This is a genomic window from Paenibacillus oenotherae, from assembly GCF_019443105.1.
In the GTDB taxonomy this organism is placed as follows: domain Bacteria; phylum Bacillota; class Bacilli; order Paenibacillales; family Paenibacillaceae; genus Paenibacillus_Z; species Paenibacillus_Z oenotherae.
This window is the reverse complement of record NZ_JAHZIJ010000003.1, coordinates 230,687-288,357: the sequence shown is the minus strand read 5'-3', so window position 1 is coordinate 288,357 and position 57,671 is coordinate 230,687. Positions and strand designations below refer to the sequence as shown.

At 49.5% G+C, this 57,671-nt stretch carries 47 protein-coding genes and 1 pseudogene (1 of these 48 cut by a window edge); 13 read left to right on the top strand and 35 right to left on the bottom strand.

From position 1 onward, the window contains the following. Window positions 1–811 carry the 5' portion of a Gfo/Idh/MocA family protein gene (locus K0T92_RS07460; protein ID WP_219871806.1) on the bottom strand. The gene continues 269 nt to the left of window position 1, outside the view, so the window shows 811 of its 1,080 coding nt (coding positions 1–811); it begins with the start codon at window positions 809–811; its stop codon lies beyond the left edge, outside the window. A gap of 171 nt (window positions 812–982) precedes the next feature. Between K0T92_RS07460 and K0T92_RS07455 the strand changes: the two genes are divergently transcribed. Then, on the top strand, window positions 983–1,852 hold the full coding sequence (locus K0T92_RS07455) for a helix-turn-helix domain-containing protein (protein ID WP_219871805.1): 870 nt from the start codon (window positions 983–985) through the stop codon (window positions 1,850–1,852). Window positions 1,853–2,546: 694 nt separating this feature from the next. On the opposite strand, the gene K0T92_RS07450 is transcribed toward K0T92_RS07455, so the two are convergent. The 4 genes from K0T92_RS07450 to K0T92_RS07435 form a co-directional block, all read right to left on the bottom strand. Then, window positions 2,547–3,266, bottom strand: a complete 720-nt coding sequence (locus tag K0T92_RS07450; protein ID WP_219871804.1) for a response regulator transcription factor — start codon at window positions 3,264–3,266, stop codon at window positions 2,547–2,549. Window positions 3,267–3,441: 175 nt separating this feature from the next. Further along, complete coding sequence (gene pnpS, locus K0T92_RS07445; RefSeq protein ID WP_219871803.1) at window positions 3,442–5,256, bottom strand: two-component system histidine kinase PnpS; 1,815 nt, start codon at window positions 5,254–5,256, stop codon at window positions 3,442–3,444. 31 nt (window positions 5,257–5,287) lie between these two features. After that, entirely contained in the window at window positions 5,288–6,220 is a 933-nt protein-coding gene (locus K0T92_RS07440; protein ID WP_219871802.1) for a bile acid:sodium symporter family protein, read from the bottom strand. A 132-nt stretch (window positions 6,221–6,352) separates the two neighbouring features. Continuing rightward, on the bottom strand, window positions 6,353–7,903 hold the full coding sequence (locus tag K0T92_RS07435; RefSeq protein WP_219871801.1) for a fumarate hydratase: 1,551 nt from the start codon (window positions 7,901–7,903) through the stop codon (window positions 6,353–6,355). A gap of 176 nt (window positions 7,904–8,079) precedes the next feature. On the opposite strand from K0T92_RS07435, the gene yfbR reads away from it, so the two are divergent. From yfbR to cydC, 5 genes are all read left to right on the top strand, one after another. Next, window positions 8,080–8,715 carry a 5'-deoxynucleotidase gene (gene yfbR / locus K0T92_RS07430; protein WP_219871906.1) on the top strand — a complete coding sequence of 212 codons (636 nt, stop codon included), beginning with the start codon at window positions 8,080–8,082 and terminating at the stop codon, window positions 8,713–8,715. A 329-nt stretch (window positions 8,716–9,044) separates the two neighbouring features. Then, window positions 9,045–10,445, top strand: a complete 1,401-nt coding sequence (locus K0T92_RS07425; protein ID WP_219871800.1) for a cytochrome ubiquinol oxidase subunit I — start codon at window positions 9,045–9,047, stop codon at window positions 10,443–10,445. Then, window positions 10,435–11,448, top strand: coding sequence for a cytochrome d ubiquinol oxidase subunit II (gene cydB / locus K0T92_RS07420; RefSeq protein ID WP_219871799.1), 1,014 nt, complete (start codon window positions 10,435–10,437; stop codon window positions 11,446–11,448). The genes K0T92_RS07425 and cydB overlap by 11 nt, the downstream gene beginning before the upstream one ends. A 3-nt stretch (window positions 11,449–11,451) precedes the next feature. Beyond that, on the top strand, window positions 11,452–13,248 hold the full coding sequence (gene cydD / locus K0T92_RS07415; RefSeq protein WP_219871798.1) for a thiol reductant ABC exporter subunit CydD: 1,797 nt from the start codon (window positions 11,452–11,454) through the stop codon (window positions 13,246–13,248). Next, window positions 13,245–15,056 (top strand): thiol reductant ABC exporter subunit CydC, encoded by a 1,812-nt coding sequence (cydC, locus tag K0T92_RS07410; protein ID WP_219871797.1) that lies wholly within the window; start codon window positions 13,245–13,247, stop codon window positions 15,054–15,056. Before cydD ends, cydC begins: the two co-directional genes overlap by 4 nt. Window positions 15,057–15,708: 652 nt before the next feature. Here the strand turns inward: cydC and K0T92_RS07405 are convergent. Next, entirely contained in the window at window positions 15,709–16,977 is a 1,269-nt protein-coding gene (locus K0T92_RS07405; RefSeq protein ID WP_219871796.1) for a stalk domain-containing protein, read from the bottom strand. 486 nt (window positions 16,978–17,463) lie between these two features. Between K0T92_RS07405 and K0T92_RS07400 the strand changes: the two genes are divergently transcribed. Next, complete coding sequence (locus K0T92_RS07400; protein WP_219871795.1) at window positions 17,464–18,225, top strand: CBM21 domain-containing protein; 762 nt, start codon at window positions 17,464–17,466, stop codon at window positions 18,223–18,225. A gap of 63 nt (window positions 18,226–18,288) precedes the next feature. On the opposite strand, the gene K0T92_RS07395 is transcribed toward K0T92_RS07400, so the two are convergent. The 14 genes and pseudogenes from K0T92_RS07395 to K0T92_RS07335 all read right to left on the bottom strand — a co-directional run bounded on the left by K0T92_RS07395 (window position 18,289) and on the right by K0T92_RS07335 (window position 34,449). After that, complete coding sequence (locus K0T92_RS07395) at window positions 18,289–18,603, bottom strand: hypothetical protein (protein ID WP_219871794.1); 315 nt, start codon at window positions 18,601–18,603, stop codon at window positions 18,289–18,291. Window positions 18,604–18,846: 243 nt separating this feature from the next. Then, the gene (locus K0T92_RS07390; protein WP_219871793.1) at window positions 18,847–19,329 is read right to left on the bottom strand and encodes a hypothetical protein; all 483 of its coding nucleotides are present in this window, start codon (window positions 19,327–19,329) and stop codon (window positions 18,847–18,849) included. 885 nt (window positions 19,330–20,214) lie between these two features. Further along, window positions 20,215–20,871 carry a P-loop NTPase family protein gene (locus tag K0T92_RS07385; RefSeq protein ID WP_219871792.1) on the bottom strand — a complete coding sequence of 219 codons (657 nt, stop codon included), beginning with the start codon at window positions 20,869–20,871 and terminating at the stop codon, window positions 20,215–20,217. 659 nt (window positions 20,872–21,530) lie between these two features. Continuing rightward, complete coding sequence (locus K0T92_RS07380; protein WP_219871791.1) at window positions 21,531–22,193, bottom strand: tetratricopeptide repeat protein; 663 nt, start codon at window positions 22,191–22,193, stop codon at window positions 21,531–21,533. Between the two features lie 14 nt (window positions 22,194–22,207). Continuing rightward, the gene (locus K0T92_RS07375) at window positions 22,208–22,462 is read right to left on the bottom strand and encodes a polymorphic toxin type 35 domain-containing protein (RefSeq protein ID WP_281423117.1); all 255 of its coding nucleotides are present in this window, start codon (window positions 22,460–22,462) and stop codon (window positions 22,208–22,210) included. A 390-nt stretch (window positions 22,463–22,852) separates the two neighbouring features. Then, window positions 22,853–23,833 (bottom strand): WG repeat-containing protein, encoded by a 981-nt coding sequence (locus K0T92_RS07370; RefSeq protein WP_219871789.1) that lies wholly within the window; start codon window positions 23,831–23,833, stop codon window positions 22,853–22,855. Between the two features lie 84 nt (window positions 23,834–23,917). Next, window positions 23,918–24,637 carry a hypothetical protein gene (locus K0T92_RS07365; RefSeq protein ID WP_219871788.1) on the bottom strand — a complete coding sequence of 240 codons (720 nt, stop codon included), beginning with the start codon at window positions 24,635–24,637 and terminating at the stop codon, window positions 23,918–23,920. A gap of 13 nt (window positions 24,638–24,650) precedes the next feature. After that, window positions 24,651–25,049 (bottom strand): hypothetical protein, encoded by a 399-nt coding sequence (locus K0T92_RS07360; RefSeq protein WP_219871787.1) that lies wholly within the window; start codon window positions 25,047–25,049, stop codon window positions 24,651–24,653. Window positions 25,050–25,219: 170 nt separating this feature from the next. Further along, a complete protein-coding gene (locus K0T92_RS07355) occupies window positions 25,220–25,546 on the bottom strand; it encodes an Imm32 family immunity protein (RefSeq protein ID WP_219871786.1) in 327 nt (108 codons plus the stop codon). A gap of 9 nt (window positions 25,547–25,555) precedes the next feature. After that, on the bottom strand, window positions 25,556–26,134 hold the full coding sequence (locus K0T92_RS07350) for a hypothetical protein (protein ID WP_219871785.1): 579 nt from the start codon (window positions 26,132–26,134) through the stop codon (window positions 25,556–25,558). Between the two features lie 75 nt (window positions 26,135–26,209). Further along, a pseudogene (locus K0T92_RS25600) lies at window positions 26,210–26,368 on the bottom strand (RHS repeat-associated core domain-containing protein); the annotation flags it as partial. Window positions 26,369–26,562: 194 nt separating this feature from the next. After that, window positions 26,563–26,934 carry a hypothetical protein gene (locus K0T92_RS07345; RefSeq protein ID WP_219871784.1) on the bottom strand — a complete coding sequence of 124 codons (372 nt, stop codon included), beginning with the start codon at window positions 26,932–26,934 and terminating at the stop codon, window positions 26,563–26,565. A 10-nt stretch (window positions 26,935–26,944) separates the two neighbouring features. Further along, window positions 26,945–31,681 carry an RHS repeat-associated core domain-containing protein gene (locus K0T92_RS07340; protein ID WP_219871783.1) on the bottom strand — a complete coding sequence of 1,579 codons (4,737 nt, stop codon included), beginning with the start codon at window positions 31,679–31,681 and terminating at the stop codon, window positions 26,945–26,947. 11 nt (window positions 31,682–31,692) lie between these two features. Continuing rightward, window positions 31,693–34,449, bottom strand: a complete 2,757-nt coding sequence (locus tag K0T92_RS07335; RefSeq protein ID WP_219871782.1) for a DNRLRE domain-containing protein — start codon at window positions 34,447–34,449, stop codon at window positions 31,693–31,695. 298 nt (window positions 34,450–34,747) lie between these two features. On the opposite strand from K0T92_RS07335, the gene K0T92_RS25265 reads away from it, so the two are divergent. Beyond that, entirely contained in the window at window positions 34,748–34,876 is a 129-nt protein-coding gene (locus K0T92_RS25265; protein WP_281423116.1) for a hypothetical protein, read from the top strand. Window positions 34,877–34,962: 86 nt separating this feature from the next. Here K0T92_RS25265 and K0T92_RS07330 read toward each other — a convergent pair whose 3' ends face one another. The 5 genes from K0T92_RS07330 to K0T92_RS07310 all read right to left on the bottom strand — a co-directional run bounded on the left by K0T92_RS07330 (window position 34,963) and on the right by K0T92_RS07310 (window position 42,715). Further along, window positions 34,963–35,196, bottom strand: coding sequence for a hypothetical protein (locus tag K0T92_RS07330; RefSeq protein ID WP_219871781.1), 234 nt, complete (start codon window positions 35,194–35,196; stop codon window positions 34,963–34,965). A 57-nt stretch (window positions 35,197–35,253) separates the two neighbouring features. Continuing rightward, a complete protein-coding gene (locus K0T92_RS07325) occupies window positions 35,254–38,367 on the bottom strand; it encodes a DEAD/DEAH box helicase (RefSeq protein ID WP_246627949.1) in 3,114 nt (1,037 codons plus the stop codon). Beyond that, on the bottom strand, window positions 38,364–39,977 hold the full coding sequence (locus tag K0T92_RS07320) for an SWIM zinc finger family protein (protein ID WP_219871780.1): 1,614 nt from the start codon (window positions 39,975–39,977) through the stop codon (window positions 38,364–38,366). Before K0T92_RS07320 ends, K0T92_RS07325 begins: the two co-directional genes overlap by 4 nt. A 139-nt stretch (window positions 39,978–40,116) precedes the next feature. Next, window positions 40,117–41,865, bottom strand: a complete 1,749-nt coding sequence (locus tag K0T92_RS07315) for a sensor histidine kinase (protein ID WP_219871779.1) — start codon at window positions 41,863–41,865, stop codon at window positions 40,117–40,119. Between the two features lie 172 nt (window positions 41,866–42,037). Beyond that, on the bottom strand, window positions 42,038–42,715 hold the full coding sequence (locus K0T92_RS07310) for a tetratricopeptide repeat protein (protein WP_219871778.1): 678 nt from the start codon (window positions 42,713–42,715) through the stop codon (window positions 42,038–42,040). Between the two features lie 186 nt (window positions 42,716–42,901). Here K0T92_RS07310 and glsA point away from each other — a divergent pair, with 186 nt between their 5' ends. Beyond that, window positions 42,902–43,846, top strand: a complete 945-nt coding sequence (gene glsA, locus K0T92_RS07305) for a glutaminase A (RefSeq protein ID WP_219871777.1) — start codon at window positions 42,902–42,904, stop codon at window positions 43,844–43,846. A 356-nt stretch (window positions 43,847–44,202) separates the two neighbouring features. On the opposite strand, the gene K0T92_RS07300 is transcribed toward glsA, so the two are convergent. Together K0T92_RS07300 and K0T92_RS07295 are read right to left on the bottom strand one after the other, a co-directional pair. After that, window positions 44,203–44,454 (bottom strand): hypothetical protein, encoded by a 252-nt coding sequence (locus K0T92_RS07300; protein WP_219871776.1) that lies wholly within the window; start codon window positions 44,452–44,454, stop codon window positions 44,203–44,205. A 164-nt stretch (window positions 44,455–44,618) separates the two neighbouring features. After that, a complete protein-coding gene (locus K0T92_RS07295) occupies window positions 44,619–46,088 on the bottom strand; it encodes a DHA2 family efflux MFS transporter permease subunit (protein WP_219871775.1) in 1,470 nt (489 codons plus the stop codon). A gap of 240 nt (window positions 46,089–46,328) precedes the next feature. Between K0T92_RS07295 and K0T92_RS07290 the strand changes: the two genes are divergently transcribed. Continuing rightward, window positions 46,329–46,937 carry a TetR/AcrR family transcriptional regulator gene (locus K0T92_RS07290; protein WP_219871774.1) on the top strand — a complete coding sequence of 203 codons (609 nt, stop codon included), beginning with the start codon at window positions 46,329–46,331 and terminating at the stop codon, window positions 46,935–46,937. Window positions 46,938–47,136: 199 nt separating this feature from the next. Here the strand turns inward: K0T92_RS07290 and glpX are convergent, their stop codons facing one another. The 6 genes from glpX to K0T92_RS07260 form a co-directional block, all read right to left on the bottom strand. Further along, window positions 47,137–48,141 carry a class II fructose-bisphosphatase gene (gene glpX, locus K0T92_RS07285; protein WP_219871773.1) on the bottom strand — a complete coding sequence of 335 codons (1,005 nt, stop codon included), beginning with the start codon at window positions 48,139–48,141 and terminating at the stop codon, window positions 47,137–47,139. 15 nt (window positions 48,142–48,156) lie between these two features. Beyond that, window positions 48,157–48,969: a pyruvate, water dikinase regulatory protein gene (locus K0T92_RS07280; RefSeq protein WP_219871772.1), complete on the bottom strand. Its 813-nt coding sequence runs from the start codon at window positions 48,967–48,969 to the stop codon at window positions 48,157–48,159. A 13-nt stretch (window positions 48,970–48,982) separates the two neighbouring features. Continuing rightward, window positions 48,983–49,609, bottom strand: coding sequence for a CBS domain-containing protein (locus K0T92_RS07275; RefSeq protein WP_219871904.1), 627 nt, complete (start codon window positions 49,607–49,609; stop codon window positions 48,983–48,985). A gap of 149 nt (window positions 49,610–49,758) precedes the next feature. Then, window positions 49,759–50,097, bottom strand: a complete 339-nt coding sequence (locus K0T92_RS07270; RefSeq protein WP_219871771.1) for a L,D-transpeptidase — start codon at window positions 50,095–50,097, stop codon at window positions 49,759–49,761. 126 nt (window positions 50,098–50,223) lie between these two features. Continuing rightward, on the bottom strand, window positions 50,224–50,448 hold the full coding sequence (locus tag K0T92_RS07265; protein WP_219871770.1) for a helix-turn-helix domain-containing protein: 225 nt from the start codon (window positions 50,446–50,448) through the stop codon (window positions 50,224–50,226). Between the two features lie 932 nt (window positions 50,449–51,380). Further along, window positions 51,381–52,109 (bottom strand): YhcN/YlaJ family sporulation lipoprotein, encoded by a 729-nt coding sequence (locus K0T92_RS07260; RefSeq protein WP_219871769.1) that lies wholly within the window; start codon window positions 52,107–52,109, stop codon window positions 51,381–51,383. A 228-nt stretch (window positions 52,110–52,337) separates the two neighbouring features. Between K0T92_RS07260 and K0T92_RS07255 the strand changes: the two genes are divergently transcribed. Continuing rightward, window positions 52,338–53,330: a ketoacyl-ACP synthase III gene (locus K0T92_RS07255; RefSeq protein ID WP_219871768.1), complete on the top strand. Its 993-nt coding sequence runs from the start codon at window positions 52,338–52,340 to the stop codon at window positions 53,328–53,330. Window positions 53,331–53,392: 62 nt separating this feature from the next. Here K0T92_RS07255 and K0T92_RS07250 read toward each other — a convergent pair whose 3' ends face one another. After that, complete coding sequence (locus tag K0T92_RS07250) at window positions 53,393–54,523, bottom strand: sn-glycerol-1-phosphate dehydrogenase (RefSeq protein WP_219871767.1); 1,131 nt, start codon at window positions 54,521–54,523, stop codon at window positions 53,393–53,395. A 198-nt stretch (window positions 54,524–54,721) separates the two neighbouring features. Between K0T92_RS07250 and K0T92_RS07245 the strand changes: the two genes are divergently transcribed. Further along, window positions 54,722–55,816: a glycosyltransferase family 4 protein gene (locus K0T92_RS07245; RefSeq protein WP_219871766.1), complete on the top strand. Its 1,095-nt coding sequence runs from the start codon at window positions 54,722–54,724 to the stop codon at window positions 55,814–55,816. Here the strand turns inward: K0T92_RS07245 and K0T92_RS07240 are convergent. Further along, a complete protein-coding gene (locus K0T92_RS07240) occupies window positions 55,776–56,717 on the bottom strand; it encodes an NAD-dependent epimerase/dehydratase family protein (protein ID WP_219871765.1) in 942 nt (313 codons plus the stop codon). The two genes, K0T92_RS07245 and K0T92_RS07240, sit on opposite strands and share 41 nt — an antisense overlap. Before the next feature lie 196 nt (window positions 56,718–56,913). Here K0T92_RS07240 and K0T92_RS07235 point away from each other — a divergent pair, with 196 nt between their 5' ends. After that, complete coding sequence (locus tag K0T92_RS07235) at window positions 56,914–57,630, top strand: glycosyltransferase (protein ID WP_219871764.1); 717 nt, start codon at window positions 56,914–56,916, stop codon at window positions 57,628–57,630. The last annotated feature ends 41 nt before the right edge of the window (window positions 57,631–57,671 follow it).

Below are 57,671 nucleotides of genomic sequence, written 5' to 3'. Positions count from 1 at the left end.
CTTTGGTTCCGCATAGCGTAACTTTAGCTTCATCAACCTCCAGCGTATTAAGCGCCCAGCTCGATTCCAGCATAATCGATGCACCGTTCTCCATCGTAATCATCGCGAATGCCGAATCCTCTACCGTGAACTGCTTAGGATCCCATGAGCCGAATGCGTTAGCCGCATTCTCGGTCTGGGACAGCTTATGGTAAGCACGGCCCAGAACAACCTTGGGCTTGTAATTGTCCATCATCCACAGTGCAAGGTCAAGCGCATGCGTACCGATATCGATAAGCGGCCCGCCGCCTTGCTTCTCTTCATCCAGGAACACGCCCCACGTTGGAACCGCACGACGGCGGATCGCATGCGCCTTGGCAAAATAAATCTCGCCAAGCTCGCCTGCCGCGCAAGCATCCTTCAAATAGCGGCTGTCAGCGCGGAAACGGTTGTTGTAGCCAATGCTGAGCTTCCTGCCTGTGCTCTTCGCAACATCCAGCATACGGCGCGCATCATGTGCCGTCTTCGCCATCGGCTTCTCGCACAGAACGTGCTTGCCTGCTTCCATCGCTGCGATGGAGATTTCGGCATGGGAATCATTCGGTGTACAGACATGAATGACCGTTATGGACGGGTCACGCAGCATATCGTGATAATTGCTGTATACAGCCGCTTCCTGGTAGCCGAATCTGCGTTTCGCATCCTCCGCGCGTTCCACCACGATATCACAAAAGGCTACCATCTCTGCTTCATGGACTTTAGCTAAACTTGGCATATGCTTTCCATTGGCAATACCGCCGCAACCGATAATGCCGATACGTACTTTGGACATTGATTGTCTACCTCCAGTCAATTGTTCACCAATAATTACGGGAATTTTCAATTGTATGCTTGTTTCATCCCAGTTCAAACACTAGAATAAGTATAGTTGAAAATATGGGGCAAAGTATAGAATCGGAATGGCGTTGCTTTTATGCGATTTTGTCTTAGAAGGGGTGTCATCGTGGAAATTTATAATGAGAAGGTCGTATATGAAAACCCTCTTTTGTCGATTAGAGTATTTCAGGCCCAAAGGGACCACGATTTCTTCATCAATTGGCATTATCATCGGGAATTGGAGCTGCTCCTTGTGGAGGAAGGGATTCTCGATGTGTATATCGATGATGACTATATGCGGCTTCATACCGGAGATATCGCCATGATTGGAGTGAAGCAGCTGCACCGCGACCGCAGTCTCGGCGGCACGCTTAACTATATTGTGCTGCAATTTGATCTGGAGCAGTTCTTCGATCACAGCACCATGCCGTACATGCGCTTCTTCTCCGAGACGAAAAACCCGCTTAGCCGGGCGAATTATATTTTTCGCGAGAATGAAACAGCCAGAGAAGAAGCAGCCGATTGCATCCGGTCGATATTGCATGAGGTCACCTCGAAGCAGATCGGCTATGAGATGGCTGTCAATATGATTATTAAACGTTTTCTGCTGCTCCTCCTTCGCAACGATCCCGGCAGAGTGCTTGCTGAAAGCGAGGATTTCGACCGGCTGCGGCTCCGCGATGTGCTTGATTTCGTAGAGGATCACCTGTCTGAACGCATTCAGGTGGAGGAAGTGTGCAAGCTGGCGAATATGAGCTATTATTATTTTGTTAAATTTTTCAAGAAGGCGATTGGCTTATCGTTCACCGAATATGTGAATTACCGGAAGATCAAGTGGGCAGAGCGGATTCTGCTGACGAAGGATCTTAGTGTATCAGAGGTTGGCGACCGGATCGGGATGCCCAATATGGCGCATTTCTATAAAATGTTCAAAAAATACAACGACTGCTCGCCCAAACAGTTCCAGAAACGCATGCTGGCCTGGAACCGCCATTAAGCTGCGGCATTTCCGCGGGGTATTTCAATGCTGCGGCATGTTTGCAATGCTGCGGCGGTTCTACATTGTGCGACATGTTTGCAATGCTGCAGCATTCCGGCATTGCTGCGGCTTTTTCGGGCGTTGGTGGAGCCTGGCAAGGAGCCGAGCTTGTGCGGCCACTCATATTGAGCCTGCTGTAGAGAGTAGCAACTCCGTAAACATCGAATATTCCTGCGAAAATGCATGCTTTTCTTCGTTCCGGCCTGCTGGGGATGAAATGCCTGCCAACAAGCAGGAATTTCATCCCATTTTCCCTCTATCGGCCCATTCCACCACATATTCATGCCTAATCGCAGGAATTGTGCCAACTACGGCTTATTTAAGCCGTAAAGCCTGCTCATTCGCAGGCTTTCACCTCTACCTGCTTGAGAGCTGCCTCTTCTGCCACTACTTTATTCTACTTTCGCCTACGTCTACTGCCACTTACTCCCCACTACTGCCTCTTCTGCCACTACTTTATTCTACTTTCGCCTACCTCTACTGCCACTTATTCCCCCACTATTGCCTCTTCTGCCACTACCTTATTCTTCTGCAACCTGCCTCAGCTCCAACTACTCCCTCTTCCAGCTCTCCTGCTCTAATCTCTCTGCTGCCTTTCCCTGACCAAGTTGAAGTCAATGCCCCTTACAACACAAAAGCTGGGAGCACCGACTCACTTCGGTGTTCCCAGCTTCTTGGGCATTACGAGCTTGTAGCCGACGCCGCGGATCGATTCGATCTGCACCGATTGCTGGCCAAGCTCCAGCTTCTTGCGAAGCGAGCTGACATGCACATCAACCGTCCGCTGTCCGCCAATGTAATCAAATCCCCAAACAACATTCATCAGGTCATCCCGTGTGATAACCATGCCCGGACGCTGTACCAAATACAGCAGCACTTCGAATTCCTTCGGACGCAGCGGTACGGAATCGCCATTGAGGATAACTTCGTATTTCTCCGGATAGATGTACAGCTCACCTGCGGTAATGACCTTCTCCGAGGATTCACTGACTCTGCCCTCATCATGGTTCGTACGGCGAAGCACCGCTGATACGCGGGCCAGCAGCTCGGCGACACCGAACGGCTTCGTAATGTAATCATCCGCGCCGCATTTCAAGCCCTGTACGACCTCTTCCTCGGCATTCCGCGCTGTTAGCACGATTACCGGCGTCACATTGCCGCTCTGCCGCAGCCGTGACAATATCTCAAATCCGTTCATGCCCGGCAGCATGATATCCAGAATTATTAAATCAAATGAACGCTGCAGCGCCGTCTGCAACCCTTCAGTGCCATGGTCGATCACCGTTGTGTCGTACCCTTCCTGTGTCAGGTTGTAAGAGAGCAGCCTTGCGAGTGTCGGTTCGTCTTCAATAACCAGCACTTTCTGCGACATGTTGACCCCCAGCCTACGCGCTTGTTGCCTTTACGCGATTTGCGCTTTCTTTTTTACAAACTCATCATATCACTGTCTCCATTGGGGGTAAACCTTTTTTCTGTTCCTTCCGGCGCCCCATCCTGTTTCATGAACTGATTCCTTATCCGTCTGCCGGATGGCTTTATTCGCCAGGCTACTGCTGCAATACAGGCAGCTCGATCGTGAAGGTCGAGCCGATTCCGACATTGCTCTCCAACTGGATCGTGCCCTTGTGCAGCTCCACAAGATGCTTGACGATGGACAGGCCAAGGCCTGTTCCGCCTGAGCTTCGCGAGCGCGCCTTGTCTACCCGATAGAAACGTTCAAAGATGCGTGGGAGATCCTTCTTAGGTATGCCGATCCCCGTATCGGTTATGCTGATGCGAATATGCTCGTAATCGACATCCGCTTCATTCATGCCCTCCATCCATGGCTGCAGCACCGGCTCTACCAATATGGATACGACACCGCCATCCGGCGTGTAGTTGATTCCGTTGGACAATAAATTCATCACGATTTGGCGCAGACGATCCTCATCTGCCTCCACATAGAGCCCCGGCTCCACCTTCATCGTAAGCCCAATACTCTTGCGGGCGGCCTCCGATTCCATCAGCTCCACTGTCTTGCTGACGAACGGCCCCAGCTCAATAGGCGAGAACATAAGCGGCACCCGGCGAGACTCAATCTTGGACAGCTCCAGAATGTCGCCGATCAGCCGGTTCAACCGGTCGCTCTCATCATAAATAATTTGCAGAAACGAGCGAGCGGTCTCGGGATCGTTCACCGCACCGCCAAGAAGCGTCTCTGCGAAGCCTTTGACCGCTGCAATCGGCGTCTTCAGCTCATGAGACACATTAGCGACGAATTCGCTGCGCATCCGCTCCAGCCGCTTAATCGCCGATACATCCTGCAGAACAAGCAGCACGCCGCCGAAATCCTCATTCTCATCGAAGATCGGCACAAGATTGAGATCAAGCAGCCGCTCCTCGGGGAAATAAAAGGTAATCTCTTCGCGCAGATGCTCTCTCTGCTCAAGCCCATCCTGTATAATCTGAGCAAGCTCATATTGCTGCTTCGCTTCCGTATAATGGCGTCCGACAAGCTCGCGGGCTGAGAAGCCCAGCACTTCCTCCGCCCTTCGGTTGAGCAGAACGACCCGTCCCCCGCGATCAATCATCACGATTCCGTTGATCATATTATCGAGAACGCTCGCCAGCTGGCTTTCATTCTGGTGAATGCGGGCCATCTGCACCTGCAGCCCGTCTGCCATCGCATTGATGGCAAGACCAAGCTCCCCGATCTCGTCATTGCTCTTCACTGTCACCCGGGCGCGATAATCCATGGACTTGATCCGTTTGGCTACCCGGGTAATTTGCTCCAGCGGTCTCGTAAGGCCGCGGGCAATCCGGTAGCTGATCAGAGCAGCGACGGCAAACAGAATAAGCAGGCCGATGAAGAGCGCCATCCAGATGCGCTGCATGCTCGCATCAACCTCCTGCAAGCTGAGCGCCATCCGGATAATATCGGACTGCTGCTTGCCCGGCTCTACCTGCATAGCGACATAGAGCAGGTTCGCATCCAGCGTATCGCTATGGCGGATTGCCTTGCCGACCCCGCCTTCTCGTGCTTCGACAACCTCGATCCGATTGGCGTGATTATCCATCATCTTGGGGTCATGGTCAGAATCGCCGACAACGGTACCGTCCCCGCTTATAAACGTTATCCGTGATTCCGTTATTTCTTTGTAACGCACCGCTTTCTCCGTATAATACTCGTACAGCTCCCCCGGCTCACCATGTCTCCAGTCCATCCCATCCAGAATAATCTTCATCTCGCGCACCAGATTATCCTCCAGCGCATTAAGATGGTTAGTCTTGAATGTCTTGCCCATGAATATTCCGGCAGCAAGCACCGAGAAGCCGACCATAACGACCATAATAACCGTCAATCGTACGCGATAACTATTCATTCGTCTCATCCTCCAAGCATACATTCGCCCCTTATCGTACCTGTCCCTCAGGTTTCGCGCCAGCCTTTGAATTATTAAGTTTATGTAAAACATAATGATGCAAGGTGGCAAGCGGCTGCTGAATCATAATCGACAGCACGACCGGAACAGCAGCCAGCGGACTGAAATAGCCCAGCGCCAGCACGATACCAAGCGAGATGTTGCGCATGCCCGAGGCATAGGAGATTGTCACCTGCAGCTCCCGGTTGCGCAGCGGCGCTGTTCCGAAGAAGCCGACCGCATAGCACACCCCCACCATAACAATCGCAAGCGGCACAACCAGTAGAAGATCCCCCCGCAGCACAGTCAGATAGGGCTCGATAGCTGCTGCATTAAGCGCAACGACAGCAACGAAGCACAGCTTGGACAAGGGCGCCGAATAGGGGTGGACGGCCCCCTGAATCCGGCCCTTCGTTGCTTCATGAAGCAGGACGCCAAGGGCTGTAGGGACGACAATGATCAACAGCAGGTCGGCAATCATTTGTCCCGTCTCAATCTCGATATCCGTCCGGAAGAAGAAGTGTATCCCTGCCGGAATAACGAAGGGACTCAGCGCCGAATCGATCACGACCATCGCGAGAATAAGCGGAACGCTGCCGCCGGACATCCCGACCCACAGCACGGTCGAAATACCGAGCGGTATAATAGTGAACAAGACAAGACCGACCACATAGGGCGAATCCGCTCCAAGCACCAGCACGCCCAGCCCGTAAGCGATCAATGGCGACAGAACATGGGCAAGAATGAACGTCCACAGCATAATGCCGGGCTTGCGGATGACCGCCTTCAGATGCCCAATGCCGCAGCCCAGCGCCATCGTCAGCGTAACATAGGCGAAGAGATAGGGGACAGCGGGTACGAACCGGTGCAGCAGCGGCGCAAAAAGAAATCCCAGGACAAGAGATCCGGGGATAATAAGAAACATCCATTGTTCAAACCTTTTATTGAAAGCCAATCCTAAAGTGCGCGTAACGCATCCCTCATTTGTATCGATGAATGAGCCGAGATGAAGATTCCGCCGGGGCAAGCTCCTTCCGGCTCCGTACTGAATTACGAATTAACTGAATACAGGGTCCTTGAACTGGGACAGCTTCGCGAAGGAGTCCTGTTCGACATTGGCATGCAGGCTGTTGCCATGCGCGTCCATCGTAACGATAGCGGTGAAGCCTTTCGTCTGCAGATGCCACATCGCTTCAGGAATTCCGAACTCCATGAAGTCGACGCCATTGACCTTCTTGATGCATCTCGCATAATATTGCGCAGCTCCGCCGATTGCGTTCAAGTATACGGCGCCATGCTCCTGCAGGGCAGCCAATGTTTTGGCTCCCATGCCGCCCTTGCCGATTACGGCGCGGATGCCGAATTTTTTAATAATCGTGCCCTGGTAAGGCTCCTCGCGGCTGCTTGTCGTCGGTCCGGCCGCTTTGACATGCCACTCGCCAGCTTGATCCTTCATCATAACCGGTCCGCAGTGATAAATAACGGCGCCGTTCAGATCGATTGGAGCATCGTGATCCATCAAATGCTTATGCAGCGCATCGCGCCCTGTATGCATTTCTCCATTAATAGTGACGATATCGCCAACCTTGAGGCTCCGCACCTGCTCTTCTGTTATCGGCGTTTGCAGAACGATCTCGCGGCTTTCTTCCTGATGCTCTGCCACGGCTTCCACAGCAGCTTCAGCGGATTTCAACTTCATCGGCGTGCCTGTACCACTCGGATAGATCCATTCCTTGATCTCGCCGGAGGCCGAGTTCAGCAGTACGCCTTGACGGCGGTAAGCCCAGCAGTTGTAAGCAACCGAGACGAAGAAGCTTGCCGGAAGCCGGTTCATAACGCCCACTTTGCAGCCAAGCAGCGATACTTCTCCGCCGAAGCCCATTGTGCCGATTCCGAGCTTATTGGCATTCTCCATTACGTATTCTTCCAGCTGGCGAAGCTCGTTATTTGGGTTCGTATCCTGCGTATGGCGGAACAGCTGCTGCTTGGCAAGCTCATAACCGGTCGTGCGGTCGCCCCCGATGCCAACACCGATGAAGCCCGCGCTGCAGCCCTGGCCTTGCGCTTGATATACCGCGTGCATGATGCATTTGCGAATGCCGTCAAGATCGCGGCCTGCCTTGCCCAGACCTTCAAGCTCAGTAGGGAGGCTATATTGAATATTCTTGTTCTCGCAGCCGCCGCCCTTGAGAATAAGACGCACATCGATGTCATCCTTCTCCCATTGCTCGAAGTGGATGACCGGCGTGCCGGGGCCAAGGTTGTCCCCTGTATTCGCGCCTGTCAGCGAATCTACCGAATTGGTGCGCAGCTTGCCATCCTTCGTCGCACGCGCGATTGCGCTGCGAATCTGGCTCTTCATAATCATTTGGTTCGCGCCTACCGGCGTATGCACGACAAAGGTAGGCATTCCGGTATCCTGGCAAATTGGCGAAACATTGTTCTCCGCCATCTCAATGTTGGTCGCAATTGTGGAGAGCGACAGGCCTGCTCGCGTAGCGCTGTCTTCGACTTCCTGGGCCGCTTGGATCACTTCCCGAACGTCGCCTGGCAGATTGGTAGAGGTCTCTACGATAAGTTTATATACGCTTTCTTCGAAATGCTGCATCAGTAATGATGACTCCTCTCTCTAGTCGCGTTTGTGTATTCACTATATAATATAATAGCATATACAGCACCCGATGTGTGGCAGTTTCATGGCTGCTGCGCGAGGGTTGGCAATATGGATTCCATTGAAGGGGAGCGAGCACGAGAGTGGACAGCCATAGTCATTTTATCGCCCATATGTACCGGTTGAGATATATCGAGCGTTGGAGCCTCATGCGCAATACGACCCGTGAAAATGTGGCCGAGCACTCCTACCATGTCGCGCTGCTTGCCCACATGCTGTGCGAGATCGGCAATCATATCTATGGACGGTCGCTTAATGCCGACCGGGCTGTAACGATGGCGTTATTCCATGACGCCACCGAAGTATTCACCGGCGATATTCCAACGCCCGTGAAGCATCATAATCCGAAAATGCTGTCAGCCTTTCGCGAGATCGAGTCCCTTGCCGCTGAGCGGCTGCTGGGCATGGTGCCCCAGCAATTGCATGACGTCTACGCTCCGCTAATCGGCGGACATGGCGATGCCAGCGGCAATAGAGGTGCGGCTGCCGGCACGGGCTTGGCTGCTGCCGCGGGCGGCGCTATGGCCAGCGACTATGAGCTGCATAAAATACTGAAAGCAGCCGACCTGCTGGATGCCTACATCAAATGCCTGACCGAATTGTCGTCCGGCAATCGGGAGTTCGCCGTCGCCAAAGGCCAGACGGAGAACAAGCTCGCTCTGCTTGCCATGCCCGAGGTGGACTGGTTCCTCTCCCACATGGCGCCAAGCTTCAGCATGACGCTCGATGAGTTGTCGAGGGAAGACTGAGTCCCGTTGATAAACGGCCGCCGCTGCGGCATTGTACAAAAAGCCTGCATGTGGTCGGCCAACCGCCGTCATGCAGCGAAACACCGCGCCGGGAGCTGTGCGCGGTGCGACAAGCCTTCACAACACCGCCCGCACGGCGGGAATGTGAAGGTTTTTTTTGCATGCTCAAGCGGCCCCACATCTTCAATGCCCCTATCGCGGGAATGTGAAGGCTTTTCGACATTTGTCCCCTGCATACCCCGTAGTGACTTTTATCACATAGCCTTTCGCCCCTATCTGTCATGATGGCTTTACAAACCTACACACAAGAGAGAGAGAGAGGGAAGGCAATGTTTGATATCGTTACTCTTTCGCGGCTTCAGTTCGCTTCTACGACGATCTTTCATTTTTTCTTCGTGCCGCTGTCCATAGGGCTTGCCCTGCTGATCGCAATCATGGAGACGATGTATGTCGTCAAAGGCAATGAGATGTACAAAAGGATGGCTAAATTCTGGGGCAAACTGTTCCTGATCAATTTCGCGGTCGGCGTCGTTACCGGGATTCTGCAGGAATTCCAGTTCGGGATGAACTGGTCCAATTATTCCCGCTTCGTCGGCGATGTGTTCGGGGCGCCGCTCGCTGTGGAGGCGCTGCTCGCTTTTTTCATGGAATCGACCTTTATCGGTCTGTGGATATTCGGCTGGGAGCGGCTGAGCAAGAAGGTTCATCTGCTCTGCATCTGGCTCGTTGCATTCGGAACATCCATGTCGGCCTTCTGGATTCTTGCCGCCAACTCCTTCATGCAGCGTCCGGTCGGCTTCGAGATTAATAACGGACGGGCGGAGATGAACGATTTCTTCGCTATTCTGACTAACGGCCAGCTGCTGGTGGAGTTCCCGCATACGCTGCTTGGCGCTTTCGCCACGGGCGCGTTTCTTGTTACCGGGATCAGCGCATACAAGCTGCTGAAGCGTCAGGATGCCGATTTCTTCCGCAAATCCTTCCAGATCGCTGCGATCGTCGCAGTGGTCACCTCCATCGGCGTTGCCATGTTCGGCCATCAGCAGGCGCAATATCTCGTCAAGACGCAGCCGATGAAGATGGCGGCAAGCGAAGGACTGTGGGGCAAAAGCGGCGATCCTGCCGGCTGGACGGTCACGGCATTCATCGATACGGACAATCAGCGCAACACAGGGGAGATCAAAATCCCTTATCTGCTGAGCTACCTGTCCTACAGCAAATTTTCCGGCGAGGTCAAGGGCATGCTGGAGCTGCAAGCCGAGTATGAGCAGACCTACGGCCCGGGCAACTATATTCCCCCTGTCAAAACAACCTTCTGGAGCTTCCGCATTATGGTTGCGTGCGGCTCGGCCATGATTCTGATGGGCATGTACGCCGTCTATCTGACCATTCGCAAGAAGTGGGCGCGGCCGAACAAATGGTTTCTGCGCTCCATGGTCGCCGGCATCTCGCTCCCTGTCATCGCTAATACATCTGGCTGGATTATGACCGAGATCGGGCGCCAGCCGTGGACCGTGTTCGGGTTGATGCGGACGGAGGACGGTATTTCGCCGGGTGTATCCGCAGGCGAGGTTCTGTTCTCGCTGATCGCCTTTAACGTCATCTATGCCGTGCTGGGAACGATTCTGGTCTATCTCTTTATCCGTGTGATCAAAAAGGGGCCTTTCGAGGAAACCAAACCGCAGCAGCGTTCAACCGACCCTTATGAGGAGGGATACCATGTCTCTTAATGAATTATGGTTTCTGCTAGTAGCCGTTCTGTTCACCGGATTCTTCTTCCTTGAAGGCTTCGATTTCGGTGTGGGCATGTCCACCGCGATTATCGGCAAGACGGACAGGCAGCGCCGCGTGCTGATCAATTCCATCGGCCCGTTCTGGGACGGCAACGAGGTGTGGCTGCTGACCGCAGGCGGAGCGATGTTCGCTGCCTTCCCGCATTGGTACGCCACGATGTTCAGCGGATTCTATACCCCGCTTGTATTCGTCCTGCTTGCTCTGATCGGCCGCGGCGTCGCCTTCGAATTCCGGGGCAAGGTCGATGCGCCGCAATGGAAGAAGACGTGGGATGTCATCATCTTCCTCGGCAGCATGCTGCCGCCGCTTCTGCTGGGCGTTGCCTTCTCCGCCATTCTGAAGGGACTGCCCATCGGGGCAGACATGGAGATGCGCGCCGGATTGTTCGACATCGTCAATGGCTATACGCTGCTCGGCGGCATTACCGTCGTCATGCTCTGCCTTGTCCATGGGTTGATGTTCACCACGCTGCGCACGACAGGCGAGCTTCAGCAGCGCGCCCGCATGCTGGGCAGAAGGCTGCTGCCGCCGCTTGCCCTGCTGCTCGTTGCCTTCGCCGTGTACACGTATTATGCGACAGATGTGTTTCAAGTGCGCGGCGCAATTCTTGGCGTAATTGCCGCACTTGGCCTGGCCGCGTTCCTGCTGTCCGGTTATTATATGAAGCGGCAAAAGGACGGCTGGGCTTTCACGATGACCGGAGCGGTGATCGCCCTGTCGGTCGCGTCGATCTTCATCGGCCTGTTCCCGCGCGTGATGATCAGCTCTACCGACAGCGCTTATAATCTGACGATTCACAATGCCGCGTCCGGACACTATTCGCTGCAGGTGATGACGATTGCCGCACTGACGCTGCTGCCGTTTGTGCTGGGCTACCAAATATGGAGCTATTTCGTCTTCCACAAGCGCGTCCGCGAGAAGGATCATCTGGAGTATTGAGCCATGGGACGCTCATTGATGAAATACAGCGGCATCCGCTCCGTCTTGCTTGTCACCGCCGTGCTGACTCTCCTGCAAACCGCAGCGATTATAGGGGCAGCCTACTGGCTGGCAGAGACCATTTCCGCCCTGTTCGCAGGAGAGCCGCTCGCGAGGCAGGCTTGGAGCATGCTGCTGTTCCTGCTCGCCTTTGCCGCCCGTCATGTGATGACTACGCTCCAGCAGAAGGCGGCGTACCGCTTCGCCTCCGCTACCAGTGCCGCCATGCGGCGGGAGCTGATGGAGAAGCTGTTCCGGCTTGGCCCGCGCTTCTCGTCTGTTAAGGGAACAGGCAATCTGGTTACGCTCGCGCTGGAGGGCGTCACGATGTTCCGCAGCTATCTGGAGCTTATTATTCCCCGTATGGCGGGGACAGCAGTCATTCCCGCTATCGTGCTCGGCTATGTATACTGGCTGGATGTACGCTCCGGGATCATTCTTACCCTTACGATGCCCATTCTGATCGTATTCATGGTTCTGATCGGACTGGCGGCACGCAAGGGAATGGAGGCGCAGTGGGAGTCTTACCGCTCGTTATCGAACCATTTTGTCGATTCGCTGCGCGGCCTTGAAACGTTAAAATTTCTGGGGCAAAGCCGTGCTCACGCCTCCATGATTGCCCGTGTCAGCGATAAGTACAGAGCCGCTACGATGCGCACGCTGCGGGTTGCTTTTCTGTCCTCCTTCGCGCTGGACTTCTTCACGATGCTCTCGGTTGCATCGGTTGCGGTCAATCTGGGACTCCGCCTGGTGAATGGCGAGATTATGCTGTTCCCGGCGCTGACGGTTCTTATTCTGGCCCCGGAATATTTTCTTCCCGTGCGGATGGTAGGGGCGGATTATCATGCTACGCTGAACGGCAAAGAAGCCGGAGAGGCGATTCAGGCCATTATCGATGAGCCGCTGGATGATGAGCCTGCGCGCATGCTCAAGCAGAAAGTTGAGACGCCTGTAGCGGAGAATGTCGGATCTATGGCAGGCGCATTGCCATTCGCCAGATATGCTGCAGCTGAGAAGCCGACGGTATCGTTGACGCTGTCATCTGTCAGTGTGCAGCATGAGGCGGAAGGCGCCTGTTCGTTGAAGGATATCTCCTTGCACATCAAGGGACCCGCGAGGATTGGCATCATCGGGGCAAGCGGGGCTGGCAAATCGACCTTGATCGACGTGCTGAGCGGCTTCAAGACCCCTAGCGGCGGGACGATGAATTGGAGCGGCATGCCCTCCGGCTCGGAGGGCAATGACGGCGGCTGGCGCAGCGGGATTACCTATATTCCGCAGCAGCCATATATTTTCAGCAGCTCGCTTGCTGACAATATACGTTTCTATATGCCTGATGCTTCCGACGAAGCCGTCCGGGGGGCAGCAGCCGCTGCCGGATTGGCGGAGCTTGCTGGCCAATTGCCGCAGGACATCCATGAGATGATCGGAGGCGGCGGCCGTCCGCTTAGCGGAGGGCAGGCGCAGCGCGTCGCGCTGGCTCGCGCTTTTCTGGGGGGACGTCCTGTTGTTATGCTGGATGAGCCGACCGCCCATCTCGATATTGAGACGGAATACGAGCTGAAGGAGCAGATGCTGCAGCTGTTCCGGAACAAGCTGGTGTTTCTCGCGACGCATCGGCTCCACTGGATGCCGGACATGGATCACATTATCGTGCTGCGCCAGGGCATGGTCGCCGAGACCGGAACGCATGAGCAGCTATTGGCGCGGAGAGGCGTGTACTACGAGATGATGACAGCACAGCAGGAGGGATTGCATTGAAGAGTCGGGAATCATGGCTGGCCCCTTACGTTGCCCGCTATTTCTGGCAGTTTGCCATCATTGTCGGCTTGGGTGCAATTGCCCTGCTGTCCGCCGGAGCGCTCATGTTCACCTCGGGAGCACTCATCTCCAAGTCAGCGCTCCGGCCGGAAAATATTCTGATGGTCTACGTGCCGATCGTCGGCGTCCGCACATTCGGCATAACTAGAGCGGTTATTCATTACATCGAGCGGTTGACGGGGCATCACGTGATACTGCGGATACTGTCCGGGATGCGGGTCCGGCTGTACCGTATTCTTGAACCGCAGGCGCTGTTCCTCTCCTCCCGGTTCCGCACAGGCGATCTGCTTGGCGTGCTGGCCGATGATGTGGAGCAGCTGCAAAATGTCTATCTGCGGACAATCTTTCCCGCTGCCGCGTCACTGGTTATCTACGCCGCTATTGTTATTATGCTGGGCACCTTCGATTGGGGCTTTGCCATTGCTGCCGCCTTGTATATGGGTTTTCTGCTCATCGTTCTGCCCTGCATCTCCCTGCTGCTTACGCATCGCAAGAACAGAGCGGTTAAACGCGAGCGCAGCCATCTATATCAGAAGCTGACGGACGCTGTGCTGGGCATGGCGGATTGGACGCTGAGCGGTCGCCATGCGGGATTCATACGGAGCTATGAAGAGGATGAAGCGGCTGTCGCCCGCAAGGATGCCGGGCTGAGAAGCTGGGCAAGATGGCGTGTGCTGATCGGGCAGATGACGGTCGGCCTCGCCGTCGTCACTACGCTCTACTGGGCAGGAGGGCAATATGAGCAGCAGCTGTTGTCCGCTCCGATGATCGCCGCTTTTGTACTTGCCGTGTTTCCTGTTATGGATGTGTTTCTCCCCCTGTCCGATGCCGTGGAACGCATCCCGCAGTATCGCAGCTCGTACGACCGGCTTCATGATATTACGGCCAGAGGCGGGGGGGATGATGGAAATTCGGTTGCGGCTGGTGGACATTCTGGTGCGGACAGCCGCATGATGAAGGATGCCGCCGCTGCCGCGAAGGGGCAGGCCCCCATCTCGTTCCACAACGTCAGCCATCGCTACAGCGAAGCGGAGCCGTGGACCGTGCGCGAGCTGTCGCTGCACATCCCGCAAGGACACCGGATTGCAGTGCTGGGCCGCAGCGGAGCGGGCAAATCCACCCTGCTCAAGCTGCTGCAGGGAGCACTGATCCCAGGTAGAGGAGCCGTAACGATTAATGGCGTGAGCGCAGCGCAATACGGCGAGGACATTCCGCGTATTGTCTCCGTATTGAATCAAAGCCCTCATCTGTTCGATACATCGATTGCCCATAATATCCGGCTCGGCAGACGGGATGCAACAGATGAGGAGGTCCGGCAGGCCGCCAAGGCGGTCATGCTGGATGAGATGATTCAATCCCTGCCGTTAGGTTATGACACGCCGATGCATGAAGCGGGACGCCGATTCTCCGGCGGGGAACGGCAGCGTGTAGCGCTGGCCCGCATCCTGCTGCAGGATACGCCCGTCGTCGTACTCGATGAGCCCACTGTCGGACTTGATCCCATGACCGAGCGCGAGCTGCTCTCGACTATATTCCGAACATTGGAGGGCCGAACGCTGATCTGGGTCACCCATCATCTCGTCGGAGCAGATCAGATGAATGAGATCGTATTTATGGACGGGGGCAGGATTACGATGCAGGGAAGCCATGCAGAGCTGATGAACCATCATCCCCACTATCAGCGGCTGTACCGGCTTGACCGGCCCGGGGCTCCCGCTCGTGAAAAGAGGCTGTCCGAAATAGTCTAATCTCCAATAATTCAGTCCCAAATGATGTGAAGGGATGCCTCCAAAACCACTAAAAGCGGGATTGGAAGCATCTTTTTCGTTGGATATGGGACTTAGCGTAGTGGGGCGCTGAAAACATCAAGCAACTCAACCGCCGAACCAAGAGCTCGTGCCTTTCACCCTCCCCAAGTGTGGTTTGAAGGCAACGTGATGGAGTAAGAAGCCTGCGAATGTGCATGAATTTCGGTTATTAGACGCCATAATGGGGACATTCCTGCGATTATGCATGAATTTAGGGAAAAATCGGCCGATAAGGGGAAACTAAGGTGAAAAACCTGCCCTCTGGCAGGCATTTCACCTTCATAGGGTCAGAATCGAGCAAAAAACTGCTGTTTCGCATGTTTCGCCTAGCTCGCATTTCGCTCTCGCATCTCGTTTGTCTCGGCGTTTGAATGACGGATCTCGTCCTCTGGCGACGAGTATGTCAACAGTCTGATGATCGAGTAGGAGTTGAGATTGCCAACAAGGACTTTCTGGACAGACGCGTTGTTCATAAAATATATTTCATTAACTCCTGGTCAAAATAAGTGTTAAGGCTACGCATCATCGGGCCCGATTGTTCGCACTTCAATATTAGCCATAGCAATCCCCTTTCCTCTTTCCTAAGGGAAAATCAACCGCCTGCCCGAGAGACGCTCTCCGCGATTGCCTGACGCTCCGCATCCGTGTAGATGCCGAGCCGCCAGAAGGCTGCTCCCCTCAAATCATAGCGTTTGGCGAGACCCAGCTTGGCAGTTACTGTACGCTCGGTCTCACTATCTATCGAAATGCCGAGCATCAGCTTATCCTTGGGCACGCCCTGCTTCAGCGTCATCCGGATCGCTTCATCCACCTTGGCATTCGGCTCCGGGCTGCCGTCTCTTGTATAATCATAGGCCATCAGAACGAGATGATCCGCTGTACGGGCAAGCGAAGCATAATCGTAGCCCCGGTAAGATCCGTTAGGGGGCGGAACGGCAAGCGACAGCTTAACACCGTCCGGCAGCCCCTTATCGAGCAGCGCCGTATATTCATTCAGCAGCCTGCGCGGTGTCTCCGGTGCGTCCTTCCAGCCCAATCCCTCGTAATCAAGGACAACACCCTGAAACCCTTTGTCCTTCACCGTGTTCACGATCGATTCGATCGAGCGGTCGCGAAGCGCAGGCGTGCTCAGCATCTTGGACAACTCCCCTTTGCCGTCAACGGCATAGACCATCAGGAAAGGCTTCGCGCTGTCCGCGGCAGCTCCTTGGATGAGAGCCTCGGGCGTAATGTCTCCCGCTGCTTGCGGCCACTTATATTCCTTTCCACCGGTCGTCCATTCCCCATTCTCATCAATGCGGCTCCAGCCGAAGGCTACCTCATTAAAGGATGGAATCCATGCACGCTGGTCGAAGGAACTAAGCGCGTAGAAGCCCAGCAGTTCCATCTCTCTCTGGGGTGAGACGATGACGACAGTGCGGCTCGCACCGTCCCAGCTTACATTCGCGCCGAACTGCCTGCCGAAGAAAGCAAGCGGGATAAGCACCCTTCCCTGCTGCATAACGGGCGCTCCGGCAAGCGCGATTTCCGTGCCGTTAACAGTCGCCTTCTTGCTGCCGATGCGCAGCCTAACATCTGCCGTGCCGCCCCGGCCATCAGGGCCTGCCGCCTGAACCGTTTTACCTTTGGCATCCCATACGACAGTCACGCCAAGCGCTTCAGCAATGCCGCGGAACGGTACCAGCGTTACTCCCCCAGCAACCTTAGGCTCGCTGTCCAGAGGCAGTGCGACTTGATCCAGCACAATCGTCACCGGCTTCGATTTCACCGTTGCCGCTCGCGCGCTGCCCTCTCCAATACCGCCAACCGCCAATAGTCCCGCCAACAACAACATTGCTGCTTTTCCCCGAATCTGTCCCATTGTATCTCCTTGTAATTTCATAGTTTGATAGACTGATCCCTATTATAGCAAAAAGATAGGAGCATATCATTGAAAGGGAGATTCGCGGCAAACAAGCGAGAGGAAGTGTTCTTCCCAGCCGTACATTGTGACTTTTTCACCAGTCTTCTTGGGAGTATACTCCCTTTTTTAAATTAACATTTATTGAGTATATTTATATATAATTATGCTTCTTACCTACTATTTACACCTTCGGTTGGCGAATGTATATTGAAAGCAGGAGACGATTTGGGATACAAAAGTTTCCTTACTTGCGTTATAGCAATAAATGAAAGGAAGGAGGAATGATGACTTACTGTACCTATCTTACTTGAGAAAGGATGCTGTCAGTAGCGATCATCTGAATTAGCTGAGCCCTTCAGAGGGACGGCGCAGTAGAAGAGCCGGATTCATGAATCAAAGATTTGTTGAGTAATCCATTATCTGAGAAGAGGAGAGGATTATGACATGAAATCCATTCAAAAAATATTGACCGGTTTCGTTATGCTCACATTGATCATGGGAGTAGCTTTTGCGGGGTCCGCATTCGCGGCCGGAGAAGTGAGACTCATTCAATCCAACCTGTACCTTGGCCCGTATGGTTACGTCGGATTCAGCGGACAGATCGAAGTTCAGAATATTGCCCCTACCAAGACAGTGACCGTCCATTATACAACAGATAACACAAACTGGTATTCAAAGAACGCAAGCTATGTCGGCCCGACAAGCGGCTCTTATGAGAGATGGGATTTCGCCGTTTCGACAAGCTCCCTTAACAACACCAACCCGGAATTGTACGGTCTGAGCTTCATTAAGTTTTACCTTGAGTATAACGTATCGGGGTCGACATACTATGACAATAATGGCGGTTCCGATTACTACAATGAGCCGTACAGCTTCGGACCTAGCTCCACCATTCTGAGCGCACGGAATGTGCTGAGCAACTACGGACAGGTGACAAGCAGCACTAATTTCAATGGCAGCGTTATTGTCAAAAATATTGCTTTTGCCAAGACCGTAAAAATCCTCTATACCACTAACAACTGGTCGACGACGCAAACCGGCTTTGCCTCCTATACCGGAGCGGCCAACAATTTCGGTACGGCCGAGCACTGGAACTATTCGTTCACCGTGCCTAGCGGCAGCACAGTCAAGTTCAAGATTGAGTACACTGTAGGCGGCAGCACCTATGTGGATGACAACTACGGCGCGACGTATACAGCGACATAAGCAGGCTGTTATGAAGAAGGCGGCTGAGCAGGTTATTCCTGTTCGGCCGCCTTTTCAAATCATTTAGAGACAGAGATTTTCATCGAAAACAGGATACAAATAGGGTTGTAATTTAAACACTTCATCCATTATTGCAGCATCATAATTTTTATAGCTGGCTTCGATGATTAGCGTGTTAAATAAGTAAAATACTTTTCCGGCAAATGAACGAGGAATATGTGACTGCCCTTCAATCAGCAGCCTGTATGCGTCCAGCTTTTCATGAAGCTCCTTGAACGTGCCAGGATTTATTATTTTCTCTGGTCGAAGATCCAACACGATTCGTTTAATCAGTGGCTCGATTTCACTTTCAATTTGAGATAACTTTTCTTCATTCAAACTCCACATCCCCCTTCACGTGTAATTCGATTTATGAATTCCCGATAGCATTATTCGTATACGATTCCACCATTCTCATATCTTTCGTCGAGATAAATAGGCGTTTTATCAATTGTGTATACATATAAAGTATCCTTTTTAACACTTTTATCTAATGTGACATTTACAAAATGGCTTCTAGATCCCACTAGAGAGTCTTTTTTGAATGAAAGTTCCTTTAATTGTCGGCCTGCTATGGCCGAGTCAATCATTGTCCACTTCAAAATAAAACAATTTATTGTTCGAATCCCAATAAAATTTCCCAATATAATTATTGGGTACAACATAATCATTAAATTCCTCACTATATGTCCAATGATGCGCATTCACCTGAGACAGAGTTAAATGAATTGATGGCTTCCAATTCGAAACTTCCACCCACTCATACGAATTTTCGAGTTGTTTGATCATTTGCTCGCTTAGAAATATGTACCCCTTCATTCTATACGAACTTGGGCCAAAATGGGATTCTCCGATCCTATCCACTTGCCAAACAGCTTTCTCGACTTTCTCTAATCGGGGAAACCGATTCATGATTGGTTCAATGTCCGTTCTAGTCATGCTCTTTTCTACAGTGGGATAAAAAACAGGCTTCATGAATATGACTATCACTACCGTAACTAGAGCTAACAGCAGCAGCAGCGACAAAGCAGTGGCTATTGCCATTTTTTTATTTTTTAAGCTCAATTTATTTCCCGCCTCATAAGATGAACTCTCGCACTCACATGTTCAACACGCATGAATGGTCTTTCTAAAGTACACACTTCCGAGTGATCAAAAGTAGGCAGATGCTTTCATCGCTAATACTTTAAGGCCTGTTCATACAACGTTTTTTTCGCTCTATAGTCCTGTGACCCTTTTTCCGGAATAACGACTAGTGGGCCTAGACCCTCTGTTGAGATTAACTTCTTTTCTAGAGCAATATGGAGTAAGTAGAAAGCTCTGTAGTTTAATAATTGTGCGACTTCTTCTTTGTCTAATACTTCTTCGTTAGAGACAGCCCGTCTGCATTTATAAATAAACATTTCCTTCGAAACAGCCTTACTATGAAAAGTGAGACCTGCTCGAAATTCGATAAGCTTGAGAATATATCGTTTAAAAGTGTAACTGTCCCCTGTGTAACGATAGTCGTCGATTCCCTCAAAATGTCGTTTATTGCATGTATTTTATCCATCTAAATCTCCTGTATTAAGGGATTTAATCATTCCTGTTGTTTGCTCCTCCTACATTTACAACGTGACCGCTATTTCTTCCCTATCGTGTCTCATGTCCTTTATTTCACCTAATTTCTATCAGTACAGTTTGCGTACAGGCCCTAATATAAGTGTATATTTTCTTATATAACTTCCACCCCAATATTATAAAGAAGGAAGAGCAATATCATCTAACTTTCTCATAAATATCCTCTCGGATAAAGAAAGATGTGGTGTTTTATCACTACCTACAAGCTGGTGAGGCTCGGTCAGGCTAAGGCTAGGCGTAACAAGCACCTTGTTCGCGGTATGTGAAAAAGGCCTCGCCGGAAAGCGAGACCTTTAGTATTTCATACATTTACTATCGGAATACTACATGTCACAGACATTTCTTTATTTCCACAAATTCATCCACTATATCGTGGATACCCTCTCTTCTGCATGTAGGAATAAGAACAATACCATCCTGTTTTTTCGCTTCTCTCACGATTGCTTCAATTCTTGGTCTTAACCTGGTAATAAAATCTGAATTAAGCCATGGGAAACAATACAAAATACTTCCGCGTGCCATTCCAATCGCCGCTGACGCATTCCATCTTTCATTGCCGATGCCGGCAAATTTATGATTTATTCTTTCTGGGGTAAGACCGAAATTGTGAATAATCTGATCGTATGACAACGAGACATTCGAGTCACTCAATCCTTTTATAATTTGTTTCTTCACGGAAATTGAACGATACCAACCTAGCAGCCCCCGTGTCCGCTCTTCTTCGCCAACATAGCAAGCAACTCGTTGTAACGTTTTCTGATCGAGAGGTTTGTCGTCTAATTGAACTTGGCCATCAATAACTACTCCTCTCCCGCTTAAAGCATACGAGAGCCCCCATCCTCCTGCACCACATTCACAAATAATTCCATAAGCCCTCCCACTCGAGAAAGTATAGCTAAAATCGTGGCACAGATCACGCATTTGTCCATAGTTGCTGAGTTTAGGGTCAGTAATGGTAGTTAGATTTGAAACCTTTAATTGAACCATGTTAGCGGATTCCACCATTCTTTTTTAAATCCTACTTATACTGCATTCAGTACTTCAAAAGATCCAGGTCTATTACTTATTCTAGCTATTGATTGCAATGCGCTGTCTACACCTGAATCAATGGTTGTAAATAATTGATTTTTGTCTCAAATTTCACAATAACCTGCTGACTCAGCGGGTTCGTCAATTGCCACTCATCTGACTCGCAGATATTGCAACGCTGCCGTAGAGTCCCACATTTATCCCGAATACAGGAAAGGATACCTCCTGTTTCTCAAGCAGGTTGCCTCATATATCGAAACGATAATTGTTAAGTCTCGCGATTCCGACAAAAACCTTGTCTCGGATTTCGACAACATCACCGTGACCGTTGAATAAATAGTATCCTTTAAGTCCCTTACTATCTTCTTTCGTAATGAGTCCTTTGCCTCTCGAATAAATCGATTTTTGAGTACTGCTGTTCCGCCATTTACTTCGGCCTCTGCAATAACTTCAGCTCCGTCATAATAGTACCGAGTTGTCTTGCCTCCTTCACTTCTCTCATACAACAGTCCATCCCAAGGTTCTTTCGGGACTTACCGACCGATTCATTCGGCACTGGGTGGGGGTAAAAGAAAGACCAAGCGAGAATTATCTTCACTTGGTCTTTTCATAGAATTTTACAGCAACTGTGTAATCGAATGATACGTACCTTCGGTTATAAACGTTCCAGTGATTCGTTCGTTAATAAATCTCGTTACGTCAAGTGCATCGTAGTCTTTGATATTTTCGTCTTCCTTATAAACTAATTTGACGTTTGCTAGCCCCTGTTCAACTAATTGTTTACCTAACTTAGTCTTTCCTTGATGTAAATAGTATTGTCCTAAATCAACAAAGTTTTTCACATGTTGATTGCATATGTTTATTGATTCATTTAACAGATCAATAAACTTTCTTGAATCAGTGGGCTTATAGTGCCATGCGAGTAGATATAAGATAATCGCATTCGTTGAACTATCAGACATCTTCTTTACTTCTAATAAATTTACTAATTGCTTTTCATTCATCCCTCCAAGATACCATTCAGAGAAGAAAGATAACAATATTGTGAATAAGGGGTTATCTTTATGCTTGCTGAGTGCTGATTCCAATAATGATACTGCTCTTGCATAGTCCCCTAGTGGAGGCAATGTTTCAAGTATGACCAACCTCGCCCAAGCATCAATATCTTCAGGAGTTTTTTTAAGATAATCCAATAGTAACTCTTCAGCTTTTTCAAGTGTGAACTCGTTAGGTGTTTCAACTAATTGCAAAACAGTGCCTTTAAGGGTTAAGTCATTCATTGCATCACCCTTTTCTAATTAATTAGGTTACCAATTACTCGTGTAGCTGTTCCCATAAATGCGTCAACATTTATTATTGTACCATTCGCATCTGCATAAAATCTTATTGTGACATCATAACCATTAATGCTTGTATGCATTTGATTCGATCCTTGTTGGATTTTTTTCGGATCGATAGAGCCAATTTTCCCAGTTACACTATTAAAGATAGATTCCCTGTTGTTCCCTAATTTCATGATTCCACCCTTAATATGGTCCTGCGAGAACATGTGACTTTCGTAACGCTTGTATAGATCAGTTTTGAAGCTAATGTTTGTAAAACAGGGTCCATATAACTGGCGTCTTGTTTTTCTTGATGGTCTGTACGACCAAGCGTTTGCCTGTTACCTCTTGCATCATATTCATAGGTTTCATTAGACTGCTCATTCGTCTTAATTCGGTTCAGCGCATCGTAGGTACATCCGTATGTCTGTGAATTCTCTGTCCGTGTCTGAATATTTTTATTATTATCATAGACATACTGGTACGAATTGATAACGTTCCCCGTATAGATAGGATGTTTTCATATCATTTTTAGGATATGTTTAAATCAAGTTTCAAAATTGGTAATTAATAAAAAAACCACATGGAGTCGCTACACTCACATGTGGATAAGTAGTTCATTCTCTAATCTCACCAGTCTTTCTTTTTACAATTTTATCATCACCATCAACGTTAATTACATAAAAATCTCGATATAAGAAGTACGATTCTACATCGGCAACTGCATCTTTAGGTAGACTATATCTCGTATTGCCTTCACTATCGATCAACTCTGCTCTGCTTCCGTTTTTCACATATGCTAATCCTTCTTTGAAAGGTAATGCAACTTCATATTTGGGCGGAATTATTTCCTTACCCGAACGATCCATATACCCATGCTTCATTTTTACTGTATCAAGATAAACCGTTGTCCCCTCTGAGAAGCTACTGCCCATTCGGTTACTTGGTTGTATCACAATTTCTCCAAATTTATTAATATAGGCAAATTTATTATCACCGAACCTAACAAGTGATAACCCTTCTGAAAAAGCTCCCATAGGAGAATATTCTTTATTAGCCAGAATCTCCTGACCTTCTGAATTAATATAGAAAGCTGTACCGTTTTGGCTTACCATTGCTATATCTTCATAAAATGGGCTCGCTTCATCATACTTAGCTTCTATTGCAATATCTCCACTTTTTTTTAAATATCCAATCTTTCTATTTTTTTTAAAAGCATACATACCTGAAGAATACATCAAAATTTCATCTATCATTTCATTTGAATATGATTGCTTAAGGTCGCCTCGTTGATTGATAAGAGAATATCCAGTACTCGTTCTTACCCATGCCTGACCATCAGTAAATGAACCTGCTTTCACATACATAAAATCAAGTACGATATTACCTTTGAGATCTATATAGCCCCACTTATCGTCCTTTAGAGCCGCAGCCATCCCTTCGTGAAATGGTTCTATGTCTTCATAAGTTGGTGGAATGACCGTTTGCCATTTGCTATTAATAAATCCCCATTTCCCTTCCTCTTCAATTGGGAATAATTCATCGATTTGAGGAATCAGTACGGACATTTCTTCATTGTTACCAGTTTCGGAATTCATAGAAACACCTCCATTATAATTACTACATCCACAAATCCACCTTCAAGAAGAGATGGTACTCCAAACGATCGTTAATTATTGTTTTCAGTGATTCAGAATGCTTTTAACTGTTTGAGCTTTACTTATATAAGTATTATACAAGCTAACACCGTTGGGATTATTAATAAAACTAAGTATGAGATTATGAGGTTCAATTTCAAACCCTACAATTCCACCTAAATTAATCACAACAGGGAATTTATTCTCTTTAATCAACCATTCTCCACTTAGATTCACTCTAAATAACTCACCTAAATAATAGGCAGAATTGATCCATGTTTCCTCTGACTCAACTTCTTTCAACAAACCTTCTAACCGTTTGATTGTCTCGGGATCATTAACATCCAACTTATTTTGTTCAATAAAAACCTTTGCATTTGCTATAGATTGTTCATTGAATACCCACTTATAGTTAAAAACGATTTTAGGTTGTATTGTATTTTTTTCAAACCAGTCTAATGCATATTCCTTTGTAATATTTACTATACGGAGCAGCTCTTGACGCAGTGATTCCTCATCTTCAAAAGAGTGCCATTCATGATCCCTTTGGTCGATGAAATAATAACTTTGCACGTAACGTGAAGAGGTATAATAATTTACTCTAAACGCATTTTTATGCCATCCGCTTGTTTCAAATTCTATCGATTGCTGCGCATGACCTACCTTTCTTGAGAACAACCATGAATTTCGTGTTTTTGTATATTCGAACCCTAATTCAAGAAAACTGGGAGTTACAATTTTCTTTATTTCCTTAGATAGATTCACAAAATCACCTCTTCTATTTTAATAACCTAATTATTGTAATTATTGGGAATCTTGGAAACAGGAATCCAGACGATCCCCCTCCGGATCCTCCTATCGGTGGACCTTTAGGCGTAGGTACACCCTCTGGATAATATCCAACACTGGGATTTAAAATGTCAAGAATAGAATCCAATATACTACTAGGTTCCGTTGTTTCGGATGGTTGCTCTATTTCTTTCGGTTGTTGTACTTGGCGATCCCAGTAATATATCATCCCTGGGTCATCTGCATATGTCTTGTAAACAATTTCTCTTTTAGTATCAAATGGGCTAGGAAGTACTAATTCAGTTGAAAGAATGTTGCTTCCCGCTGTTGCAATCGCTGATTTATCTCCTTTGAACCCATTTACATTGATTCCATTAAGTAGCATCATAGCCATACTGGTACGAATTGATAACGTTCCTGTTGTTCGAGAGCATTATCAGCCTTTCTCATAAATATCTTCTCGGACAAGAAAGTGATGACTAGTGCCTAGCTTGGCTAGGCGCGCGAAAATGAAAAACCTGGAGCAAATTTAACGCTCCAGGTGGAAGGAAGGATTCATCAATCTCCGACTTTGCCAAGCCCATTGTTGCAAGAAATTATTATCTCCGAACTATCCGATGTTGCAAATACCCCCATATTCTCCAAATAGAGACTTTCTCGAATTGGAGAGATATGTTCGTGATATCCATTTTTAAATTCATAAGCCATTCGAATAATTTCAGACCCAAGTCCTATTAATCCTTCTTTGCTTGCCTCAATTAATACGAATGAGCCATCAGTGATTTCATCTCCCTCTTTATTATAAATCCTAGCCCTTAGAACATTTCTTCCATCATAATCAACATTTATACTTCTGTTATTTAATTTAACAACATGAATATCCATATAGTTCCCTCACTTAGTTATAATATCAATAACTTTCCCGTTAGAATCCACAGTGACATGAAAGTTACCATTTTTTACCTGGATGTATCTTCCACCTCCTGAGGGGGTAAATAATTGTATACCATAGTGTAAGACCGATTGAGGATATTCAGGTCCAATTGGATGAGAATGAACATTTTTAAATATAACTAGAGTTCCATCTTCTAACGTGGATTTAATTGTATTATCACCAACTTTTTCACTTTCTTTAAGAACATTTTTCACAACGCCTGACTTTGACTTTGACTTTGAACCCTTTGGATCGTCCTGAAAAGGTAATAAGCTAAATCCAGCCAAAAATATTTCAGTTGAACTTGAATTTGGATCTGTTACCGTTTTAATAACATTATAACCTGAGATTTCATTGATAATATTTACAAATTTTTTAAGAATGTTTTGTTTCTTAGGTTGCTGCGGTAATATTGTCGACCAATCTATCTGACTTTTCTCTGTAGATGTTAACCAATCATCTACTTTCCCAGATGTTAGAACATAACCTGCTCCTGGAGTATATTCATAATAGTACATTCCTTTGCTTAATTGATTCATAGCCCATGACTGTTGACCTTTATTTCCGTTATAGACAAGGGAATTAAGATAATCATACTGGTTCTGCGAAAATACCATGTGTCCCGTTGGATCGTAATATCTGAAAGGATTATTATGCACATACGTATACAAATTCAACGTCAGCGGATTATCTACTTGCCCCTCATACGTATCCTCATTAATAAAAACCGCCCCATGCTCGGGTCATACCAACCGGGCACGCAGATATTGAATTCAGTAACCCCAAACTCACCATGCTCCATGCAACCCTATCTCTCGATAAGATTCTGTGCCGGTTAAATAGGCTTCCACGGCTTGCTACTTCTTCACCTCATTAAACTTACCCACAAAAATACACCCCATTCGTTAGATGATATCTAACAAATGGGGTGCTGTTCATTCTCGCCTGTGGTTTATATTTTCTAAATTCAAGATAACAGTTCTTCGTTTTCTTTCTGTATATTTTTCAACGCATCCTCAATCGACTTTAAATCAATATAGTTTTTGTCAACACCTGAAATAAATAAAATCTTCAACCAGAAGGCATCATCAGCAGCATAATTTTTAATAGCTTCTTCAATAGTTGATTCAGTTAAACATTTCACTATTATTTCTGGTGGTGGTGTAGGCATGTACGATAAATTTTCTTTATCCATGTACCATAGTAAATTTAATGGAGTCGTTACAACTATGGTATAAGTAATCCCGTCCTCAAGTGTTACTAGTACATCAATATTAGCATTGTAAATATCCTCAATATCAGATAATGGAGTGGGATACACAATTTTAACTATCTCCATATATGTCTCCTTATTTACCATATATTTTGTAAATAATATCAATTACTGCACTTTCGTTCGCTTTATTGGCTTTTGCTAGAATCTGCATTTCACCGTCAACAATTCTATAAAAAACCCTTGCGCCCTCTTTACCTCTCAAGTAACTTATATCACGGGTTAAGTTCGAAGTACCGATTCCAGGATTCGTATTACCCTTTAAGAATTTTGCTATTAGTTCATCTGCCTCCTTTTGAACAACAGGAGACTTGCCCATCTTTTGTGCAGCCCTCACTAAAGCTGTTTCTCCCTTAATAAGACTACTAACTTTATTTATTCTTCCACCAATACCAAGGAGTCCAAATGCCATATCCATGGTGTTCTCATTTAATCTCTCATCCCTTCTTAACAATTTGTCTAGTTCAACTTCTGCCCAGGCGGCATTTCCAGGAGTGTTCTCTTCTTTAATGTAATGATTTCCGGTAGCTAAATTAAATAAATATTTAAAACGATTACTATCATCCTTTGAGCAGATTATACATTTTTTCACTTCAGTGCCTAGTATGCTTCTAATCTTCCACCAAGCATCTGAGTGTGGCCCCCCCTCAGCCTTAGCTATTTGCAAATAGATATCCAACTCATCACTATTAATTTCATGTCCAGTAGGATCATTGTATCTCGACGGGTTATTATGCACATACGTATACAAATTCAACGTCAGCGGATTATCCACTTGCCCCTCATACGTATCCTCCGTCATAAACCGTCCTACACTTGGATCGTACCATCTGGCCCGCAAATATTGCAACTCTGTCGTAGAGTCCCACATCTCTCCCGAATACAGGAAAGGATTACTGGTGCTATCCTGTTTCTCAAGCAGATTGCCCCATATATCGTAACGATACTTGTTCAGTCTCGTACTTCCGACAAAAACCTTGTCCCGAATTTCTACGACATCGCCATGACCATTAAACAGATAGTATCCTTTATGTCCCATACTATCTTCTTTCGAAATAAGTCCTTTGCCTCGAATATACCGATTTTTGAGTACAGCTGTTCCGCCATTTACTTCGGCTTCTGCAATAACTTCAGCGCCGTCATAATAGTACCGGGTTGTCTTGCCTCCTTCACTTCTCTCGTACAACAGTCCATCCCCGTTATACTTGTAAGTAACCGTTTGTCCATTACCCATAGTGACAGCTGTCAGTTGGTCCCGGTGATTATACGTATAACTGGCGTCTTGTTTTTCTTGATGGTCTGTACGACCAAGCGTTTGCCTGTTACCTCTTGCATCATATTCATAGGTTTCATTAGACTGCTCATTCGTCTTAATTCGGTTCAGCGCATCGTAGGTATATCCGTATGTCTGTGAATTCTCTGTCCGTGTCTGAATATTTTTATTAGCATCATAGCCATACTGGTACGAATTGATAACGTTCCCCGTATAAATTTGCGTATGCTTTAAGCTCTTAAGCTGCAGACCTTTATAGGTGTACTCACTTTTCACTCCATTAAATTGTTCAATGCTCTTTAGCTGATTATTATTATAATACTGATAAATAGCATCCCATTGTCCCTTATTGCTTCCGACGTGCGTCAGCCTGTTCTTGCTATCATATACATAGAATACATTCCCGCCGAAAGGATCCTTCATTTGATTGCGGCTGCCATTCTCATTATAGGAATAGGCAATGGTTCTGCCGTCCGGATATTTAATTTGGGTCAACTCACCCGCGTTCGGCGAATACACATATTCCGTTAATCCCGTCTCATCCTCCATCGATTTCCGGCGTCCGGCTGCATCATACTGAAACGTGATCGTCTCTCCACTATATCCCCTTACATTCTTCGTCAGTAATTGATTCTTCGATGAATAAGAGTAATAGAACTCCGTTCCCTTCTTATCTACGAGACGATCCAGATTGCCATTCTTATCGTACACATATTTTTCTTGCTTATTATTGGCATCAATCGTCTTGATCCGCCGTCCCATCCCGTCATACTCATTCTGCTTTATTTTCTGATCGGGGAAAATGGTCTGGGTTATCAATCCGAGCGCGTTATACCGGTATTGAGTCGTTTCATTATTGGCACTAATAACCTCTTTCAATCTTCCAAGAAAATCATAGCCGTTTCGAGTAATCTGTCCCTTGGAATCAGTTGCTGTCAACACTTGCCCCGCAGCATTATAGCTATAGCTGGTCAACAGACTAGTCACTCCATCGATAACTTCTGACTGGCTCAGAACCTGTCCCAGCTTATCATAACTCTCGATAATAGCATTGCCCTCTGCATCTATAGCTTTCTTGGTCTGTGCGACATCATCATAGATCATCTCATCGTAGCTAAGATCAGGATAAGTTGTTCGCGTCGGCCTGCTGAAGCCGTCATAAGCATATGTAGTCTGGTTGCCAATTGCATCCTCAGCGGCAACCAGACGTCCTTGTGCGTCGTAGCTGGAGCTCTGCTTTTTCTTTCGGCCAGTCCGCTCAACAGTGCCGGATTGAACCATCCAGCCAAGCGGATTCCATGCTGTGAATGACGTTATCCCAGTTTCATCAGTCTGTTCGATCATATTCTGGCTATCATAATATTTGATAATACCCATAGTCTGATCTGGGTTCGTGTATTTTACAAGACGTCCGAGAAGATCATACTGGTAAGAAGTCGTATAGCCCTTCCCATCCTTGATTGATAGTACATTGCCATTGGACGGGTTATACGTATATTCATTGGTTATCGTTTCCTGAATCGGGCTTCCAGCCACAGGATCAATATTGCTTACAGCATGAATTTCTTTGCTTAGATATGCATTTTGGTAAGCTGCGGAATATTCATAATCCGTAATAAATTCTGATCCGCTATCTTTGATGCGAGCACGTTGAACATTACCGAAGCTATCTATATTCTCCAGTATCGTCTGCTGAATAATAGCACCGTTGCTATCGTTCTCTCTAACAGTCACATCTGTAATTGTGCCTTGCGAGTTTCGGGTATACCGCGTATACTGCTTCTTGGTTCCTTCTAACGTACGCAGTGTGCTTTCCAGCAAATGTGTTGTTCCGTCGAACCGATTTTCAGTACGAGTTCCTAATGGATTAATATCCAGAATGACATTCGCATAATCGTCATACATCCGAGATGTGGTAATGGGCTGGGAGGTCCCGCTGCTTGTCGTTATTTGGGATGTGCTTGATATCGGCCAATACCACTTTCTAGCTTCATCATAAGTATAGATGGTCTCTTGCGTTGTACTTCCTGAGCTTGTTGTATCTCTCGTATTGTAATATTGCTGGGTTGTGCCGGAATTAGGATACTTCTTCGTATTATAAAATGTATGCAAAACCAGCCCGTCATGGATCGCAACGGAGAATTCCAGATTGTTGGCATAGTAGACACTTCCCATATCTCCGTTATATGAAATATTCTTTACGTTCACATCCTCAGATGTTCCATTGGACAGAGCAAGGATATCTTTTCTAGACTGCATCCGGTAGACTTGATTGACTGAATCTGCGCTTAAATAACGGGTGACCGGATTGCTCTCATAGGTATAGACGGTCTTCGCGCCTGTCGGAAAGGTAATACCCGTCAGCAAAGCGTAAGGATTGCTTGTATCTGGCGTCGTGCCTAACAGATTAAAGCTCGCCGGAGACATGGTGTAGTCATACGTTTCCACACGATTAAGCGGATCTACGGCCTGCGACAGCAGCTCAATACCATTCTGCATTGTCTTGTAATAAGAGACTTTGCGCTCGCCCTGAACAAGCGTGACACTAACTTGCGAATACTGGATTTGGATTTTGTTACCGATCGCATCCTCAATCTCGCTCAATACTTTTCCGTATTCTAAATGCTGGGTATATTTGAATTGAATGCTGTTCCCATATGGATCAGATATACGGATCAACAGCCCTTCAGCATTAAAATACTGATTAATGCCGCCGATTGATTTCACAACATGAGCGGATACCTCACCATTGACTGTGACGGTAGTATCCGCCTCGAACGTGATATCTCTCCACGGATAATCCTTAAGAGCATTGTTCTCAATCTCATAAGTTCCACTGCCTGATAGATGAAGATACATTTTATTATCCGGTGTATGTTCGATAGACGAGAGAGACCACGACCAACCCTTTCCGATCGGATAGAGCTTCTCTTCATAAGACTTGCCAGCCAAAGCGTTCACACCATCCAAGACAGACATTTTCCCACTCTGGGAGCTATTGCTGTCATAAGTTCGTGTAAGCGCAAATGACAAACCATTGCGCCCTGGCAATATCAAGTCTGTTACCTGGTATGACAAATTGCCACCTAACGTAGAAATCGTCTCATTGTCCATAGCCACTGTATATGGAGCCTGGTCAGGCTTCGTATTTACGTGAACCTTCTCTGGCGCTGTAGAACTGGATGTCATAAAGGACATGGAATAGTCCGCTGAACCAAGCTGGGTGACAATTTTACTCTCAACGTTTTTCGAATTGTTCAGATAAGTTTTCTTACCGGCAGCTAGCTTCTCTTCCGCCCCTTTCTTGCCGACTTGCTGCAGCGCTGCAGCAACTTCCTTAATCGAGTAACCCTGATTCAAGTAGGCTTGAATCGTTTCTTCTGGAAGATTATATTGCCGGGCCAACTGCTCACGCTTCGTGATGTGTTTATCTTCTACGACAGATGGTTCTGCCGCATAGCTGGTTTGATAAGCGGGCAGCAGCCCGCAAATTAAAGAGATGATAAGTACAATATTCAGTAGATGTCTTATTTTCCGCATAGTGATCCCCTCTAATTAATTAAAGTCGTCGTTTTGGATGTAATATTTCCATTGTCATCGTATTGATAGATCGTCTGGAAGTTCATCTCCAGCCTTTTTACTGATAGTGTATAAGTTGAAGTTGTACTGAATGCGCCGCCTGCACCTACAATTTTAATGAAGTATTTTATATTAGGGCCGCTAGATACCTTGTACAGCAGGGTCTCTATTCCGCTTGCGTCTCTTTGCCCGGATGCTACCAGATTAAGATCCTTGTCATAGATAAAAATATCGTAATTACGTCCGGCAGGTACATTAAAGACAACTTCATCGACACCTGCTTTAACAGGAGAATAGACGAACCAATCAACATCGGTTGACGATGAAATCAACGTGCTGTAATTATTGTTATACAGGATCGGATACGCCGTGGCGCTTGTATCGTTAGGCTCAAAGCTGTTCGGCAATTTCAAGTCAGTACGATACGCCCAGTCTGACCATTCCATGCCGTCATAGACACTGATTCGGAAATCCCATTCGCCGTTAGCAAGAGCCGGTGTATGGTGTGAAAGAGCCGATCCGGATACGATGCCAGTATCGTACATCAGGTTCGTCCAATTATCTGTCGACCCTTGAATTTTGTATGCCGCTTGAGCTTGACCTTCTAAATCATTATATAGCCATGTGAAGTCCAGATTATTATTAGGCAAATTCTGTCCATCACTATAGGAAGAAAAGCTTACAGTCGGTATACTGTTTATCTTTATGTAAGCTTTGCTTGATAAGTTGGAAACCGCTCCATAAGTGTCTTTTGTTCGAACCCGCCAGTTGTACAAGGAGTTTCTAAGCAATGGAATCGGAACCGTATATGATCGGATGGAGGAAGCAATCCAGCCCGAATCATGCACAAGGGTGGAACCAGAGTATAACTCAACTTGATAAGCTGTCTGGTAATCCCCTACATCGGGATCCACAAAGGTCCAGTTCAATATAGGTGAAATAACAGAGATAAGATGCGGTGAACTAGAAGTCGCATTACCAGGCGTTAGCCCCGTAGGCGCAAGAGGAGCCTGATTATGTTTGATCGTGAAATAAGTATCGGATTGATCCCACTCGCCATAATCTTCCCCATCATAGGCACGGATGCGTATTAACGCATTATTCGTGGCAGGAATACTGCTGAAATCATAGGGATATTGTGTGACGGCAGGGTTGGTCAAACCAACAATGTCCGACCATGTGCTGCCTCCATTCGCGGATAACTGTACTTGGTATTTAATTGTATTCTGTGTATTGTCAGGATCAATTGCAGCATTCCAATAGATCGTTGCCGCCCCATCCAACACTTCCCCTCCATTAGGGTAGGTTACCTGTGGCTTGCTTGACGGAACGTTGTAGTTGAGAACAAGTTTAGGCGTGTATTCTGCATCACCAAATTCTCTAGATAATATCCATAAATCAGAGCTGCTTGCCGCACTCCAATTCATAATAAACCCTTCATTTGGCCATGTACCATTCACCCAGTTCGATACAGCAGTCATTAAATTCGCTGTTATTGTCGTACCGAATACTATTCTATCGAATCCATTTTTGAAGTTCGCAACATAGATATTAGTAATGAAATCGGAATATGATGGCGCATTAGTTGCATTTGTCGTATATTCATTCCAAGAGCTTGTAACTCTATTTAAGGTCATTATAGGAGTAGAGCTGCCTAAATCCACAGCAACTCCCGTTCTTAATTTTAATTCCGCACTTTTAATCACTGCATTGGATGGGACGAATGAAAGATCAAATTTCATCAATGTTTTCATAACATTGTGCTGCCTGAACCGCTCAGATGCTCCATAACCTGCATCATAAGGATTCGTAGCATCATATGCCGTATCTTTCGAATTACCTATTGTAACAACTGTCGGATCAATGACTATAGGATACTTCAATTGATCCTTAGGAATGTGGATATCAATGTACTTCTGATTCCCCTCAGTCCGGATATTCTGCTCTAAGTACTGGAATTTCCCATCGGCATCTTCCACCCATGGCGGCAATATTTGAAGATTCCCCGAGGAAAAATCATCTTTTAGATTGCCAACTATTTTAAAACTAAACGTTTCGGGACTGTCTGGAGTTGCCACAAACATCGTTTCTTTTATACCATCATTAATAATAGCCAGCTCGACATCCGTATTCTTCCACACATTTTTATAGCTGACCTTATTCCCTTTCTCAAGGTTTACAACACCCACTGAAGATGTAGAACCCACAGGAACCAACGTAAGTGAATCCGCCTCCTTACCCATCGTATAGCCGTCGTTAATGTCATATGGTAGTTCAGCTGTAAAAGGAACATATGGCGCTACATAAGACTTCTTCTTCGCCTTTTTAGCAAGCTCTTCTTTGGGCAATCTCTTATCCCGATCCATTTGACGAGAGATATTCTTCGAAACCATCTTCTTCTCCAAACTTTCTACTGCATCATTGCTGACCAAGATCGGGTTAATATCGGCCCATTCCCCGCTATTTTTCTCATAGTGAACCGAATAAGTGTTTATAACAACTGTTGTAGAACCATCATTCATCAAATAGCTTTTAGAATTGCTGGAACGTTCAGAAATCAATTCTTTATCAATTTCTATTTTTTTATCTACCGAATCTGGCAGTGGTTTTTCAATTTTTGTGGAAGTAATATCTTTTGATACTTTTTGTTCGTTTGCTAATACAATTCCCGAGAACAATAACGAGAAAATGATCATATTAATTACAATTGCATTCAAAATTTTGTACATACTACCATCCTTCTTTCCTTCAAATTTTGTAGTTTTCTGCGTTGAGCGATGTATCATTCTAGATGTTATTTCCTCCTTATTAATGTTTATTTCTATTCACACCTGAACAGTATAGGAGAAGTACCTCCAATTTTCCTTAAGAGATAAAGTCGAATGAAGTCTGTTTTTATCGAAATAGATAAATATACATTTTTATTTCTTTGTAATTACTATTTTTTGCATAATAAACCAACAACATTTCCCAAGCATTGAATCCCCATAAACCGCTCATCTTAATACATGCTGGAGGTGATACTTAATGGCGGGAAGAAACAGCAAGCCTAAGAATGACGGACCGGCATCGAGCCCAGGCAGACTGGATCAATTCGGCGATAAGAAGGCGGATTCCGGCAATTTGCCTAAGAAGAACAAGGATGGCTGTTGCTAGCCTTGGCATGAGTAACACGCACCTCTAACATTGTGTATACAAAAAAAGAGGACAGCCGATTACTAATCAGCTGTCCCCATAACCTATTATCCGCGAGGCGGACGCATATCCGCCACCGCATCCCGAATGGAACGGTAGAATGCCTGCCAATGCGGAGCGGCGCCCTCTGGCCCAATCTCCTCCTGAGCTTCTGGCTCCTGCTCCTGCGCAGCTTCCGCGCTGGATTTCAGTGACCCCGGCGGTCTTCCTCTTCGCTTCACTGCCAGTCCTTCATTATTCAGCCCGGACTGAGCAGCTTCATCACCGGATGCCTTTACCACTCCACCATCACCTCATACTCTGCTTCACTTGTCTTCCAACTGCCGTCATACATTTCCCTACCCTTTAAGCCGCTGCTTGCGCAGCGAGAACAGCTCGCGCAGTTCGTCGGTAGACAGCTCGGTAATCCAGTTCTCGGACTGTCCCACTACCTGATCGTTCAGTGTCTGCTTCCGGGTAATCATATCATCGATCCGCTCTTCCAGCGTACCAAGCGTCACATATTTATGCACCTGCACATTCCTCGTTTGTCCGATGCGGAAGGCACGGTCGGTCGCCTGGTTCTCCACTGCCGGATTCCACCACCGGTCGAAATGGATAACATGATTGGCAGCGGTCAGATTAAGGCCTGTTCCTCCTGCCTTCAGCGACAGCACGAACGCGCAGCCCGGCTGCTCCTCATCCTGGAATTTCCGGATCATCGCATCACGCGCCGCCTTGGGCACACCGCCGTACAAATAAGGCACAGCCACATTCAGCCGCTCCTCCAACAGCCGCTTGAGCGTTTCGCCCATCTCGACATATTGGGTGAAGATCAAGCAGCGCTCGCCCTCCGCCGCAATCTCCTCCACCATCTCCAGTACACGCAGCACCTTGTTGGAGCGCTCGGGATCCCAGGCATTCTTGATCTCTTCCTTGAGCAGCAGGTTAGGATGATCGCATACCTGCTTCAGCCTAGTTAAGGTAGACAGGATCAACCCGCGCCGCTGCATAGCGCCCAGCGATTCCAGCTTGCCGAGCAGCTCGGAGACAATATTCTCATATAGTGTGCCCTGTTCCACGGTAAGCGATAAGTAGGTGCGGGTCTCATTCTTGTCAGGCAGCGCCAGCTGAATGGCAGGGTCCTTCTTCACCCGCCGCAGCATGAATGGCTTCACCCACCGCTGCAGCTCGTTAATAATCTCCGCATTCCGCTCCCGTTCTATCGGAACAACGACCGCTTTGCGGAATTCATTGAGACTGCCGAGATAACCCGGATTGGTGAAATCATAAATCGACCACAGCTCAGTCAGCCTGTTCTCCATCGGCGTTCCAGTTAGAGCGACCCGATGGTTCGAGGGCAGCTTGCGTATGACACCAGATTGCTTCGTGTAATAATTTTTAATGTTCTGCGCTTCATCCAGGCACACAACATCCCACTGCATCCCGCATAATTCCTCTTCATCAATAGGCGTCAGCGCATAAGAGGTGATGACCAGATCAGCTTCCGCAGCAGCCGCAGCGAAGGCCTCTCCGCGATCACGCCGCGGCCCATAATGAACAAGCACCCGCAATGTCGGGGCGAACCGCTCCAGCTCCTTCTCCCAGTTGCCGATAACGGAGGTCGGGCAGATCAGCAGCGAAGGCCCCTGGCCATTGCCCTGCTCGATAATATGCTGCAAATACGCTGTGAATTGAATCGTCTTGCCAAGCCCCATATCATCCGCCAGACAGCCGCCAAGTCCGAACCGCCGCAGAAAAGCAAGCCAGGACACCCCCTGCAGCTGATAAGGCCGCAGTTCGCCGTGGAATGATTCCGGCTTCTCTACCAGCGGCAGATCCGCAGACTCATTCAGCTTGCCGATCCATGCCGCCAGATGCTCATTCAGCTCAACCTCGGCCTCCAGCGCTTCCATATCCTCACGCTCGGCTTCCAGCTCGGAGCCGCCGCGCAGATGCATCTCCAGCACATCCCGCATCGTGAAATCCCGCTTGCCGCCCTTCTTCTTCAGCCATTTGCGGATACGGTCCACATCGTCCGGGTCAAGATGCACCCATTCGCCGCCAACACGCATCAGCCGCCGGTTCTCCTCCGCAAGCCGCATAAATTCCGCTTCGGTCATATCGACATTGCCAACAGCGAGCTTCCAATCGAAATCCACGATCTGGTTCAGCCCGAACATCGGCTGCTCCGATGAGCCAACCGAAGACTTCACCTTTGCCTTAAGCCGCATCTTGCGGCTGCGCACCGCTTCCCACCAGCCTGGCAGCAGAACTGAACAACCGGCAGCCAGCAGACGCGCGCTGGCATCCTCAAGAAACGCCCATGCTTCGCCATCGCTCAGCTCGGTCTTGATTCCGTCCTCCGCCCGCTCCGTTCTGGCCCAGTCCGGCAGCGAAGCAAGCCACTTGGCCTCTTCCTTGCCCATCCGCTCGGCGAAATAAGGCCCCCATTCCGCTGGCGCATCCTGGGGCAGCCGCCAGCGGAGCCGTGAGCCCGCTTCCCCGGAAGCCGCTGCGGCTAATCCGTCGCCGCCGACAACGGCGGCAGGATCACGAAGAGCCTGAACCGCAGCTGTCTCTCCGCGACTGACAACCGCATATTCCGCATGATCTGCATCTTCCGCATAATCTGCATGATCCGCATTCACATTCAGCGCCGCCACGGTGGCTTCCTGTTCGTGAGCGCCGCCGCTATCAACCCGCCGCACAGCAGCAGCTGCGCGATTCAGCGTTATCCAGCGTCCGCCTTCGACACGATCCTGAACGGCCGGCCGCAGCCTCCAGCCCTCATCTTCATCCGGCTCAAGCAGCTGCAGCGCAGCCCGGAACGGAGTCGTATCCTTCTTCAAGCCAATGGCTACCAGCCAGTCTTCCTTATCCGCCGCCTTCATCATAAGAGCGCCGCTGCCTGAATCTGCAACGGTCTTCTCCCAGACTGCTGCGACACGGCTGTCGCCCTCGATCATTTCTTCAATGATATGGCTCAGCCATCTTCTGGCTGCTCCCTTATTCCCCTGCGCTTCCAGCGTATCCGCAAGCTCTTCCAACTGCGAGGCTGTTGCCCGCTCCGATCCCGGAACGGCGAGCTTCCAGGCCCGCGCATCTGCCGACCAGCGCGACCAATCCGGCATAAACCAGCCTTTCATAAGCGCTTGCCGCAGCAGCTTCGCCATCTCCATCAGCTGCAGCGCCTGCTCGCTCCATTCCACCCGAAGAAGCCGGGCCGGCTCCGGTGCGGCCAAATAGTCCATAGCGAGCAGTGCTGACATCGGAAGCTCCTTCACAGTGGAACGATCCTCCATCCGTTCCTCGATATCCGCTCCGTACCAGGAGGCCTCATGCCACGCGAACAGCAGATGCCTCGCCCGATGCGCAAGGCTTGAGGCATTAGACACCGCAAGCACGATGCCCTCCCCATCCTTCCAATATCCGTCAACCTTTACCGTTTCCGCACCTGTGAAGCCTCTCATGTAATAATCTTTCCTCTCCAAAGCTCTTCCTGCAGTGCCCGCAGCCGATGATGCTTGCGAACAATACCATCCACATAAAGGCTCCACTTATGAAGCTGCTTCTCTGCGCGATAGAGCCGCTCCAGCTTCTTCATCTGCTTGACTGCATGACGGTACCCTTGCCGATTGCGCGAGCGTATCGCAGTATCAATCGATTGATGATAGAGCGGAATAAGCGATTGCGGTGCGACCTTGGCCAGCTCCCTTACATCCCCCACATCCAAATCCTCAGGCTCGATGCCGAGCAGCAGCTGCAGATCGGTCCATTGCTCGTACTGCTGCCGCTGCTTCCAATGATCCGTGAGCGCAGAATAGGAATGCGGCAGGAATGAGATCAAGTACTGCTGCCATTTCGGATTGTCCGGCTGCCGCTCGTCGGCAATTCTGCACATCGACAGGAAAGGCCCGAATGCCCGGGACTTGCGCTCAATGGACAGCCCGCCGAACAAGTAAGTGATCCAGCTCTCCAATCTGTCCCAGTCGCTCTCCTCCAGCCGCTGGAAGGCGCAATCGCAAGCAAGCAGCACCGTTCGGTTGAACACGGTCTCACCCAGCAGCCCGATTGCGGCTTCATCGCGCCCATCGGCAAAGGCCAGATAAGCCATCGCCATCGGGAAGAAAAAGCTCTGTCTCCCCGCATCTTTGGCCGCCTCCATCTGTGCAGTCAGCCAAGCTTCCTCGCCGGCACGCCACTCCGAGTTATCAATAAGGCGGGACCACAATGCAAAATACATCATTTCCCAGCGATGCAGCTGCATCTCCCGATCCATGTCCCGATCATGGAACATCGCAAGCAGACTCTGAACCGCCTCATGCTCGTTATCCGTCATCTCACTGGGCTTAAGATCCGCTGCCAGCTCAAAATAATGCGTAAGCCAAGGCTCCGTCATCCGCGCGTAGGCCATCTCATAATAATAGCGGCTGTAGCTGTCAATCATCGAATAGGCCTTCTCCGCCTGCTCGATCACGAACAGAATTGCATGCATCCAATGGATGCGCCGCAGCCCTTCGTCCCACGTCTTCGACAATCCCTTCAGCGCCGACAGCACCGCCTGCAGCGGGTGAAGCGAATGACGGCATAATTTCCACGATGCGCCATGCAGGCGCTCCATCTCTTCCAGCCATCCTCCCGGATTCATCCGGTCAACATGTACATCCCTGCCATCTCGTCCTTCCGCTTCGCCCCCCCGACGAGCGGAATTCCCAATAACCTCTCTCTGCGTTACCAACTCGCCGCCATTGAGCAGCCAATTGTATATTTCGTCCGCACTCAGATCCGGCGCATAATGATAATAGGCGAAGAAAACAGCCGCCATATGCTTGCAATAGCCATTATATGGACATGTGCATGTACTGTAGCTGAAATCGTCGCCGTCAAGCGTAACCGCATAGAAATCGCTGCCGCGTACAGTTCCATAGATCGCGGAGCCGTCTTCCATAACCTCCACAGAATGCACCTTGTCCCGACGGTAATAGTCCCATCCCCGCTCAATCAGGTGCAGCGGCATGGCAGCAGCAAGCTCTCCCTCCATTTTCACCCGCATGTCCTCGTGCAGCTCAATGAAGTCCATTCCCGTCCCTCCGATCTTATTCAACATCCCTCTATTATATCAAAATAAAAAGCTTCCTGCTCAGACTATTCCGTCCAAGCAAGAAGCTAATCCTCCTTAAATTCCGCTGCAAGCAGCCTGCCTCAGCGTATCTCTTCATCTAATGGGGGATTCGGATAATGAAGGCGATCCAGTCCTCCTTATCCATCACAATCCGCACCGTTCCTTTATACTGATCCACAATGGACTTTACAATAGCCAGACCAAGGCCGTTATGGGCATCATTCTTCGTACTGTAGCCCGGATCGAAAATCCGCTTATCGCTCAGCTTGGCCGTATCGTCACAAATATTGCTCACCACAAACTCCAGATAGCCCTCCTGCTGACAGCCTCTGGCACTGACACAGCGCCGTTCCTCCGCATAGCTCTGCACCTCATCGAATGCATTGTCAATCAGATTGCCCAGCATTCTGGTCAGATCCAGCGACTTGACCCCAAGCTCCAGCTTGTTAAGATCGGTAAAATCCGCCTTCAGCTTGATTCTCATTGCTTCCGCCTGCGAAATTTTGGAGCGGATAAGCGCCGCTATCGCCGGATTGCCGATATTAATAATATCGTTCATCTCGCGTATCTCGCCTGCTAGCTCTGCCGTATACCGCTTCAGCTCTTCCGTCTTGTTCATCTGGGCGAAGGAATGAATGGTCTGCACATGGTTCATGAAATCATGCCGCTGCGCCCGGATCGACTGGAACAACCCGTTAACCTCATCGACATAAGTCTCCTGCGCTTTGCGAACCAGCTTATCCCTTGATTTGCGATATGCGATGAAGGCCAGATAGAGAACCAGCAGACTCAGCAGCGTCACGATGGCAATAATGAGAATAATTCCGACAAACTGCTTGTCGAGCTTGTCCTGAATCGACTTGTAATCCGCGACGAGCATTAGAACGTACCGGTTGATCGGATCCCCGTTCTCATCTACCATGCTTGCTGATTTCTCATCGATTGAAACAGGAATATAGAGCTTGATGATATGCTTGCCATCCATATGCGTATCCAGCCATACATAATCATCCTGCTCATTCGCCAGCTTCACATTCGCCTTATCGCTGTCATGCTTGAAGCGGTTCGAGCCGCTAATGATGGGCTCCTGCGTCATATGCTTCAGCTCTTTGCCCTCTTCCGTTATCGTCGTCCGGGTTCCGAGCGGGAAGGTGTGAGGGTTGATAACCGCAATTTCTACAATGCTGCTGTTCTCTCCAAGCGTACGGGTGATGAGACGGCTCACGCCTGTTCGCTCCTCATAATGCAGCTGCCTGTCATCAAAGCTGATGTAGGGATCGATTATATAATCGGTTGTTCCATCGTAATAGTAGCCCCACTTGTTCACCTTGCTCGTATCCGAGCTTGAGAATTCGAAAGGGCCGCTCCAGAAATTCTCCAGCTTCTGTCCCCAGTCAATCGTAACGCGCCGCTCATCGAACAGCTGCTTGAACGCCTTGTACCATGGGTCCCAGGTCTTGGTTTTCAAGCCGATTTGTCCGGGGTCGGATGATTTGGCAAGAATGATATTGTCAGGGGTCCGCTGCAGCAGCGTAATATCCAGCAGATCCAGCTTATCGCTTAATTCGCCGAGCTGTGCGTTCGTAACCTTTTCCAATTCGGGATTAAGCGCGAACTGTGCAGCAATAGAAGCCGCCCTTAGCTCGCGTCCGATCTGCTCCTGATAGACCTCGGCGCCGTTTCTGGACAGCTCGATGGAGATTTGAATCTGTTTGGCAACCGACTCCAGCTCATGACGAAGATTATCCTCAAGCGATTCTTTGGTAGTAAAATAATAGATCGTGTTGTTGACACCTAATAAGACGGTTATCAGAATAACGGTCAGCAGCCAGACGTTCCGACTCATCGATATGCTCCCTCGGTAACTAATGGTCCTGATTCTAAACTACTACACAGTATGAATGATTTTCGCTATTAGGACAATGATAGAAAAGAACATATATGGAAGCGATCCATTCCATTATCCTGACATTGCCTGCCGAGAGAGCATATTATGAATAAAATCACGCTGCAAACCGCTATTTCACTGCACGGAATCTTAACCAGGCCATTAGTGCCCACTTGCGCTCCGACCGTTTCTTATAACGGGGAAGCATGCGATAGATCGATCTGCATTCAGCAAGCGCCTCTTTCTCATCCTCCTTGCGGCCCAGCTCCCGATACATCCCGGCCAGCCGGTAATAAGCCTCGCAGGAGGAGGATTGGATATGGCGAAAAGATTGGAGATACCCGATTGCCCGCGCAGGGTCGCTCTTCGCATACAATGATGCCAGCCGCAGGTAAGGGGCGCCGTATTTGACACGCGGATTGATCGCCAGCGCATTGTTGATCGCCGCCTCTGCGGCAGCCGTCTCTGATAAGCCGGCCAGACAACTGCCGAGGTCATCCCAATATTCTGCGGACTGCTCTAATGCATCCTGCAGCGGCATCAGCCATTCTTTTGCTTCCTTATAACGTTTGCGCTCAACCAGCAGCCTGCCGAGCTCGTGCTTGGCGGGAATATCATTGGGATTCATAGCTGCCTGCTGGCGAAGCCGCCCGATCATCCTCAGCCGTCTGTAAGGCTTTACGATGCTTGGAGTTACGCCCACGAACCGCCGGTCAAGCGCATACAGCAGAACCAATAGAACAATAAGAGCAAGGAAAGGATTGCCGAACAGCCACCACAAGAAACCAAATGCAATAAATTTAATCACCTGTCACACCTGCCTATTCGTCATGCATCATGAATTAATAAATTATCCCATAATTGTATCTGATCATCGCACCTTTAGGTAGTCATTTCGTCAAAAATGGCACCTTGAACATGCAACCTCTTGCTTAAAGCTTGAGGAGCGCCGTAAACTGAAGAAAACGGAAGCTGGCTGTGGAGGATGATCAAGATGAAAGAACCAATCGAACGAATGAAAGCCCGCCTTCCGGAATGGCTGGAGGCAAGCCGCATGCGGGCGGCGGAAGGCCAGGTTGCAGCTTACATACCGGAGCTTGCGAAGGCATCCCGCGATGCGCTGGGCATCACTGTAATGGGTCGCGGCGGCGAGAGCGCATCGGCAGGCGATACGGAGATGCTCTTCACCATGCAGAGCATCTCCAAAGTGTTTACACTGCTGCTTGCTTTCATTGATAATGGCGAGGACGCTGTCTTTGCCAAGGTTGGGATGGAACCGACTGGCGATGATTTCAACTCGATGCTCAAGCTTGAGCTAGTGGAACCGGGCAAGCCGTTCAACCCGCTTATTAACGCAGGCGCTATCGCCATATCTTCACTCATACACGGTGCTACCCCTGCGGAGAAGACCGAGCGTATTCTGCGATTTTTCCGCACAGCGGCGGCCGACTCTTCATTGACCTTCAGTGAAAAGGTCTATCGTTCCGAATCGGCAACAGCGCACCGGAACCGCTCGCTCGCTTATTTTCTGAAGGATAATGAGGTGCTTGGAGAAGAGATAGAAGTGGAGGATGTGCTCGATGTCTACTTCAAGCATTGCGCTGTCGAAGTGAATGTCGGCCATCTGGCGCGAATGGCCCTGATTCTGGCCTTCAACGGTACCGACCCGTTAACCGGAGAAGAGCTCGTCCCCCGCCGTTACGTGCAGATTGCCAAGACGTTCATGTTCTCATGCGGCATGTACAACGCCTCAGGCGAATTCGCCATCCGTGCTGGCATTCCGGCCAAAAGCGGCGTGTCCGGCGGCATACTTGCCCTCGTCCCCGGGCAGTACGGCATCGGTGTGATCGGCCCCGCCCTCGGGCGCAAGGGCAACAGTGTAGCAGGGGTTCACCTGCTGGAAACGATGTCCGAGGCCTTCGATTGGAGCTTATTCTGACGAGCCAGGCCGATTCGGACTGAGCTAATCCGATTTAATTCAATCTAATCCAAGCCAATCCAAAAACCTATTCAATCTAATCTAATATCTAATCGATGCCAGGCCCAAGCCTAGCATGCCATGTTCGATTCGACAATGCCTGCAAACATTGGGACTGCCGGAAATTCCTTCTGCCGAGAGCAGCGCATCCTCAAACGTCAAACAAGCCTGCGAAAACGCAGGATTGTTCCTCGTTCTGGCTTGGTGAAGACCAAATGCCTGCCAAAGCGCAGGCATTAAACCGGATTTGTCCATATCGGACCAATTCGGCCTGTAATTCCTGCGCACTCGCAGGAATTCTGCCACCTATGGCTTTTTTAACCGAAATGCCTGCTCTTGCGCAGAATTTCTTCTCTTCCTGCCGAGATGAAGGCAATCGCTGATTTCGTTTGGAGCCCATTAATGACCAACGGAGGCAAAACGATGAAGGTACGGCTTGTAAACGGATATTTCCAGGTTTTTCCTCCTACAACCGATATGGGGGGGTAGTTTTGGGAGCTGTGAGCGGTTTTTTCGGCTTTAAAGTCACGTTTCGCGTGGGCGGGACTGGTTCCTTGAAGCAGCAGCAAGGAAATTCCCGCCTATAATGCGCAGCAGGTGGCATTGCCAAGTACGTATCAGTCCCTCAATAATGGAAAAAGCATCTCCCGCCCACTCTGTATACATTCACAGGTGGTCAGGAGATGCTTTTGCTTATTGCCGGAACTCCCGCATCAGGGAAGCCCGAGCTGCATTAACCGATATGCATCATCATTTCCGGTTTCTCATTGTCCGCGCCTTCCGCGACGCGCTTCGGTCTATTGAGGATTAATCCAAGCAATCCGCCGCCGACAGCAATACCCGTCAGCACGAGGAACGTGTCTCCGAAGGAGAGCGAATACATCTCCAGCTTCGACGTTGCAGTTGGTCCATAGACCTTCATGCGGCTGGCCAGAATTGTTGCCAGGCCTGCAATAGCGAAGGAGGACATAACCTGCTGAGCAGCATTCGTAAGCGAGGAGACCCGGCTGACCAGATTTCTTGGCGCCGACTGCATGAGATGCGTATTGAGCGGCATCATCGACAGGCCCATTCCCGCGCCCAGAAGCGACAGCGGAATAATAATCATCGCGAGGCCGGATTCGGCATCGACCTGCGACAGTATAGAAGCTGCTACGGTGACTAGCGTCATCCCGATAAGTACTAGCGGACGAGCTCCAATCCGGTCATACAGCGTACCGGCTATTGGCATGAAGATCCCTGCGGCTACAGCCTGCGGGAGCATAATCAATCCCGTTTCGAATGCCGTATATCCCTTGGCATCCTGCAGGAATAAAGGCACCAGGAACATCGTTCCGAACAAAGCAATCTGTGAAATCCATTGTACAACGATACCTTTGGAGAAATCAGCAGATTTGAAGACACGAAGCTCAAGCAGCGGATCCTTGCGATTCAGCTCGACAATAATGAACAGAATCAACGCAGCGACTCCGACACTGATTGCGATAATCGTCTTCGCAGCTGTCCAGCTAGTCGCGCCTTCTGTAACACCATAGGACAGAGCGGCGAATGCAAGCGGCGCCAGAATGATTCCAAACTTATCCAGCGAAGCGACAGCCTGGCGTTCAATATTGGGCAGAGTGCGCATGCCGAGCAAAATACCGATGATCCCAATTGGAATGTTGATCAGGAAGATCCATTTCCAGCTTGCATAGTCGACTAGCCAGCCTGCTACTACCGGGCCAAGTGCTGGCGCGAGCAGAATCGGGATCCCCATCATGCCCATAACCGCCCCTACTTTCTCAGGCGGGCTTAAACGGTAAGTAAACGCCATTGCAATCGGCATCACCATTCCTCCGCCAAGACCTTGAAGGATACGGTAAATAACCAATTGCTCCACCGACGTTGCCAGTGCGCATAGAAGCGAACCGACTGTGAACAGAAAGACGGAGATCAGGAATACTTTCTTCGCCCCGAACCTGTCGGAGAGCCATCCGGCCAGCGGGATGACCGCGGCCTGTGCAAGCGCATAGCCTGTTACAGTCCACTGTACCAGCTGATAATCCACTTTGAACTCGGCCATTAACCCCGGAATCGCAACATTAACTGCTGTTCCATCCAGAATAACCATGAACAGGCCGACGATGATGGCAGCTAGCGGAGCCAGAATTTGACGAATAGAGAACGGTGCACCACTACTTGCCGGTGCTTGTTTGGCTGACATTGAATTTTCCTCCTACCCTAATGCTCTGTGACTGGCGAACCCGCTCGTACGTTCGGCATGCAAGAAGCCCAGCATTGACCTCTCTCACCATTCGGGAGTACAATTAGAACGCTTGATAGCAGCGCGCAGCAGTCCATAGCTTATAATCTAAGCGGACAATTGTCCGCTTAATAGATATTACTCCCGTGCTGCTGCTATGTCAATAAAAGTCATATGATTTTTTTGTATCGAGGTGTAGCCATGCAACAACGTAACGAACGCAGAGACGCTGCCGAGCACCGACAACTCATCCTTCAAACCGCGAGCCAATTGTTCGTCACACATGGTGTTGAAAGTGTCAGCATGCATCAGATCGCCAAATCCGCCGGAATCGGGCAAGGGACACTCTATCGCCGTTATTCCAGCAAAGCGGATCTGTGCACGGAGCTGCTTCAAGACAGCTTCCGTCGATTCACGGAGGAATTGGACAGTTACTTGATGACAGCCGCCCATCTCCCCGTTCAAGAACGATTGCTGGAGCTGATGAGCAGATGGATAGATCTCTCTGTTGAGAAGCTTCAATGGTTCCATGTCATTAAAGCGCCTACCTTCTGTTCTGTTGACGAAGTCAAATATTATAATATACCTCCCTGTCTATATTTGAAGGCGGTATTGGAGCGGCTGCTTCAAGAAGCGGTTGACAGCGCTGAAATCCGTCCGCTCAATGCGGAGTTTACCGCATTCAACATTGTAACCGGCATCAATCCGGAAGCCTTTATCCATCTCATTCAGGAACGCAATTACTCTGGCGACCAAATCAAAAAACATTTTCTCGACCATTATCGCCGCACATTGTTTGCAGGAGATTAAATGGCACCCAAAAAAGGAGCGCTCATCAACTTTGCCTTGCTCTGTGCAAAGTTGATAAGCGCTCCTTGTCGTAGGTAGAACCGTCAAATCCGATCCCGGTATTTTTTTTGCGAATCGCACCGCGCGCAGCTCCCGGCGCGCGGTGTTTCGCTGCATGGCGGCGGTCGGTCGGCCGATTGGCTCCAGCCGCTCAGAAACCTCACAATGCCGGTGCAGCCCAATCTCCGATGTCCGCTTGCTTCTTGCCCAGAATCGGCTTATTCGGCAAATAATGAAGCGACTTGATGAAACGGATCGTGCGTGTCTTGGCTCTCATCACAATGGAGTGTGTCTCTGCGCGCTGATCTGGAAGCATCTGGACACCACCAAGAAACTCACCGGGCGTTACGCCCGTAGCAGCAAAGATCACATCCCCTGTGCCAATCATATCGTCCATACGAAGCAGTTTGCGCGGATTGGTCAAGCCCATCTCGACACAGCGCTGCGCCTGCTCCTCATTCTCGGGCATCAGTCTGCCCTGAATTTCACCGCCCAGACATTTCAGCGCTGCCGCCGCCAGTACGCCTTCAGGCGCTCCGCCGGAACCGACATACAGATCAATGCCCGCCTCAGGGAATGCGGGCGCGATCGCACCCGCCACATCGCCATCGGAGAGAAACTTGATCCGTACGCCTACTTCCCTTAGCTCCGCGACTAACGTCATATGCCGGTCACGGTCGAGTATCATGACCGTAATGTCCGATACCTGCTTGTTCAGCGCCAGCGCCGCCTTCTCGACAGTCGTGCGGATGGGATCATCCAGACTCAGCTTTCCAGCCAGGAGCGGACCGACTGCCAGCTTCTCCATATACATGTCAGGAGCATGCAGCAGATTGCCCCTTGGCGCAACGGCGATAACTGCCATTGCATTATTAAGCCCTCTGGCGACAATCTCCGTCCCCTCAAGCGGATCAACCGCCACATCCACCTCTGGCCCCTGCATGCTGCCGACTTGTTCGCCAATGTACAGCATCGGAGCCTCGTCCATCTCCCCCTCGCCAATAACGACCGTTCCTTGAATCGAGACCGAATCAAGCATCGCCCTCATCGCATTCGTCGCCGCCTCGTCTGCATGATGCTTGTCCCCCCGGCCCATCCAGGGCGCTGAGGCCAGAGCCGCCAGCTCAGTTACCCGTACAATTTCCAGTGACAGTTCGCGTTCCATGCTGCATCGCCTCCATTATGCTAGTTCCTGAAGCCACTGAATGATCGTACCTGCTGTTTCCTCAATTGCTTTGCCAGTCACGTCAATGACCGGACAACGCAGCGATTTCATTATCATGTCCGCATAATCAAGCTCGGTCTGGATACGGTCAAGAGACGCATATTGCGCTGAGAAAGGAAGCCCCATCGCCTTGAGCCGTTCCGTCCGAATGCTGGAGAGCTGCTCTGGCTTCATCGTCAATCCGACAATCAGCTTGCCCCCCTCAACACACAGCTCTGAGGGAATCTTCACCTCGGGAACGAGCGGCAAATTCGCCACACGAATGCCCTTGTGCGCCAGATAGATGCTGAGCGGCGTCTTCGAGGTTCGGGATACACCGACAAGCACGACTTGTGCGAGATGAAGCCCGCGGGTGTCCTTGCCGTCATCGTATTTGACTGCAAATTCAATCGCCTCAATCCGGCGAAAATAATCGTCATCCAGCGTATGGAGCAGCCCCGGCTCCCGCTTGGGCGAATCATTGAATGTATCGATAAACGCTTGCAGCATTGGCCCCAGCACATCGATCGCGCGTACTCCTTTGCGCAGCGACTCCTCCCTCATCGCTTCGCGCAGCTCCGGCTGAACCAGCGTATAGGCAATGAAACCGCCGCTTGCCAGCGCTTCCGCCACTATGGCGCTAATCTCGTCCTCTGTCTTAATATGGCTGAACCGCTTTAATTTCACCTGCTCGAGCGCAAACTGTCTCATCGTTGCTTTGGCGACAGCCTCAGCCGTTTCTCCAACAGCATCGGAGCAAATATAGATCGGGTATGTTTGTCTGGCCAACTTGAGGTTCCTCCTATCCTTGCCTGTGCATCTCGAGCTCTGTCTCTGTCATCCAGCGGATAATATTGGTTTTGCTGATCCAGCCCGTTACTTCAACCTGCCTTGAGGATACTTCTCCCCCGGATACGACAGGCAGACCGTCCATCTCATGCATAAGCATCTTGTTGACCGCATCCAGCAGCGGCTGATCCGATCGGACGGCAACGATAGAAGGCAGCCGGTTCATCGCCATGCTGACCGGAATCGACGCCGCGTTCGGATTGCCCAGCGTAATCTTCAGCAGATCCTTAGGTGTCACCACGCCTACAAAATGCTGCTGCTCATCCACCACAGTCAGCGCCTCCGCATTCCCCATGAACAAGGTGATGACCGCATCATGCACAGATACGGTCTCCGCCACATTGATCGGCATTCCTTGAACATCCTTCACAAGCGCACCCTGCCACCGTTTGAACCCATTCTCCCGCCCGTTGCTTGCATCACCGAGAGAATAGCCGACCTTAGGCTTCGCTTCAAGCAGACGGAGCATGACGAGCAGCGACAGATCCGCCCGCAGCGTCGGCTTGCTGATGCCCAGCATCTCGGCGATGCCATCTCCGGTGATCGGGGCGTGAAGCTTCACAAGCTTCACAATCTCCATCTGACGTTGGGATAACGTAATATAAACCACACCTTTGTCTTAAATATCACTAATATAATGTAACATCCATATAATAGTTCATCATATATATTAAGTAATGTATCATATATCTTTTTTAATGTGCAATATAAAAATGCTGCTCCTTCGGTTTACGGACGAATCGTTACACGGGTGCGTATAGGTACGATGCCGGCAAGCTCAAGCACATCGTTGTTATACATGCGTATGCAGCCATGGGATACCTCTCTGCCGATGGAGGCCGGATCATTCGTGCCGTGGATGCCGTAGTGCGGCCTGGATAGTCCCATCCAGAACGCGCCGTAAGGCCCTCCGGGGTTCGGTTGTTTATTCACAATCGTGAACTCGCCGGCCGGTGTTCGCGTCAGCATTTTGCCAATGCCAACTGGAAACCCGCGCACCACTCTGTTCCCATCGAGCAAATACAGCTGTCTGTCCGAGAGATCCACAATAATCCGATAAGCAGGCATGTCTCTTCACTCCTTCTATCTTAGGGCATAGGGCAAGAACCCCGATTCCATCAATCAAAAAGCCCTCCGCCAACGCTTCCAAAGCTGGAAGCATGGCAAGAAGGCTTAATAAGGTATACGGTGATGTCAAATGACTAGCTCCCCAAGCTTGATTAGCTCGACAACCGCCTGCGAACGACCTTTGACATTCAACTTCTGCATCACATTTGAGATGTGGTTTCGCACGGTCTTTTCACTGATGAACAATTGCTGCGCGATATCTCTAGTTGTTTTATCCTGTACCAACAGTTCAAAGACTTCACGTTCACGATGGGTTAATAAAAATTTGCTCTTCTGGTCGCTACCCTTCAAAATTCGTCACCCCTCCTTGCTCGGGTTTTTATGGTTTAACAAGGTTAAGGGATACAGTCAAAATATAGTATGAAGGGGCGCCTGCTGTGGTGCAGTACCCTAGGAAAAATGGGCAGTTTTCCATAGCTCCACGTAAACAGATTCTGTTTGATGTGCATCGTCAATGCTGTTTCACGCAACTGGTTTTTTCTACGAGCATTGCTCTTTAATAAAATAAACCGATCAGGCGAGGTGAGGCTGATGAAATGGGAACAAAATATCGAACAACAACATCTGAGTCGCTTTGTGTTGGCGGAAGCGTTAAAAGCCACTTCAAGCGGTCGAATACGTTATTATTGAAGACATGACCGTCATTAAGATTATGATATTCCGCAAGAAGCTTGGAGCAAAAACCCAACACTTTCACAAGCTATATCCGTCACGAGAACTTTACGTATTCCATACCAATATGAAGCCTGCGAATGTGCATGAATTTCGGTTCCAAGACGCCATAATGGTTAAATTCCTGCGATCAGGCATGAATTTTGGGGAAAATCGTCCGATAAGGTGAAACGAAGGTAAAATACCTGCACTCTGGCAGGCATTTCACCCTCATGGGGTCAGAAACGAACAAATAAATGCCGTTTCGCATCTTTCGCCTGGTTCGCATCTCGTATCTCGCATCTCGGCACCTCTCGGCGTTTGAAATGACGGATCGTCCTCGTTGTTACATCAACCATCAGTCACAAGTTTTTCCATTAACTGACTGAGCAAGATTTGAAACACGCCAAGGTTAATCTGAATACTTATGGACACACTAAGCCAGTCCAGTCCGCCATCCGCTATGTAAAAAGAAGAACAACCGACCGCCGCATCCGCTGCGAACGTTACCGATTGTTCCTTTTGCTTCGGGCAACTCTTATGTGATTAGTACTGATTATGCCGGGCAAAACTTACCGCTTGTTCGCTTGATGGGGAAAAATGCGGTCAACCATCGCGTTAAATTCGACGATAAAGCCCTGAATCGGATGACCGAGCCGCACATCATCCATGTAAGCAGTCATCCGGTCTACAAAGTCGGGGTTAGCAGATACATACACATTATCCACCTGCGGCACCATTCCTTTCACCTTGCCCGCGATTTGTGACTTGAGATCCTCAGTAACTTTCGAATCCAATCCCTTCATGCGGCTGCCGTCATAAACACCGGCGGAAAAATCCTTGCTGCCGTTCACTCCCAAATGCCTGTACCCTTGATTCGTTCTGCCCAGCGGCTGTGAAGGCACTTGACTCCTGCTCATCGCATTCGGGCCAACCTTCTTCTTCCCATCGTCGAGAGATACGGCAACATAAGCATTATTATCGGTCAGCATCACATATGCCTTGTTGACTTCCTTCATGGCGGCAAGCTGATCAGCAACCTCTTCGCTCATCTCAAGCCGGTAATTTTTGTGAAGGCCGATGATGTTGTTGCTGTTCAAGCGGCGGCCATCCTTGCGGTTCATCTCATTATTCTGGTCATCAGCGAAACGCTTGCTCATAATGCGATTGCCACTCATGTCATAACGGACATTGTTCTCACGAATGTTGCGGTTGCCAAGATCGCCTTGCTTATCCGAGCACCCGGCAAGCATCGTGCTCAATGCGGCAACTGCTGCGATCAGTACCCATTTGCGCTGCATTTGTCATCCTCCGTTTTCATTATGAGATCATGATGCGACCCGTTCTTAGCGTTAGCACAATAGGTGGTGGCTATGCTGGCAAGTTTTTGACCCGTGTGCGGAAGTTGACAAAATGGCGGGTATTCAGTACAGTAAAGATATACTTAGCACCTGGTACTAGTACTTGATAATAAGATGATAATAAACTGTTATTAAATGGATAATACACATTAGAGGAGCTGGTCTGGAATGTCTCATCCATCCTTTCAATCGGCGGCAGCATTAACTGCATTCGGCTCATACGTGCCCGACCGTATTTTAACCAATGAGGACTTATCCCGAATCGTCGATACGAATCATGAATGGATCGTTCAGCGTACAGGCATTGTCGAGCGGCGGATCTCGGCGGAGGATGAGTATTGCAGCGATCTTTGCTTTGCGGCAGTGCGCAATATGCTTGAGCGGTACCCTGTACAGCTCCAGGATGTCGATTTTGTCCTTGTTGCAACGACTACACCCGACACCTTCTTCCCAAGCATGGCAGCCCGCGTACAGGCGGAATTCGGAATCGCTTCATGCGGGGCTGTCGATATTCAAGCGGCATGCGCCGGCTTCGTCGCAGCGCTGCAAATTGCCAACGGACTCATTCTGACAGGTGTGCATCGCAAAATTCTCGTTATCGGCACAGAAACCTTGTCCAAAATAACGGATTACACCGACCGTACAACATGCATTTTGTTCGGGGACGGCTCCGGGGCTGCTCTTGTGGAGAGAGCTGACAAGGGCGCTTTCATCGGCTCCTATGTATCGACCAGTGGCGGAGAGGGCCATCAATTGTATCGTTCCAGCCTGTCCTCCTCCATTAATGGCAAGGAGATACTGGCCAATGGCAAGATTGTTCAGAATGGCCGTGAGGTGTACAAGTGGGCTGTAAGCCAGGTCCCAAGAGGAATTAACGCCCTGTTGGAGCGCTACTCGCTTACCGTGGAGGATATCGATTGGTTTGTTCCGCATAGTGCCAATATGCGCATTATTGAATCGGTTTGTGAGAAAACAGGCATTCCTATCGAACGCACGCTGTCCAGCATTGAGCATTATGGCAATACTTCAGCCGCCTCGATTCCGCTTGCTATCGACCTCGCATTGAAGGAAGGACGTATGTCGGAGGGTGATACGGTTCTGCTCTACGGCTTTGGCGGCGGCTTGACAGAGTCTGCGCTGCTGCTGCGTTGGACACTCTAGCATATCCCCCGCAATAATAGAGGCTAATCCGGAACCGCCAAGGTTCCAGATTAGCCTCTTTGTCAGCACTTAACTGTCAAATGCTTCAAACCCGTATAACGATCCCGCAGCTTATGCGCTTCTCGCAGCGCCTCCTCTATCAGACTTTCAGACAAGCCGATAGCGGCTGGTTCGGCCGGGCCGCCCGCCCGAGCCAGCCAATCGCGCAGCTGCCTCCAGTCCGGCAATTTGCCGAATATATGCGGATATTGCTCCCCCAGCCGTTCGCGGTACAGCTTCGCCAGCATGACGGAGGCCACGCCTACCTTTGCTCCGTGCAGCAGTTGGCGGCGCCCTTCTTGAATATAAGCCATCTCCCAATGATGAGACAGATGATGCTCCCCTCCGGAAGCAGGACGCGAGTGACCGACCAGCAGCATGGACCAGCCTGATAAAAGCAGCGCCTCCATCAGTACAGCTAACCCTTTTGCCGACCCTGTTGCAATCTCTTCCACATTGGCTACACAGCTCATGAGCGCACGCTCCGTCAGCTCGTAGGCGATCGGGCAGAACGGCTCACCCGCCATTTCATGGGAAAAGCTCCAATCCGCAAGAGAGGTGAATTTGCCCAGCATATCCGCAAAACCCGCAGCTGTCATGCTCTGAGGCGATGCCGCCAGCACATCCAGATCGGCGAACACCGCAATCGGCGCAACTGCCGGCACCGTTTGCTTGAAGCCGTCTATAATAAGCGGCGCACCGACGGAAGTAAATCCATCGACCGATGCAGCGGTCGGAACGGATATGAAATCGCGATGAGTCTGATAACAGACGAACCGGACGATATCGTGAATCGTACCCGAACCAACCGCAAGCACCGCCCCTGCTTGGCGCGGCATATCCAGCAGCACCCGGACGACTGCCCGCTCATCTGCGATAACATCTCCCTGGCTGTCAGGCAGCAATGTACAAATCGCATAGGAAACCGAGGCGCCGGATAACCTCGCTGCAATGCGCTCGCCCGCCGCCTGCCATGTGCTGCTGTCCACTACCAGCATAACCGAATGATACTGCTTTTCCTGCAGATAAGGCGCAATTTTGTCAAGGGCCCCGGCCTCCAGCACACCGTCCATCTTGATCGGAGCAAGCGTAACTCCCTCTGGCTTCAAACGGGCTGCTTCATTCACTTCAGCTAACATTTCGCGTATATCCATGCTGCCTCCTTGTTCCTTGCCACAATTCATTTTCCGTCATTGTACCATAACTGTACGGATGGAATCTTTGCCCTGGAAGGACAAGTACCCAGAGCCGAAGCCAGTCTGCCTTCATATACTGCAACAAGTGAAATTTCGGATACAAGCCGGCACTTCCAACTTGCTATTACAGCGCTTCTGATAGAAAGGACGGTCGCGATGAAGCTGCTCTTTACCTATTTTGTCCCCAGCGGGGGGATTGAAACCTTGAACCGGCTGCGCTGCAGAGCACTGCGGCAGGTTGGCATGGAAGGTCATTTGCTCTACCTGTGGGATGGTGCCGGCAGGCAGAACATTACCGATATTCCCTGCTTCGTGACGAATGACGACAATGAAATTCGAGCAATAATCCAAAGCCACCGTTATGATGCCGTTATCGTGACATGCGACCATCTCATGCTTCAGCGCATTCGCGGACTAGGGTACAACGGCCCGCTGATCTATGAATCTCAAGGCCTCGGCGGTCACGAGCAGGCTAGAAGCACGATTGAATTCGCCTCCCTGTTCATCAAGCTGTATGCTCAGGCGGTCATCAGCCCCCCTGTCTCTCATATGATAGAGCTGTTCCGCACGTATTTGCCCGGCTTTCCCCGCTTCTTTGTCCAGAATATGATAGATACAGATCGTTTCGTCTACCAGAATGCACGTTGGCTGAATCCTTCTGGCAGCCCTATTCTTGCCTGGATTGGAAGGCTTGAACAGAATAAGGACTGGCAGCTTTTCTTGCGGATCGGTGAACAGGTAGCACGGCATCTGCCCGATGTCCAGTTGTGGATGTTTGAGGATGCCAACATATCAGAGCCGGGCGAACGGGAGAAATTCAGCCGTCTCATACATGAGCTGAACCTGCTGCCGCGGTTGACGCTGCGCTCCAACGTTCCCCATGATCATATGCCCCACTACTTGTCGGCAGTCGGGGACTCTTCAGGCTTGCTGCTATCTACCTCTCACCTCGAAGGCTTCGGCTACGCCGTTGCGGAGGCAATGAGCTGCGACTGTCCGGTGCTCTCTACCGATTCAGACGGTGTACGCAGCTTCATCGAGCATAACCGGACAGGCAAGTTTTTCGTAACGCGGACAATATCCGAGGCTGTTGCCGAAGCGCTGCAGCTCATAAACAACCGCCCCTTCACCGATTCCATCCGCCAGCAGGCGAAGGAGCATATTCACGCGTTGTTCTCCCCGCGCCGGTACGCGGCTGATATCGTTAATGTTATGGTTGAGCTTGGTCTTCGTCCTTATCAGAGCGGTTGAAGACAGACTGATAGGTCGAGCGAAGGCCATCGACAAACCGGATGGAAGGAATCCACCCCAGCATTCGCGCGGCCTTGTCCGGCATGAACACACTGCGGGCGACGTCCGCCGGGCGCGCGTCCCCGTGGCGAATATCTAGTGGAGCATCATGCAGCTTGGCAAGCTCCCCGGCAACCGCATTAATGGACCAAGCCTCTCCAGTTCCTATGTGTATCGTCTCGCAGGCTGCGCGGCTAGCCGCATTCACACATGCGCGAACGACATCATCGACATGTACGAAATCGCGGACTTGATTGCCTTTCCCATGTATAACGAGCGGCAATCCCCTGGCCATTCTCTCTAGAAAAACAGCGACAACGCCGCCATCTCCCCTCGCCCTCTGACCGGGCCCATAAACATTTGCGAATCGTAGAATCGTATAAGGCACGCCATGCATACGCCAGTACCAAGTCGCATATCGCTCTGCGGTACGTTTGGAAAGCCCGTAAGAAGATACGGGGGATTCCGGTGTATTTTCATCCAGGATGCGCTGCCCCGCCTTGCCGAAGACAGCCGCCGTCGATGCGAGAATGATTTTTGCTGAAGCCAGTCTGCAGCCTTCCAACACCCGCAGTGTGCCAATGACATTCGTCGTCATATCTGCGCTCGGATCAAACAAGGAGCGGCTGACATCGGCCTGTTCCGCCAGATGATAGACAAGATGGGGACGCATGTCCGCAAGAAGCGCCGGCAGTTCCCCATCGTTAACATTGAGGGAAAGAAAGCGTGCTCCAGAAGGAATGTTGCTTATGCTCCCGGAAGACAAATCGTCCACAACAACAACCTCGTACCCGGCCGAGAGCAGCGAGGCAGCCAGCCGAGATCCGATAAAACCCGCACCACCTGTCACGACTGCCCTCACATCGCCTTCCTCCCCTCGTCCAATTGATATTTCTAATGCTCTATTCTATGAAATCAGCGCATCAAAAATATGGACACATCACAGAAAGTCGCGCATAATGCCGAAAATGGACGAATGATGGCGTTCATCTGTCGTGTCTGCAAATGCCCGATCTCCATATAGTAGAAGTAGAACTGAACAATTCGAGGTGAAGGACATGACACCTAAAGTGTCGATTATTATTCCCTTTTATAATGATCCTTATATCGATCAAGCGATTGTCAGCGCACTCTATCAGACCTATCCCAATATCGAGGTCATCGTCGTTGACGATGGATCTACGCTTTACCAGGAGCGCATTGCGCCATATCGATCCCGCATCCACTATATTGGCAAAGCAAACGGCGGCACCGCCAGTGCCTTGAACTACGGCATGGCGCTGGCTACGGGCAAATATGTCGCTTGGCTCAGCTCCGACGACCGCTTCCTCCCCGATAAAATCGCCAAGCAGGTGGCTTATATGGAGCAAACAGGCGCACAGATCAGCCATACCGATTTCGATCTTATGAACGAGCATGGGACGATTACAGATCGTGCCGTATCCGCCAAATTTCCAACAGCCAAAGCCTTTATCAATGCCTTGAAGCAGGGATGCCCGGTGAACGGCTGCACCATTATGATGACCAAGGATTTGCTCCGCTCTATCGGCTGGTTCAACGTGTCGCTGCCGTACACGCATGATTACGAGCTGTGGATACGCATCATTCTGGCACGTGTTGATTTTCATTTCATTAACGAGCCTCTAACAGTCTATCGCCGCCATCCACAGATGGGTACGGTGAGGCATTTTGACTCCGTGCTGCTGGAAGCGAACACGATCAACAGCTTGTACGCGTCCAGAATCGATTTCCTCCTGGCTCAGCTGCCCGACTGACAACAGACCATTCATGCAAACTTAACAAGCAAACCACTAAC

Bases quoted from the DNA above. Each gene is read 5' to 3' on its own strand.
- K0T92_RS07450 (WP_219871804.1), bottom strand. From the start codon at position 3,266: ATGTCGCAGAAAGTGCTGGTTATTGAAGACGAACCGACACTCGCAAGG.
- pnpS (WP_219871803.1), bottom strand. From the start codon at position 5,256: ATGAATAGTTATCGCGTACGATTGACGGTTATTATGGTCGTTATGGTC.
- K0T92_RS07440 (WP_219871802.1), bottom strand. From the start codon at position 6,220: ATGTTTCTTATTATCCCCGGATCTCTTGTCCTGGGATTTCTTTTTGCG.
- K0T92_RS07435 (WP_219871801.1), bottom strand. From the start codon at position 7,903: ATGCAGCATTTCGAAGAAAGCGTATATAAACTTATCGTAGAGACCTCT.
- yfbR (WP_219871906.1), top strand. From the start codon at position 8,080: ATGTACCGGTTGAGATATATCGAGCGTTGGAGCCTCATGCGCAATACG.
- K0T92_RS07425 (WP_219871800.1), top strand. From the start codon at position 9,045: ATGTTTGATATCGTTACTCTTTCGCGGCTTCAGTTCGCTTCTACGACG.
- cydB (WP_219871799.1), top strand. From the start codon at position 10,435: ATGTCTCTTAATGAATTATGGTTTCTGCTAGTAGCCGTTCTGTTCACC.
- cydD (WP_219871798.1), top strand. From the start codon at position 11,452: ATGGGACGCTCATTGATGAAATACAGCGGCATCCGCTCCGTCTTGCTT.
- K0T92_RS07405 (WP_219871796.1), bottom strand. From the start codon at position 16,977: ATGGGACAGATTCGGGGAAAAGCAGCAATGTTGTTGTTGGCGGGACTA.
- K0T92_RS07400 (WP_219871795.1), top strand. From the start codon at position 17,464: ATGAAATCCATTCAAAAAATATTGACCGGTTTCGTTATGCTCACATTG.
- K0T92_RS07385 (WP_219871792.1), bottom strand. From the start codon at position 20,871: ATGGTTCAATTAAAGGTTTCAAATCTAACTACCATTACTGACCCTAAA.
- K0T92_RS07380 (WP_219871791.1), bottom strand. From the start codon at position 22,193: ATGAATGACTTAACCCTTAAAGGCACTGTTTTGCAATTAGTTGAAACA.
- K0T92_RS07375 (WP_281423117.1), bottom strand. From the start codon at position 22,462: ATGTTCTCGCAGGACCATATTAAGGGTGGAATCATGAAATTAGGGAAC.
- K0T92_RS07370 (WP_219871789.1), bottom strand. From the start codon at position 23,833: ATGAATTCCGAAACTGGTAACAATGAAGAAATGTCCGTACTGATTCCT.
- K0T92_RS07360 (WP_219871787.1), bottom strand. From the start codon at position 25,049: ATGATGCTACTTAATGGAATCAATGTAAATGGGTTCAAAGGAGATAAA.
- K0T92_RS07355 (WP_219871786.1), bottom strand. From the start codon at position 25,546: ATGGATATTCATGTTGTTAAATTAAATAACAGAAGTATAAATGTTGAT.
- K0T92_RS07350 (WP_219871785.1), bottom strand. From the start codon at position 26,134: ATGAATCAATTAAGCAAAGGAATGTACTATTATGAATATACTCCAGGA.
- K0T92_RS07345 (WP_219871784.1), bottom strand. From the start codon at position 26,934: ATGGAGATAGTTAAAATTGTGTATCCCACTCCATTATCTGATATTGAG.
- K0T92_RS07340 (WP_219871783.1), bottom strand. From the start codon at position 31,681: ATGCGGAAAATAAGACATCTACTGAATATTGTACTTATCATCTCTTTA.
- K0T92_RS07335 (WP_219871782.1), bottom strand. From the start codon at position 34,449: ATGTACAAAATTTTGAATGCAATTGTAATTAATATGATCATTTTCTCG.
- K0T92_RS25265 (WP_281423116.1), top strand. From the start codon at position 34,748: ATGGCGGGAAGAAACAGCAAGCCTAAGAATGACGGACCGGCATCGAGC.
- K0T92_RS07325 (WP_246627949.1), bottom strand. From the start codon at position 38,367: ATGAGAGGCTTCACAGGTGCGGAAACGGTAAAGGTTGACGGATATTGG.
- K0T92_RS07320 (WP_219871780.1), bottom strand. From the start codon at position 39,977: ATGGACTTCATTGAGCTGCACGAGGACATGCGGGTGAAAATGGAGGGA.
- K0T92_RS07315 (WP_219871779.1), bottom strand. From the start codon at position 41,865: ATGAGTCGGAACGTCTGGCTGCTGACCGTTATTCTGATAACCGTCTTA.
- glsA (WP_219871777.1), top strand. From the start codon at position 42,902: ATGAAAGAACCAATCGAACGAATGAAAGCCCGCCTTCCGGAATGGCTG.
- K0T92_RS07295 (WP_219871775.1), bottom strand. From the start codon at position 46,088: ATGTCAGCCAAACAAGCACCGGCAAGTAGTGGTGCACCGTTCTCTATT.
- K0T92_RS07290 (WP_219871774.1), top strand. From the start codon at position 46,329: ATGCAACAACGTAACGAACGCAGAGACGCTGCCGAGCACCGACAACTC.
- glpX (WP_219871773.1), bottom strand. From the start codon at position 48,141: ATGGAACGCGAACTGTCACTGGAAATTGTACGGGTAACTGAGCTGGCG.
- K0T92_RS07275 (WP_219871904.1), bottom strand. From the start codon at position 49,609: ATGGAGATTGTGAAGCTTGTGAAGCTTCACGCCCCGATCACCGGAGAT.
- K0T92_RS07270 (WP_219871771.1), bottom strand. From the start codon at position 50,097: ATGCCTGCTTATCGGATTATTGTGGATCTCTCGGACAGACAGCTGTAT.
- K0T92_RS07260 (WP_219871769.1), bottom strand. From the start codon at position 52,109: ATGCAGCGCAAATGGGTACTGATCGCAGCAGTTGCCGCATTGAGCACG.
- K0T92_RS07255 (WP_219871768.1), top strand. From the start codon at position 52,338: ATGTCTCATCCATCCTTTCAATCGGCGGCAGCATTAACTGCATTCGGC.
- K0T92_RS07250 (WP_219871767.1), bottom strand. From the start codon at position 54,523: ATGGATATACGCGAAATGTTAGCTGAAGTGAATGAAGCAGCCCGTTTG.
- K0T92_RS07245 (WP_219871766.1), top strand. From the start codon at position 54,722: ATGAAGCTGCTCTTTACCTATTTTGTCCCCAGCGGGGGGATTGAAACC.
- K0T92_RS07235 (WP_219871764.1), top strand. From the start codon at position 56,914: ATGACACCTAAAGTGTCGATTATTATTCCCTTTTATAATGATCCTTAT.